The sequence below is a fragment of the Dysgonomonas sp. 37-18 genome, from assembly GCF_001899125.1.
Lineage (GTDB): Bacteria > Bacteroidota > Bacteroidia > Bacteroidales > Dysgonomonadaceae > Dysgonomonas.
The window spans coordinates 1-57,106 of the sequence record NZ_MKVC01000047.1 but is presented as its reverse complement, the minus strand read 5'-3'; the positions used below and the strand labels follow the sequence as shown (position 1 = coordinate 57,106).

The 57,106-nt window shown below is 41.2% G+C and carries 63 protein-coding genes and 1 pseudogene (1 of these 64 cut by a window edge); 29 read left to right on the top strand and 35 right to left on the bottom strand.

Annotation, left to right across the window (positions count from 1 at the left end):
- On the top strand, positions 1–500 hold the 3' end of the coding sequence (locus tag BGO84_RS17420; protein WP_085535604.1) for a DUF3945 domain-containing protein. It extends 898 nt beyond the left edge of the window; the window shows 500 of its 1,398 coding nt (coding positions 899–1,398); its start codon lies off the left edge, out of view; its stop codon occupies positions 498–500.
- 26 nt (positions 501–526) lie between these two features.
- Positions 527–2,608, top strand: coding sequence for a type IA DNA topoisomerase (locus BGO84_RS17415; protein ID WP_085535605.1), 2,082 nt, complete (start codon positions 527–529; stop codon positions 2,606–2,608).
- 123 nt (positions 2,609–2,731) lie between these two features.
- On the opposite strand, the gene BGO84_RS17410 is transcribed toward BGO84_RS17415, so the two are convergent.
- The 8 genes from BGO84_RS17410 to mobC all read right to left on the bottom strand — a co-directional run bounded on the left by BGO84_RS17410 (position 2,732) and on the right by mobC (position 11,728).
- Positions 2,732–3,079, bottom strand: coding sequence for a DUF6527 family protein (locus tag BGO84_RS17410; protein ID WP_085535606.1), 348 nt, complete (start codon positions 3,077–3,079; stop codon positions 2,732–2,734).
- A 20-nt stretch (positions 3,080–3,099) separates the two neighbouring features.
- Positions 3,100–4,497, bottom strand: a complete 1,398-nt coding sequence (locus BGO84_RS17405; RefSeq protein WP_085535607.1) for a ThiF family adenylyltransferase — start codon at positions 4,495–4,497, stop codon at positions 3,100–3,102.
- Positions 4,494–4,877, bottom strand: coding sequence for an E2/UBC family protein (locus BGO84_RS17400; protein ID WP_085535608.1), 384 nt, complete (start codon positions 4,875–4,877; stop codon positions 4,494–4,496). Before BGO84_RS17400 ends, BGO84_RS17405 begins: the two co-directional genes overlap by 4 nt.
- Before the next feature lies 1 nt (position 4,878).
- On the bottom strand, positions 4,879–5,118 hold the full coding sequence (locus BGO84_RS17395) for a multiubiquitin domain-containing protein (RefSeq protein ID WP_085535609.1): 240 nt from the start codon (positions 5,116–5,118) through the stop codon (positions 4,879–4,881).
- Between the two features lie 199 nt (positions 5,119–5,317).
- Complete coding sequence (locus BGO84_RS17390; RefSeq protein WP_095996241.1) at positions 5,318–5,488, bottom strand: hypothetical protein; 171 nt, start codon at positions 5,486–5,488, stop codon at positions 5,318–5,320.
- Between the two features lie 563 nt (positions 5,489–6,051).
- Complete coding sequence (locus BGO84_RS17385; RefSeq protein ID WP_085535611.1) at positions 6,052–8,412, bottom strand: S8 family peptidase; 2,361 nt, start codon at positions 8,410–8,412, stop codon at positions 6,052–6,054.
- A gap of 2 nt (positions 8,413–8,414) precedes the next feature.
- The gene (locus tag BGO84_RS17380) at positions 8,415–9,518 is read right to left on the bottom strand and encodes an ATP-binding protein (protein ID WP_245832389.1); all 1,104 of its coding nucleotides are present in this window, start codon (positions 9,516–9,518) and stop codon (positions 8,415–8,417) included.
- A 200-nt stretch (positions 9,519–9,718) separates the two neighbouring features.
- Complete coding sequence (mobC, locus tag BGO84_RS17375) at positions 9,719–11,728, bottom strand: conjugal transfer protein MobC (RefSeq protein WP_085535612.1); 2,010 nt, start codon at positions 11,726–11,728, stop codon at positions 9,719–9,721.
- A gap of 63 nt (positions 11,729–11,791) precedes the next feature.
- Between mobC and BGO84_RS17370 the strand changes: the two genes are divergently transcribed.
- Positions 11,792–12,268, top strand: coding sequence for a GNAT family N-acetyltransferase (locus BGO84_RS17370; RefSeq protein WP_217809490.1), 477 nt, complete (start codon positions 11,792–11,794; stop codon positions 12,266–12,268).
- On the opposite strand, the gene mobB is transcribed toward BGO84_RS17370, so the two are convergent.
- Both mobB and mobA read right to left on the bottom strand, forming a co-directional pair.
- Positions 12,263–13,489, bottom strand: a complete 1,227-nt coding sequence (gene mobB, locus BGO84_RS17365; protein WP_085535613.1) for a conjugal transfer protein MobB — start codon at positions 13,487–13,489, stop codon at positions 12,263–12,265. The genes BGO84_RS17370 and mobB overlap by 6 nt on opposite strands.
- A complete protein-coding gene (gene mobA / locus BGO84_RS17360; protein WP_085535614.1) occupies positions 13,474–13,899 on the bottom strand; it encodes a conjugal transfer protein MobA in 426 nt (141 codons plus the stop codon). Before mobA ends, mobB begins: the two co-directional genes overlap by 16 nt.
- A 649-nt stretch (positions 13,900–14,548) precedes the next feature.
- On the opposite strand from mobA, the gene BGO84_RS17355 reads away from it, so the two are divergent.
- The 15 genes from BGO84_RS17355 (at position 14,549) to BGO84_RS17285 (ending at position 27,433) form a co-directional block, all read left to right on the top strand.
- Positions 14,549–15,328 (top strand): ParA family protein, encoded by a 780-nt coding sequence (locus BGO84_RS17355; RefSeq protein ID WP_085535616.1) that lies wholly within the window; start codon positions 14,549–14,551, stop codon positions 15,326–15,328.
- Positions 15,315–15,731 carry a DUF3408 domain-containing protein gene (locus BGO84_RS17350; RefSeq protein WP_095996242.1) on the top strand — a complete coding sequence of 139 codons (417 nt, stop codon included), beginning with the start codon at positions 15,315–15,317 and terminating at the stop codon, positions 15,729–15,731. The genes BGO84_RS17355 and BGO84_RS17350 overlap by 14 nt, the downstream gene beginning before the upstream one ends.
- Positions 15,728–16,369 (top strand): hypothetical protein, encoded by a 642-nt coding sequence (locus tag BGO84_RS17345; protein ID WP_085535618.1) that lies wholly within the window; start codon positions 15,728–15,730, stop codon positions 16,367–16,369. Before BGO84_RS17350 ends, BGO84_RS17345 begins: the two co-directional genes overlap by 4 nt.
- A gap of 133 nt (positions 16,370–16,502) precedes the next feature.
- A complete protein-coding gene (locus BGO84_RS17340) occupies positions 16,503–16,802 on the top strand; it encodes a DUF4134 domain-containing protein (protein WP_085535619.1) in 300 nt (99 codons plus the stop codon).
- 6 nt (positions 16,803–16,808) lie between these two features.
- Positions 16,809–17,132, top strand: coding sequence for a DUF4133 domain-containing protein (locus BGO84_RS17335; protein ID WP_085535620.1), 324 nt, complete (start codon positions 16,809–16,811; stop codon positions 17,130–17,132).
- Entirely contained in the window at positions 17,129–19,621 is a 2,493-nt protein-coding gene (locus BGO84_RS17330) for a TraG family conjugative transposon ATPase (protein WP_085535621.1), read from the top strand. The genes BGO84_RS17335 and BGO84_RS17330 overlap by 4 nt, the downstream gene beginning before the upstream one ends.
- Positions 19,622–19,636: 15 nt before the next feature.
- Positions 19,637–20,266, top strand: coding sequence for a DUF4141 domain-containing protein (locus BGO84_RS17325; RefSeq protein WP_085535622.1), 630 nt, complete (start codon positions 19,637–19,639; stop codon positions 20,264–20,266).
- An 18-nt stretch (positions 20,267–20,284) separates the two neighbouring features.
- Positions 20,285–21,298, top strand: coding sequence for a conjugative transposon protein TraJ (traJ, locus tag BGO84_RS17320; protein WP_085535623.1), 1,014 nt, complete (start codon positions 20,285–20,287; stop codon positions 21,296–21,298).
- Positions 21,299–21,338: 40 nt separating this feature from the next.
- The gene (gene traK, locus BGO84_RS17315; RefSeq protein ID WP_085535624.1) at positions 21,339–21,962 is read left to right on the top strand and encodes a conjugative transposon protein TraK; all 624 of its coding nucleotides are present in this window, start codon (positions 21,339–21,341) and stop codon (positions 21,960–21,962) included.
- Between the two features lie 12 nt (positions 21,963–21,974).
- Entirely contained in the window at positions 21,975–22,271 is a 297-nt protein-coding gene (locus tag BGO84_RS17310; protein ID WP_085535625.1) for a TraL conjugative transposon family protein, read from the top strand.
- Positions 22,243–23,565 carry a conjugative transposon protein TraM gene (gene traM, locus BGO84_RS17305; protein ID WP_085535626.1) on the top strand — a complete coding sequence of 441 codons (1,323 nt, stop codon included), beginning with the start codon at positions 22,243–22,245 and terminating at the stop codon, positions 23,563–23,565. The genes BGO84_RS17310 and traM overlap by 29 nt, the downstream gene beginning before the upstream one ends.
- 24 nt (positions 23,566–23,589) lie before the next feature.
- The gene (traN, locus tag BGO84_RS17300) at positions 23,590–24,510 is read left to right on the top strand and encodes a conjugative transposon protein TraN (RefSeq protein ID WP_085535627.1); all 921 of its coding nucleotides are present in this window, start codon (positions 23,590–23,592) and stop codon (positions 24,508–24,510) included.
- Position 24,511: 1 nt separating this feature from the next.
- On the top strand, positions 24,512–25,096 hold the full coding sequence (locus tag BGO84_RS17295) for a conjugal transfer protein TraO (RefSeq protein WP_085535628.1): 585 nt from the start codon (positions 24,512–24,514) through the stop codon (positions 25,094–25,096).
- Complete coding sequence (locus BGO84_RS17290; protein WP_291031053.1) at positions 24,993–25,538, top strand: TraQ conjugal transfer family protein; 546 nt, start codon at positions 24,993–24,995, stop codon at positions 25,536–25,538. Before BGO84_RS17295 ends, BGO84_RS17290 begins: the two co-directional genes overlap by 104 nt.
- 137 nt (positions 25,539–25,675) lie before the next feature.
- A complete protein-coding gene (locus BGO84_RS17285; RefSeq protein ID WP_085535630.1) occupies positions 25,676–27,433 on the top strand; it encodes a hypothetical protein in 1,758 nt (585 codons plus the stop codon).
- Between the two features lie 103 nt (positions 27,434–27,536).
- Here BGO84_RS17285 and BGO84_RS17280 read toward each other — a convergent pair whose 3' ends face one another.
- The 5 genes from BGO84_RS17280 to BGO84_RS17260 all read right to left on the bottom strand — a co-directional run bounded on the left by BGO84_RS17280 (position 27,537) and on the right by BGO84_RS17260 (position 29,211).
- Positions 27,537–28,151: a hypothetical protein gene (locus tag BGO84_RS17280; RefSeq protein ID WP_085535631.1), complete on the bottom strand. Its 615-nt coding sequence runs from the start codon at positions 28,149–28,151 to the stop codon at positions 27,537–27,539.
- 12 nt (positions 28,152–28,163) lie between these two features.
- A complete protein-coding gene (locus BGO84_RS17275) occupies positions 28,164–28,394 on the bottom strand; it encodes a hypothetical protein (RefSeq protein WP_085535632.1) in 231 nt (76 codons plus the stop codon).
- A gap of 4 nt (positions 28,395–28,398) precedes the next feature.
- Complete coding sequence (locus BGO84_RS17270; protein ID WP_245832403.1) at positions 28,399–28,596, bottom strand: DUF3873 family protein; 198 nt, start codon at positions 28,594–28,596, stop codon at positions 28,399–28,401.
- Positions 28,597–28,726: 130 nt separating this feature from the next.
- Entirely contained in the window at positions 28,727–28,942 is a 216-nt protein-coding gene (locus BGO84_RS17265) for a hypothetical protein (protein WP_085535633.1), read from the bottom strand.
- An 11-nt stretch (positions 28,943–28,953) separates the two neighbouring features.
- A complete protein-coding gene (locus BGO84_RS17260; protein ID WP_085535634.1) occupies positions 28,954–29,211 on the bottom strand; it encodes a hypothetical protein in 258 nt (85 codons plus the stop codon).
- Positions 29,212–29,549: 338 nt separating this feature from the next.
- On the opposite strand from BGO84_RS17260, the gene BGO84_RS17255 reads away from it, so the two are divergent.
- Together BGO84_RS17255 and BGO84_RS17250 are read left to right on the top strand one after the other, a co-directional pair.
- Positions 29,550–29,825, top strand: coding sequence for a hypothetical protein (locus tag BGO84_RS17255; protein ID WP_085535986.1), 276 nt, complete (start codon positions 29,550–29,552; stop codon positions 29,823–29,825).
- Positions 29,822–29,950 carry a hypothetical protein gene (locus BGO84_RS17250; RefSeq protein WP_291031050.1) on the top strand — a complete coding sequence of 43 codons (129 nt, stop codon included), beginning with the start codon at positions 29,822–29,824 and terminating at the stop codon, positions 29,948–29,950. The genes BGO84_RS17255 and BGO84_RS17250 overlap by 4 nt, the downstream gene beginning before the upstream one ends.
- 12 nt (positions 29,951–29,962) lie before the next feature.
- Here BGO84_RS17250 and BGO84_RS17245 read toward each other — a convergent pair whose 3' ends face one another.
- The 11 genes from BGO84_RS17245 to BGO84_RS17195 all read right to left on the bottom strand — a co-directional run bounded on the left by BGO84_RS17245 (position 29,963) and on the right by BGO84_RS17195 (position 43,287).
- Positions 29,963–30,265: a helix-turn-helix domain-containing protein gene (locus tag BGO84_RS17245; protein WP_085535636.1), complete on the bottom strand. Its 303-nt coding sequence runs from the start codon at positions 30,263–30,265 to the stop codon at positions 29,963–29,965.
- An 11-nt stretch (positions 30,266–30,276) separates the two neighbouring features.
- A complete protein-coding gene (locus BGO84_RS17240) occupies positions 30,277–32,325 on the bottom strand; it encodes a bifunctional DNA primase/helicase (RefSeq protein WP_085535637.1) in 2,049 nt (682 codons plus the stop codon).
- On the bottom strand, positions 32,288–32,647 hold the full coding sequence (locus BGO84_RS17235) for a helix-turn-helix domain-containing protein (protein ID WP_085535638.1): 360 nt from the start codon (positions 32,645–32,647) through the stop codon (positions 32,288–32,290). The genes BGO84_RS17240 and BGO84_RS17235 overlap by 38 nt, the downstream gene beginning before the upstream one ends.
- A gap of 352 nt (positions 32,648–32,999) precedes the next feature.
- Positions 33,000–33,845, bottom strand: coding sequence for an RteC domain-containing protein (locus BGO84_RS17230; RefSeq protein ID WP_085535639.1), 846 nt, complete (start codon positions 33,843–33,845; stop codon positions 33,000–33,002).
- A gap of 67 nt (positions 33,846–33,912) precedes the next feature.
- Positions 33,913–34,374, bottom strand: a complete 462-nt coding sequence (locus BGO84_RS17225) for a YqaA family protein (RefSeq protein WP_085535640.1) — start codon at positions 34,372–34,374, stop codon at positions 33,913–33,915.
- 338 nt (positions 34,375–34,712) lie between these two features.
- Positions 34,713–36,584: a cation-translocating P-type ATPase gene (locus BGO84_RS17220; RefSeq protein ID WP_085535641.1), complete on the bottom strand. Its 1,872-nt coding sequence runs from the start codon at positions 36,582–36,584 to the stop codon at positions 34,713–34,715.
- Positions 36,585–36,634: 50 nt separating this feature from the next.
- A complete protein-coding gene (locus BGO84_RS17215) occupies positions 36,635–37,057 on the bottom strand; it encodes a hypothetical protein (protein WP_139822889.1) in 423 nt (140 codons plus the stop codon).
- 28 nt (positions 37,058–37,085) lie between these two features.
- Positions 37,086–38,264 carry a TolC family protein gene (locus BGO84_RS17210; protein WP_085535643.1) on the bottom strand — a complete coding sequence of 393 codons (1,179 nt, stop codon included), beginning with the start codon at positions 38,262–38,264 and terminating at the stop codon, positions 37,086–37,088.
- Complete coding sequence (locus BGO84_RS17205; protein WP_085535644.1) at positions 38,245–41,418, bottom strand: efflux RND transporter permease subunit; 3,174 nt, start codon at positions 41,416–41,418, stop codon at positions 38,245–38,247. The genes BGO84_RS17210 and BGO84_RS17205 overlap by 20 nt, the downstream gene beginning before the upstream one ends.
- A gap of 12 nt (positions 41,419–41,430) precedes the next feature.
- A complete protein-coding gene (locus BGO84_RS17200; RefSeq protein WP_085535645.1) occupies positions 41,431–42,930 on the bottom strand; it encodes an efflux RND transporter periplasmic adaptor subunit in 1,500 nt (499 codons plus the stop codon).
- A 93-nt stretch (positions 42,931–43,023) separates the two neighbouring features.
- The gene (locus tag BGO84_RS17195) at positions 43,024–43,287 is read right to left on the bottom strand and encodes a hypothetical protein (protein ID WP_061115009.1); all 264 of its coding nucleotides are present in this window, start codon (positions 43,285–43,287) and stop codon (positions 43,024–43,026) included.
- A 278-nt stretch (positions 43,288–43,565) separates the two neighbouring features.
- Here BGO84_RS17195 and BGO84_RS17190 point away from each other — a divergent pair, with 278 nt between their 5' ends.
- From BGO84_RS17190 to BGO84_RS17175, 4 genes and pseudogenes are all read left to right on the top strand, one after another.
- Positions 43,566–43,694: a hypothetical protein gene (locus BGO84_RS17190; protein ID WP_291031048.1), complete on the top strand. Its 129-nt coding sequence runs from the start codon at positions 43,566–43,568 to the stop codon at positions 43,692–43,694.
- 849 nt (positions 43,695–44,543) lie between these two features.
- Positions 44,544–45,782: a site-specific integrase gene (locus BGO84_RS17185; protein ID WP_291031046.1), complete on the top strand. Its 1,239-nt coding sequence runs from the start codon at positions 44,544–44,546 to the stop codon at positions 45,780–45,782.
- Positions 45,783–45,795: 13 nt separating this feature from the next.
- Positions 45,796–46,215: a hypothetical protein gene (locus BGO84_RS17180; RefSeq protein ID WP_291031044.1), complete on the top strand. Its 420-nt coding sequence runs from the start codon at positions 45,796–45,798 to the stop codon at positions 46,213–46,215.
- 1 nt (position 46,216) lies between these two features.
- Positions 46,217–46,730, top strand: a pseudogene (locus BGO84_RS17175) (ORF6N domain-containing protein).
- Positions 46,731–46,787: 57 nt separating this feature from the next.
- On the opposite strand, the gene BGO84_RS17170 reads toward BGO84_RS17175, so the two are convergent.
- From BGO84_RS17170 to umuD, 6 genes are all read right to left on the bottom strand, one after another.
- Positions 46,788–47,192, bottom strand: coding sequence for an NUDIX domain-containing protein (locus tag BGO84_RS17170; RefSeq protein ID WP_291031042.1), 405 nt, complete (start codon positions 47,190–47,192; stop codon positions 46,788–46,790).
- Positions 47,193–47,256: 64 nt separating this feature from the next.
- On the bottom strand, positions 47,257–47,883 hold the full coding sequence (locus BGO84_RS17165; protein ID WP_291031040.1) for an HD domain-containing protein: 627 nt from the start codon (positions 47,881–47,883) through the stop codon (positions 47,257–47,259).
- An 8-nt stretch (positions 47,884–47,891) separates the two neighbouring features.
- Entirely contained in the window at positions 47,892–48,179 is a 288-nt protein-coding gene (locus BGO84_RS17160; RefSeq protein WP_291031038.1) for a putative quinol monooxygenase, read from the bottom strand.
- 11 nt (positions 48,180–48,190) lie between these two features.
- Complete coding sequence (locus BGO84_RS17155) at positions 48,191–49,441, bottom strand: Y-family DNA polymerase (protein ID WP_291031036.1); 1,251 nt, start codon at positions 49,439–49,441, stop codon at positions 48,191–48,193.
- The gene (locus BGO84_RS17150; RefSeq protein WP_135104125.1) at positions 49,441–50,178 is read right to left on the bottom strand and encodes a DUF559 domain-containing protein; all 738 of its coding nucleotides are present in this window, start codon (positions 50,176–50,178) and stop codon (positions 49,441–49,443) included. The genes BGO84_RS17155 and BGO84_RS17150 overlap by 1 nt, the downstream gene beginning before the upstream one ends.
- A gap of 10 nt (positions 50,179–50,188) precedes the next feature.
- Complete coding sequence (gene umuD, locus BGO84_RS17145) at positions 50,189–50,623, bottom strand: translesion error-prone DNA polymerase V autoproteolytic subunit (protein ID WP_135104126.1); 435 nt, start codon at positions 50,621–50,623, stop codon at positions 50,189–50,191.
- Between the two features lie 163 nt (positions 50,624–50,786).
- Between umuD and BGO84_RS17140 the strand changes: the two genes are divergently transcribed.
- From BGO84_RS17140 to BGO84_RS17120, 5 genes are read left to right on the top strand one after another with little or no spacing between them, the layout of a single operon-like run.
- Entirely contained in the window at positions 50,787–50,945 is a 159-nt protein-coding gene (locus BGO84_RS17140) for a hypothetical protein (protein WP_291031034.1), read from the top strand.
- 24 nt (positions 50,946–50,969) lie between these two features.
- On the top strand, positions 50,970–51,233 hold the full coding sequence (locus BGO84_RS17135) for a hypothetical protein (RefSeq protein ID WP_135104127.1): 264 nt from the start codon (positions 50,970–50,972) through the stop codon (positions 51,231–51,233).
- An 11-nt stretch (positions 51,234–51,244) separates the two neighbouring features.
- Positions 51,245–52,264 (top strand): fusion protein, encoded by a 1,020-nt coding sequence (locus BGO84_RS17130; protein ID WP_291031032.1) that lies wholly within the window; start codon positions 51,245–51,247, stop codon positions 52,262–52,264.
- Between the two features lie 5 nt (positions 52,265–52,269).
- Positions 52,270–52,680, top strand: a complete 411-nt coding sequence (locus BGO84_RS17125) for a PcfK-like family protein (RefSeq protein WP_291031030.1) — start codon at positions 52,270–52,272, stop codon at positions 52,678–52,680.
- Positions 52,681–52,683: 3 nt separating this feature from the next.
- Complete coding sequence (locus BGO84_RS17120; RefSeq protein ID WP_291031027.1) at positions 52,684–53,733, top strand: PcfJ domain-containing protein; 1,050 nt, start codon at positions 52,684–52,686, stop codon at positions 53,731–53,733.
- A 4-nt stretch (positions 53,734–53,737) separates the two neighbouring features.
- Here the strand turns inward: BGO84_RS17120 and BGO84_RS17115 are convergent, their stop codons facing one another.
- Genes BGO84_RS17115 through BGO84_RS17105 form a run of 3 tightly spaced genes read right to left on the bottom strand, consistent with a single transcriptional unit; the run spans position 53,738 to position 56,965 of the window.
- On the bottom strand, positions 53,738–54,748 hold the full coding sequence (locus tag BGO84_RS17115; protein WP_080904114.1) for a tyrosine-type recombinase/integrase: 1,011 nt from the start codon (positions 54,746–54,748) through the stop codon (positions 53,738–53,740).
- On the bottom strand, positions 54,732–55,745 hold the full coding sequence (locus BGO84_RS17110) for a tyrosine-type recombinase/integrase (protein ID WP_080904113.1): 1,014 nt from the start codon (positions 55,743–55,745) through the stop codon (positions 54,732–54,734). Before BGO84_RS17110 ends, BGO84_RS17115 begins: the two co-directional genes overlap by 17 nt.
- On the bottom strand, positions 55,742–56,965 hold the full coding sequence (locus BGO84_RS17105) for a site-specific integrase (protein ID WP_080904112.1): 1,224 nt from the start codon (positions 56,963–56,965) through the stop codon (positions 55,742–55,744). Before BGO84_RS17105 ends, BGO84_RS17110 begins: the two co-directional genes overlap by 4 nt.
- Between the last annotated feature and the right edge of the window lie 141 nt (positions 56,966–57,106).

Below are 57,106 nucleotides of genomic sequence, written 5' to 3'. Positions count from 1 at the left end.
CACACATTCAGGTCAATGCCGATAAAAAGGGAATCGAATTTCAATTCGACAACAACGGGAAAAAGCAGGAACAGACTCAGAACCAACAGCAATCCGCATCAGGGGAATTGCGTATTCCGTCAAAGTTAGGCGGTGTGGAACTCACCCAAAAGCAGCAAAGCGACCTGAAAGCCGATAAAACGATTTACGTGTCGGGCATGGTAGATAAGCAGGGGCAGGAATACAACGCCTATGTGAAAGTCAACCACGAAGCGGGTAAACTGGATTTTTTCAAATGGAATCCTGATAAGGCAAAGGAAATCAAGCCCGACGAAGCAAGCAAAACGCAGGTGGCGGTCAATTCCGAAGGAAAAACCAACGAAGCCACCAAGAAAGTGGATGAACCACTGAAAAAGGGACAAACGCAACCTACCGAGAAACAGGAAGCCAAACAGGAAAAGAAAGAAGAAAAAAAGCAGGCAGCGGACAAACCCAAGAAATCGCAAGGTCGTAAAATGTAATACCCACCACTAAAATCCAAAGTTATATGATAGCAATAATAGCAGAAAAGCCGTCGGTAGCGCGAGAAATCGCCGCTATCGTTGGTGCAAACAGTAAAGACGAAGGCTTTATGTCCGGCAACGGGTATAAGGTTACGTGGGCATTCGGACACCTCATAACCCTTGCCATGCCCGAAGAATACGGCTTTGCGGGATTCAACCGCGAACATTTGCCGATTATTCCCGAAACGTTCAAACTCATTCCCCGTCAGGTGAAAGCCGAAAAGGGTTACAAGCCCGATGCAGGCGCATTGAAGCAATTGAAAATCATTAAACAAGTGTTTGATAGTTGCGACCGTATCATCGTAGCAACGGATGCAGGACGTGAAGGTGAACTCATATTCAGGTATATTTATCATCACCTGAATTGCTCAAAACCGTTTCAGCGTTTGTGGATAAGCAGTTTGACGGACAAAGCCATTAAGGAAGGTTTGCAAAACCTGAAAGCGGGCAGCGATTACGACAACTTGTACCAATCCGCAAAAGCCCGCAGCGAGTCCGATTGGCTCGTAGGAATCAATGCCAGTCAGGCGTTGAGTGTTGCCGCAGGTCGTGGTGTGTTCTCGTTGGGACGGGTGCAAACGCCTACACTCGCCATGATTTGCAAGCGGTATATGGAAAACAAACACTTTGTTCCCGTTCCGTTTTGGCAGGTAAAAGTTCAAACTGAAAAATCGAGTGTTCCGTTTGCCGCCGTCAGCAAGGAAAAGTACGAGCAAAAGAAATTGGCGCAAACCATTTTGCAGCAATTACAAGAAAGTAAATCCGTAAAAGTCCAATCCGTTGAAAAGAAGGAAGTCAATCAGGAACCGCCCCTGCTTTACGACCTGACTACACTTCAAAAAGAAGCCAATAGCAAGCACGGATTTTCGGCGGATAAAACGCTGTCCATTGCTCAAAAACTCTACGAAGCAAAGTTGACAACTTATCCAAGAACGGGCAGCCGTTATATTTCCGCCGACGTTTTCGACGAAATTCCGCAGTTGATTGACATACTCAAAAAGCATCCTCGTTTTGGCGATTATGCCAAAACAATGGATAATGCCGTCCTGAATATCCGCTGTGTGGATGACAAAAAGGTAACCGACCACCACGCGCTGCTTATCACCGAAAACAATCCGAAAGAATTGTCGGGTGATGACAAAACCATTTACGAAATGGTGGCAGGACGGATGTTGGAAGCCTTTTCAAAGAAGTGTATCAAAGATGCAACAACCATCATACTGACCTGTGGCGATGCCATTTTTGAAACCAAAGGCTCTATTGTCAAGCAAGCGGGTTGGCGAAACGTATTCAATGAAACAGAGGAAAGCAATGAAGACGAAACTGGCAATTTGCCGAACGTTCAGGAAGGCGAACAATTACCCGTCGTCCATTCCGAAGTCATGGAAAAGCAAACCAAGCCCATGCCCTTGCATACGGAAGCCTCGCTGCTGTCAGCAATGGAATCGGCGGGCAAGGAAGTGGAAAATGAGGAAGAACGGGCAGCAATGAAGGAATCGGGTATTGGTACGCCCGCCACCCGTGCCGCCATCATCGAAACGCTGTTTTCACGCGATTATATTCGCAGGGAAAAGAAATCGTTGGTTCCAACCGAAAAGGGATTGTCAGTGTACGAAATCGTGAAAGACAAACGCATTGCGGATGTTTCGATGACAGGGAATTGGGAAAATGCACTCGCCAAAATTGAATCGGGTGAGATGGATACGAATACCTTCCGGCAAGCAACGGAAGTATACACCCGACAAATCACCACGGAACTGCTTGGCACAAGCGTTTCGATAGCAGATAGAACCGAATGCCCCTGCCCGAAATGCAAAACGGGGAAAGTGGTTTACTATCCCAAAGTTGCCAAATGCAGCGATGAAAATTGCGGGTTGATGGTCTTCCGCAACAAAAGCGAAAAGCAACTATCCGACAAACAAATTTCAGACTTGCTGACTACAGGCAAAACCGCCGTTATCAAAGGGTTCAAAAGCAAAGGCGGCAAATCGTTCGATGCCGCCCTGATGTTTGATTCGGAATATAAGGTCGTGTTCGATTTTCCCGAAAAGAAAGGGAAAAAATAAACAAACTCTGTATCTTTGCCACTTAGAATCTCGGTCGTAACGGTTTTGCTGTTTCAACTGCGGATTTTAGTGGTGGCCTCGCCGAAGGGATTCGGCGGGGCTTTTACTATGGAATTTACGGTCTCAATTCGTATTCCATAAGTCGCCTTTTACCCAAATGAGCTTACCTTTTTTTATAAAGAAATGACTACGACAGCCCTCTAATTTATCTATTGAAGGAGATATGGTAGCTTTTCCAAATTTGTCTTGTCTAACTGACCACGATGGATAGTTTATTTTATCTAATGACAGCATTATTATATCGCCGCAACCACAAGGGCATTTCAAATACGCCCATTTTGTGTATTTTTTTCTACCTACTACATAAACAATATTGTCTATCAAGATATCAGGATCAGGATTATCTGGAATTATCTCAACCTTATATTGAAATTTTTTACATGACCAGAGAATTTCTCTGACTTTTCTCATAATAAAATTTAGTTGTTCCATTAGTTTGACATATCTAAAAATGGTTGCATATCTCCTCGCCCCCAATAATTTGATTGTCCACAAATTCGACATTCATTATTGGATTTATTTGCAGGAAATATTTCAGAACCGTCACCACATTTATGAAAGAAAAATAACTTATGAGGAAAATCCAAATAATCTTGATTATACCCCTGTATCCTGTTGAGAAGTTCATTAACAGCCATAGATGCGACTTGTGTTGTAAAAGTAACTACTGCAGGAGAAGGATTTTTTTCACCAATAACATAGGCTTCTTCTTTCAATTTTGTGTATGATTCCGGGTTATTACGCCTTAAGTCGTCTGCGCGAGCTCGCTCTGTATTTATGTTTTCTTTGGTTAGAAGACAATCGCTATCTGGAAAAAGATATGAAATCCGACCTTGTAAATCCTGTATTCCACTATTATCTTCTTTTACCGTAATTATCAATCCCATATCAATAACAGGCGTAAGATAAAAATATGCAAATCGATTTAGCAATATTCGACCTGAATTATCATCGGTACAACCAAAAATCAAATCACTTGTTTTTAAATGGTTTATACATTCTTGGTCTGAAACCCAATCTTTGGCAACAGATACTTTTGTGCCAATGCCAATCTCATTGATATATTGCAGCAAAACATCTACTTTGTATTTGCCAACATCCGATATTTTGGCACCATGCAATCTGTTTAAATTGGATTGCTCAACAATATCCTTGTCAATAAGGCATAACTCGCCAACTCCTAAACGAGTTAATAGCAAAGCAGTTGCAGAGCCGGTAGCACCTGCGCCAACGACCGATATTTTTAACTTCGATAAGTCTTGAACCAAAGCTTTTCCAAATGCCAATTGCTGCCTATTAAATACTTCCGGAGTTTCATAATCAGTTTTCTTATCCGGATAGTTCAATACTATCCTTTTTCCGATAATTCTGACAAGAGATATGGGAGTATTCGATAAGTCTGTTTTCCAAACTCGCCCGATCAAATTTCCATCAGCTAACATAACAAGACTCGCATGAATAGCATTATAGCCATTACGATTGAATGTTAACTGGAAAAGTTCTTTCTCTCCCTTATCATCTATTTCAGAAAAACAATCAAATCCTTCAGGATGGTTATGTACAACCACAACTGAAAAGTTTTTGCTTTCTGCTTTCTTTAAAACTTCAATAAAATGCTGATTATCCCAAACTACTTGGGTTGGCTCTGAACTTATCAGTTTATCATCTGCTAAAGTAACAACTTCTCTTGACAACAATCGTTCTTCTACTCCATCTACCAAAGAACGACCACAAATAACAAAGGCCACATGCTCATTGGAATCACCACTTAATAAATGACCTTTCAATTCTACATAATGTTTTTCTTGTAAAGTTATAGTATATTTCATTGTGCAATTTCTAAAGCGGTTATTACTTTTTGCAAATAAGTGTGAAGGCCATCAATGCCACTTCGCCATTCATTTGCTTGAAAATGTCGAGACCATCTTTGCCACGATTTACCTTCAAAAGATATGCTGCACTGTGTCTGTCTAGCATGCGTATTGTTAGGTTTAAGCAGAATTGCAGGATAAAAATACCACATATCAGGTTTGACATCAGGATACCCTTTGGGAATTAATATCAGTAAATCAGATTGCTCAACATTATATTTATCTTTTGGCAATAGCCAGTTCCGTATAATCAAACCATTCTGATTTCCTTCAACTTTTTCCTCAAAGGTATATCCTTTTTCTGTCAAATATTGCCTGTCAAATTCAGGTAAAAACATCTTATCCCTCAGTTGTAGATTTTGCACCAGTGAAAAACTGTTCTCTGCCTGGTTGACTTAAATCAACCTGCTCATTATCCGCAATCTCTTTGTCCGGATTTGGACCATTAACTTTCAACCAAACTCCATAATTTGAAGGCGCATTTACCAGTTTTTTGATTTCCAAACCTGTGATAACCTGGTTCTCTACATCAAATGGTTTCTGGTCAACCATAATTTTAAAATTCATTTCTTTTGCCATGTTTTTAAATTTAATTTAAATTAATTATTGCTACGCAAATTTTAGTCCAGCAATATTTTACTGCCACAATGACAGCTATTTGAACTGTTTTATTAGATTTGTAAATATTTAAAACAACGTTCCCTTCTTACTCCATCAATTTTGATAAGAAAGCAGGATTGGCAACGCAGATTGGCAATCCTGCTCTTAAAGAGTAATTTTATTTTTCTTTTCTTACTCCCTTGAATGGTGTACCGTCATCTTTTACATCCATAAATCTACCATCTGGGCCACGCTTAACCCATTTCTCTATTTTAGGGTTAAAAACTTGTTCTCTTTGCTTGACTGCACCATTGCGGTGTCCATCACCGACTTTACCATTTCTTGCCATAATAAAAGCATTTTAGATAATTCAACATTAACTACGCATAATTATACCTTTTCCACGGGATTCTTGAAGTGGGAACTTTTGCAAGGAATCTGACAATATCAGGTCTTCCTTGATAAGTTGGCACGCCTCTTGAATCTTGTGCCATCAAAATGATTGGTACGCCCGGAAAAGCGGGGGTAAAACTACGCCTTGCATTTTCACACTCTATTGAACTGTTAAGCACATGTGGCTTAACGATTACGATTGCAAAGGTTACCCCTTGCTCTTTAAGTACAACTCCTTCAAATTGCATTTCATTTTAATTATGATTTAAAACTAATGCCCTTATACATCACGGCGTTAGGACTTACATCCGGTAGGATAGAATTTACTGAAATAGAGCGAAATGCTTGTGAAGTAAAAATAAACTTTTACCTTTGCAGCCTTGTTGGGAACAATTTCAATAAACATGGAATGCCAAAGGGTTACCAGCCCCGTTAAACTCCTACAGTTTTAATACATTCCAAATAAATGCCTTAGAAGTTACCGCTTCCGAGGCATTATTTTTTGTTTCTTTGGTAATCTTATCCGTTTAATCTGATTCGTACTTCTTCTTTTATCTTCACATTGCTATGGATAAAACTAAAATTATCAAGCAACTGTGTTACTTCATTATAGATATTCCCTTTTTTCTTAGTATCCTTAATGGTAATAACAAGACAAAATTCTTGACTGGGAATTCTATCTTCCTTTTCGCATTTCTCTTCAGTAACACTGCGATATTCTCCTTCTAACTTTAAATACCAATGTTTTGGAGAGTGCAAAAATTTCTCTTTATTTGCATCTCTAAATTCATCGAGACTCACATTCCACTTTTTTATTGGTTGATATTTACCGCTATATGCAATAAGCATTCTTTCCGTTGCAAATGGAGTATCTAAATCTTTAGATGCTTTTGTGCTATAATTATCCATCGCTAAAATGTTTTTTCGACCTTTAGCACCTATAGGATTCTTTATCCTTGACTTAGTTGTATCTCTTGTTGTTTTCTCATCATAGGTTCCCAACATAACCTCAATATTTGATTGACAGTATTCCGCCCCTTGTGAAACATCCAATATCGGGTCTGTAACAAGAGTCGCTGATATTTCTCCGTAGAAATAACCGTCATCATCAATCATACTTTGAGGGAAAGGGAAATCCAATATTTCAATAAAATTGCCTCTTTCCAATGTGTCTTGAAGTATGAGAGTTATTTCATTCGGTTCATTAAATAGAATATCTTTAGAGTTGGATGGAAGGCCAAATCCTGTGTATCTTATTTTATCTGCAATTGGCATTTTCATTTCTTCCGGATATTTAGCAGAATGTATGATTAATGCCTTTAGTAGTGTTGGATTAAACGATTCATTTAACATTGCATCAAGTCCTGATGTAATGGCTGCAATTCGAGGTGTTGAAAAACTCGTCCCAACTTGCTTAGCGATTTGACCGTTAGGCGAAAATGACTTTACCGGATTTAGAATAACGTTATTTGAGGCATCAAGTCCTGCATTACCACCAATATGAACAACATCAGGTTTAATTAAATGAGAAGGGCCTCGACCTATTCGAGAAAAAGGGGATGGATTATGTTTGTCTGCAATGTCCGTTTCATTCTTATCGTGAGTTAGTGAACCAACAACAAGCCCACGAACAGTGTCGGCAGATTTAGCAATTCGGCTTACAGGTGCATTCAGTTTAAAATTGGTGCAATTTCCGGCAGACTTACAGATAAGGACATTGTTCTGCTCCTGTATTTCATCTAATGCTTTTGCAAAATCAGAAAACTCAGATATATCGGCTTCATGACTTGTTCCTAATGACAAATTCCACACTTTAACATCATTATTACGACTAATCGCATCTCTTATTTGTTGAATGAGTTCTTCTTCCGTTATTTGTTGCTTTTTTGTATTGGGCATTACTATTGCTTCCAATAACTTACATCCTTCAAAGCCAGTGTACTCTTTGCCTTCTAATTCATCTCCATATAGTAACACTCCGGCAACAAATGTCCCGTGGCTTTTGTCCACATCTTCATCGGGATAATATGTAATATTTTCGTTGTGTAGCCATGGTTGCAAATGTGGAATGTTTGCGATTCCAGTGTCCAATACTCCAACTATGGGGTAATCAACCCCTGCTTTGGGTTGTTTGACAGGGATGGTAATTTCTTCGGTAAGTTCATCTAAAGTAATATCGTAGGTTGGCATTTCTGTTACTAATTGAATACCGTCAAAATCTTTCAAATCTTCAAATGCATCTGTGGACATGCCATTTATTCGATAGATATTTAATTCACTCGTGTATGAAGTAGCGCTGAAATCCAGTTGGTATTTTTTACAGTACTTTTCAAATTCTTTGGCAAGAACAATATTTAAAGAAGTGTCTCCGTAATTAAACAATTTTACCTTATAAATTGTATTTCCACTTGGTTCTATATTTATTTGTGGCTTAAACTCCTCAATACCAATTACGGCAGAAAGTCCTATTATTGTTGATTTACTTGGAAATTTGCTATCTGCATTAGCGATTTTTTCGGCAATTATCTGTAAATCATTTACATTGTCAATTTTAATTAAAACAATATCTTCGCCACTAATACCAATTGTATTCAATTTATTGCTAATATTGAAAAGTGCCCCGATTTCTTTTCTATATGTTTTCGCAAGAGCATTAGAATTTAATTTTAATTTTATTATTGATGGAATATAATTATTCCTCTCCACTTTTTTTATGAGTGATTCAGATAAGTCACCTAAGGCTTGACGGATAAATATTGATTTCTCGCGTGCATTCTGAACATTTACCCACTTAGGAAGATTTCCCCCACCGCCTTCTGTATTTCGTTCATCTTTCTGTCTTTTTTGAAAGAACTTTATCGGAAGATTTTTTTCTGCCATAACTATGATTGTTTATTTAAATAATTCCGTATTTGCCTAATGGAAACATTCATCCGTTCGGCAATGGTGTTTTGAGGAACACCATTTTCGTTTAAAAATTCCACTAGTTTTTCAATGGTAAGATTGCCATGACGATTGAACTCAAATAATTCAATAAGAACATCTTCGTACTGCAATTCACCCCTGTCACTAATGACTGTTTGGGCTTTTGCATTATTGATTATGGTTTTTATGTCCGAGGGTGATTTTTCAGCAAACAACTTTGCTAATTTATCGAGCCTTTTCTCGTCACCATTAAATTCTGTATCAAAATCGCTTGTAAATGTTTTTATCAGTTTCACAATCTCATCTTCCTGTGGTAATCCAATCTCAATTACAGTGTTGAACCTTCTCCAAATTGCTTTGTCTAATAATTCGGGATGATTTGTTGCCGCGATAAGGATATTTTGCCTTGCAAATGAGTCTATATTTTGCAAAAGACTATTAATTACTCGTTTTAGTTCACCCAACTCATACTGGTCATCTCTTGCTTTTGCAATAGCATCAAATTCATCTAAAAACAATATGCATGGCTTATTATCAGCAAAATCAAATATTTTTCGTATGTTTTTTGCCGTATTACCTAACAGAGAAGAAACGATTGCATCAAACCTTGCAATAACTAAAGGCAACCCTGTTTGTTCCGATATATACTTGGCAATAGTTGTTTTTCCACAACCCGGATTACCATATAAGAGCAAGGAATTAGAAGTTTCCACACCCCTTTGTATCAGTTGACTTTGATGTTTGACTACGTTAATGAAATCGGCGATTTTACTGTCGATTAACTTAGGTAAAACTATGGGCGTATCATCTTTTGATGGAACAGCCACATCAACAATACTCAACCGACTTTCTTGGTCAACCGGCGTTGTCAGCAATTCATCCATCGTCACAGTGGTTGCGGTTCTACTCTCGATTGCTTTAAGAATCATCTTGGACATTTTGCTGTCACCATCTTTTTCAATCTTTTCTGCAAGCAATTTAGAGTAATTAAAGACCTTTTTCGTGTCCTTAGCCAAACCACCTTCTATAATTCTTAATATTTCAGTATACATAAAAGTCATTCTTGGAATTTTTATTCGATGCAAAGATATGAGTTTTTAAAATACAAAACAAATATATCGTAATAAATTTCACGCTAACTGTTATTTTAATTCCAAATACCGTAATGCAAACTAAAATAATCGTAATTTTAATTCCGGATAATGATGGTAAAGAACTCCCATTGGGTCATTTGTTCTTGATGTACAGATGGTTATTAAGTCTATCCCCCCTTCTTCAACAACTTCCTCAATTCTGGATCATTCTCAATCCTTTCCAACTCCTCCTTCACAATCTGAATCACATCCTTTTTTACCTGCTCGTAGTTCTGTTGGATTTCCGCCTGCATGGTATCGTTACCCTCAGCATCCGTGAAGTCCACAATTTCAGGTATCTTCTTGTACACCTTCGTCTCCGCTGCAACCGCCGCATTGTCCACCACTATTTCGGCATGGAAAATCTTTTGGTCGATGCGCTCGTCAAAGTTGTCGGACACCGCGCCGACAAACATCCCTTGCGTGAGGTTACTGATTTTACTGGCAGGAATAAGGCTGTCCAACTGTGTGCTGATACTGGTTGATTTGTCATTACGGTTAATCGTCATTGACTGTCGTTTTTGCAGCACTTTCCCGAAACGGTCTGACAAGGTTTTAGCCGTTTCGCCCACAACCTGACCGCTGAAAATATTGCCCACCGTATTTTGAATCACCTTGCTTTCCTTGTCCCCGTAATCGCGGATTAACTGGCTGTAATCCTGAAAGCCTAAGCAAACAGCGACTTTGTTACTTCGTGCTGTGGCAATCAGGTTATCCAAGCCACGGAAGTAAATCGTTGGTAACTCGTCAATGATAACCGATGATTTCAGTTGTCCCTTCTTGTTTATCAACTTTACAATACGGCTGTTGTACAAGCCCAAAGCGGCGGAATAAATATTCTGACGGTCGGGATTGTTACCAACGCACAATATCTTGGGTTCGTTTGGGTTGTTGATGTCCAAGGTAAAATCATCGCCCGTCATCACCCAATACAGTTGCGGACTTATCATTCTCGAAAGTGGAATTTTAGCACTGGCAATTTGCCCCTGCAACTGGTCTTGCGCATTGCTTTCCCATGCGTCCATGAATGGTGAAAGGTAGTTTTCCAAAGCGGGATACGAAGTCAGAATCGGGAAAATATCGGCATAGCGGCGGTTCAACAACTCGATAGCGTGCGGAAACGTGCAGTATTTACCGTCTTGGTAAATTTTGAGATACCAAATTATGGCTGCAAGCAGGATAATCGGCGATTCCACAAAAAAATCGCCTTGCTTCTGTATCCATGTGCGGTTCAAATTGAGCATTATCGTGTAGGCACTCTCGTAAGCATCACTGATATCCGTCATAAATGCAGGATTAATCGGGTTGCACCGGTGGCTTTTGCGCGGATTGTCGAAGTTTATTACATAGAACTTGGGCGGAACCTCATACTTATCAAGATTGTTCAGCAAGGTATTGTAGGCAATCACTGACAAATCGTCGAACTTGTAATCGTAGATGTACATCGAAAATCCTTTGCGGATATGCTGTTTGATGTAGTTGTTAACCACGGCGTAGGACTTTCCCGAACCCGGTGTACCCAACACAATGGATGCGCGGAACGGATTGACCACATTTATCCAACCGTTGTTCCACTTCTTTTGATAGAAAAATCGTGTCGGCAGATTGATGGAATACTCGTTTTCCATCAGGCGTGTTTCCTGCATGAACGATTCGTTTTCGAGGTTGAACACGTCGTCCATCATATTATTTTTCAATAGGCGCGACATCCATAGTCCGGCAACCAACAGTAAAATGTAGCCGATAGTCATTGTCAGAATATACAATGCTGTGTTGAATACCAACGGTAACGGCAGATACAGTAACCACCAATTCAGGAAGAAAAATATAAACCCGAAGGTCAGGAAAGTGTAAATCTTCGCCCATGTGATTTTTTCTTCCTTCACACCCTTAGTTCCTAAACAGGACAGGGCAACGAATACTACGGCAAATATTTTCGTCCAAAGGATGGATGAAAACAGCCCCGCCGTGTTTTGAAAATTCATTAGGATTTTATCGACCACGCCGATATTGATACCCCAATCCTTGATGGCTTGGTAGCAGAACCAATAAATGTTGATTACTACGAACAATATGCTGATTGCCCGCATAAATTCCATGACTTTCGCCAATCCTCTTAAATCGTCTTCGTTTTGCATAACTTTAATGTATTATGAGATTAATATTTGTAACTTTGCTTTCGCTTAAAATTTAATTGATTAATGCTTATTATAAGGCCGTTAAAATCATCCGACAGCGAACTATTGAGGGATGCGACTTATTACAACCTGAATTGGAACGGGAATCGTTTTTCTCGAAAAGAGATAGACGAAAATCCGCATTTTGCCCATTATTTCAATACTTGGTTAGAAAATTCTGACTTCGGTTTTGTCGCCGAAAGGCATGGAAAACCTTTTGGGGTTGTATGGTTGAAATACTTCCCCTCGGATAATCCCGGATATGGATTTATTGCCGAAAATATTCCCGAACTAAGTATCTGCATGTTACCAAACCATCGTGGTTTGGGAATAGGGACAGAACTTATAAAAACAGCCATAAACAAAGCGAAATCATTATCCATTCCTGCTATTAGCCTAAGCGTCGAAATGGGAAATTCTGCGCGAAACCTGTATTTGCGCACGGGATTTAAACCTGTTGATGATATACCTGATAATAGCACACTCATTTTGTATTTATAATTTTCTTGTTCTCTTTTTCTTTTTCATCCGTCGGGCAAAGGCTTCTTCTTGGTAGTCTGTACCATTTGTTTCGGGTGTCAACAGGCTGAATAACCCACCTGCCACCGAATCATCTTCTTGCTTCCTATCGAACGGCTCGAACGATTGCCCTTTGTCCTGCTGTTCCTTCGGCTCTTGTTGCTTCCCGCTGAATAAATCATTGAACATGTTTGCCGAAAATTCTTTACCCAAACGCGAACCATTAAACACGGTTTTCTGCTCGTGGTCAATAAACGTTGTACCATAAATTCGTCCCTGCTCGTTCTCGCGGAACAGAACGCCGATACCGTTCTTTGCCAATTCCTTTTCAAAGCCCGCACGGTCGGGATGGGACTTCATGACCGAAGCGATTACCTTCTTGCTTCGCTCTTTCAGCCCCTTGTCCTTGATAATTTCCGTAGATTTTTCAATCCGTTTTTCCAACGCATCCACGCCAACCGTTTTTCCAAATAAGGAAGATTTGAACGGATGTCCGACTTTCTCGCGCTTGTCATTCATGGCGGAATATACCAAGCCGCGATACGGTTTGCCGTTGGCTTCGCCTCGCACCTCTTCCATATTAATATGGTAGAAAGCAAGCAACGCCTTGTATTCCTTTAAACTCTGAAAATGGTAGGATTGTGAAGCGGGACGGACAACATTGCCAATTTGCCGTTTTACATCGCCGTCGCCGTAGTTGACGGCTTTTAATGGTGCGCCTTCCTGCCGCAACTTTTTATCCGCAGGATGTAAACCGTACTGCTGTTCCAACTCACGGCAGGCATCCATCGAACGCCGATGCTCAAACTTATCGTTAATCTTCTTTCCTGTTTCATCCACCCGCAACGAAACCACATGAATGTGTTGCCGCTCGATGTCCTCGTGCTTATACACGATAAACGGTTGGTCGCCGTAACCCATTTTGTCCATGTATTTTTGAGCAATGTCGGATAACTGCTCGTCACTCAATTTGTCTTTCGGGTCGGGATTAATGGACACGTGCAACACGGGTTTTTCCGTCTTATTATTTGCCAATAAGTACGGCTCGAACGAGCGCATACACACAAGAATATCATACACGCCGTCCTTCGGTTCAATCATTCGATTGGTCAAAAGTACCTTCGCATGGTCATCGTCCACCTTGGTTTGGTTGTACGAAAGCGCACCGTAAAGCGTATTGCTCGAACTCATTTTTGCAACCATTTCTTTTCAAATTCTTCCGTGAGTTGCACAATTTGCTTGTTGATGGCGACCAATTCCATCGTTGCTTTTTCCAGTTTAAAGAGAAACGCAAGGGCTTTTTTCTCGGTAAAAGTGGTTTTGATTGCCTTCGTAATCTGATTATAGTTTACACCAATGGCGCGGAACTGCGAATGAAAAGTTGTCAACCGCATGTAGTAATCCATCGCCGCCTTGTCGATTTTAACGACCGAAACGGGCTTGTCAAAGATGCAAGCGGTGATAAAGTGCGCCTTGTTTTTCATCCCCGACGCATCGAACAGGGACAGGAACTGCGCGTTGTCGGCATCGTTCAGGTTGAACGCATACCGATGGCTGCACGGGTCGGTCTTGGGTTTACGACCGCCTTTAGGATTTTTCTTTTCTGCTTTCATAACAAAATGGATTTTAGTGGTACATCATAGCTGCAAGCCAATACACTCGAAAATCTTTCCAAAAAACGCTGACTTCGGAAGCGTTTTCCCCCGCAAGGGGCAAGTCGTTTTCAGGTACGGAAAACGGTTTTGAGGCACTCAAAACACAACTTGCCATTTGCCGATGCAAATAAAATCCGCCCTGCGGGACGGATTCGATGTTAGCGAGATTGACTTTTGAAGTTGGCATATTGACTTTTCTAAACGATGCTGCAAAGTTACGGGGCGGATTTCAGACGTACTCTATATCGCTGAACGCCAACCAGTGCCAAATCGACGCCAACCAGTGCCACCTGTCGAAAAAGTGAAAAATACGCCTGCTTTTCGTCGTTCTTTTGCAGAAAAATCAAAGATGTAATTCTATAAATACATGAAGTTTCAACGACATAAATCAGGATTGAAAGGAATATTCAATGAAGCAACACTTCGCAAAATTGCAGAAGTACAAACGTCAACAAGCATTGTCGTACTGGTTCAAATCAGTATTGTCGTACTGACGTGCTGTCGTATCGTCGTATGTAAGTATTTCAGGAAACCAGTAAATCATCATCAAAATAAGGACTTACAGTCATAAATCAACAAATAATTATTCACGTAAAAATTCAATGAAATGAAGAAAGAAACAGTATTCGTAGCCTTTTCCACGCAAAAAGGCGGGATGGGAAAAACAGCCTTAACGGTGCTAATGGCAAGCCATCTGCACTATGTAAAGGGGTTGCATGTGGGCGTAATCGACTGCGATTACCCGCAGCATAGCATCGGCGAAATGCGCAAGCGCGATACCGAACTGGTGATGCAGGATGACTACTTCAAACGCTTGGCATACCGTCAGTTTTCGACGCTCGGCATTAAAGCCTATTCCGTGAAGGAAACTTCTTCCGACAAGGCGATTGAGGAAGCCCAAAGCATGATGGATAATTCCGACAAGTATTTTGATGTGATTTTCTTTGACCTGCCCGGAACGCTCAACAGCGGCGGGGTTATTAAAACCCTCGTTTCGATGGATTACATTTTCGCCCCCGTGAGCGCCGACCGTGTGGTACTGGAAAGTACGCTGCAATATGCGGTGATGCTGACCGACAACCTGATTACCCCGAAAAAAGGGAACATCAAGGGTTTATACCTCTTTTGGAATATGGTGGATGGGCGCGAAAAGACTTCGCTGTACAAAGCCTACGAAAAAGCCATTGGCGAATTGGGCTTGCCAATGCTCAAAACGCTACTACCCGATAGTAAACGCTTCCGCAAGGAAGTATCGGACGAACGAAAAACTGTATTTCGTTCCACGCTTTTCCCTGTTGATAAGGCTTTGCTAAAAGGCAGCAACATTGAAGAACTCGCCGAAGAAATTTGTCAAACCATAAACCTGAATAACAATGGCAACGAATAAAAGGGACATCGGGGAAATCGACGAATCGCTATTGCTTTCGTCCATCAAGGAAAAAGAACCGCAAAAGGCGGAACGGGTAAAACCTGTAAAAGAGGAAATACAAGTACAGGAAGCCGAAGCCGAGCCTGTTCTCGAAAAACCAAAAGAAACCGCCAAGCGCAAGCGGAACAATGCGGTTGACTACACTTCGACCTTCTTGCAAAAGAACGAAATCAAAACGCGGCAATGCGTATATATCAGCCAGCGCATCCATGCGACCATTACGGAAATCGTTCGGGTGATTGCCGATAAGGATATTACTGTCGGCGGCTACATTGACAACGTGCTGCTGCAACACTTGGAAGCCAATAAGGATGAGATAAACGACCTATACAAACGTGATAGAAAGGACTTAATCGAATGAAACTCTTTGCCATGTTAGCCATTGTCGTTGCGCTGTACTTCCTGTACCGATTGGCGTTTCCGAAGAAAACGGAACTGCCGAAAAGCAACGAAAACATTCCGAAAAAACGGAATGACGAAACAAGTATTGTCGGTCAAAGCCGTGTTGTCCTCGGTTATCGAAGCCAACCACCGCCAACCCCTGCCACTGCTTCAAAATCTGATAATTCGGAAGAAAAAGCCGATACTTTTGCAGAGGAAAACGCATCGGAACCAATGGAAATTGATGTTCCTGCGGAATACGAAAATGAAAGCGAAGAACCCGGAAATGAGGATGTCGATACCAACGAGGAAGCCGAAGAACTTCGGCAAACCTTGGGAAGCGAAGCGGAACTGGCAGCGGGATTTTCGTATGAAGAAATGGACTTGGCGGTTGAAGCGGTCAGCCAACCCGAAAGCGAAAATGAGGCAGAGGCAGCCGAAGTGCTGTACCGACTGGAACATACGGAATGCGTTGAACAACTCGCCGCCGTCAGTCCCGAAAAAGCCTTGCGGATAAAGAGTTTGATAAGCCTGCACGTGCAGAGCATCGAACTGACGGATGAAGAAAATAGGATTGAAGATACGAGCGATTTCAACATCGCTGATTTTTTAAGTTGAATTTTTAAAAACAAGAAAGATGAAACAAAAAGATTACGGTTAGCGCAGCGGGCTACCACTAAAATCCAAAGTAAACAGTATTAACCCGCCGTGAAAGCCCATCCAACTTTCACGGCACATTTCAAGAATCATTATGACAAAAAAGAGATTATTTCTTTCGGCAGCCCTTATGTTGGCTGCTCTCGGCGCATTCGCGCAAGGCAACGGCTCAGCGGGAATCACCGAAGCCACCAGTATGGTAACCTCGTATTTCGACCCTGCCACCAAATTGATATATGCCATTGGTGCGGTGGTCGGTTTGATTGGCGGGGTAAAAGTGTACTCGAAGTTTTCGAGTGGCGACCCTGATACAAGCAAAACCGCCGCCTCGTGGTTCGGCGCGTGTATCTTCCTGATTGTATCGGCAACTATCCTTCGTTCCTTCTTTTTGTAAGCGGTCATGGACTATCCAATCAACAAAGGGATAGGCAAACCTGCGGAATTTAAGGGCTTGAAGTCACAATACCTGTTCATTTTTGCAGGCGGACTTTTGGCTGTTTTCGTGGTGTTTGTGGTGATGTACATGGCGGGTATCGGCCAATGGGTTTGCATCGGCTTTGGCGTGAGCGCAGCATCAGTCTTGGTATGGCTGACCTTCTCACTGAATGCCAAATACGGCGAACACGGCCTGATGAAAGTACAAGCCCGCCGCTCACACCCCAAATACCTTATCAACCGCAGGGCTATCCAACGATTATTCACCCGTAAAAAGAAAAACGCATGAGGAATACATTAAAAGCCGTTACGCTCGAAAGCAAGTTTCCGCTGCTATCGGTGGAACAGGACTGTATCATTTCAAAGGATGCCGACATCACCGTCGCGTTCAAAGTGGAACTGCCCGAACTCTTCACGGTAACAAGTGTCGAATACGAAGCGATACATTCCGCATGGACAAAGGCGGTGAAGGTATTGCCGAACTTTAGTATCGTGTACAAACAGGATTGGTTTATCAAGGAAAACTACGTTCCCGAAATTCAAAAAGACGACCTTAGTTTTCTAAGCCGAAGTTTTGAACGCCACTTCAACGAACGCCCCTACCTGAATCACACCTGTTACCTGTTCCTGACGAAAACCACGAAGGAACGCAGCCGCCGGCAAAGCAATTTTTCGACGCTTTGCCGCGGCTTTATTGTTCCCAAGGAAATTCAGGATAAGGAAACGGCATTGAAATTCTTGGAATCCGTCGGACAGTTTGAACGCATCGTCAACGATAGTGGCTTCATCAAATTGGTAAGACTCACAAACGACGAAATTGTTGGCACACCCGAAAATGCAGGTATCATTGAAAAATACTTAGCACTCTCGCAGGAAGACACCACCTGTTTACAGGATATATCCCTGTCTGCCGCCGACATGAAAATCGGTGATAACATCATGTGCCTGCACACGCTTTCGGATGCCGAAGATTTGCCTTCCAACGTTAGAACCGATGGACGGTATGAAAAACTATCGACCGATAGAAGCGATTGTAGATTGAGTTTTGCTTCGCCTGTTGGTGTTTTATTGTCGTGTAATCACATTTACAACCAGTGGATTTTCATTGACGATTCCGCCGAAAGCCTGCGCAAGTTTGAGAAGATGGCGCGTAACATGCACTCGCTATCCCGCTATTCGCGCGGCAACCAAATCAATAAAGAATGGATTGAAAAGTACCTGAACGAAGCCCATAGTTTTGGGCTGACTTCGGTACGCTGCCATTGCAACGTGATGGCGTGGTCGGACGATGCCGAAGAATTGAAGCGCATTAAAAATGATGTCGGTTCGCAACTCGCCATTATGGAATGCAAGCCGCGCCACAACACCGTGGATACGCCGACTTTGTTTTGGGCTGGCATTCCGGGCAACCAAGGCGATTTTCCTTCGGAAGAATCGTTCCACACCTTTATCGAACAAGCCTTGTGCTTCTTTACGGAAGAAACGAACTATAAAAGTTCGCCTTCGCCGTTCGGAATCAAGATGGTTGACCGCCTGACGGGAAAACCACTGCACGTGGATATATCGGACTTGCCGATGAAGCGCGGGATTATCACGAACCGCAACAAGTTTATCTTGGGTCCTTCGGGTTCGGGAAAATCCTTTTTTACCAACCACATGGTGCGGCAATACTACGAACAGGGAACGCATGTGCTGTTGGTTGATACGGGTAACTCGTACTTAGGTTTGTGCGAGATGATAAACCGCAAAACCAACGGTGCGGATGGGGTTTACTTCACCTACACCGAAGAAAATCCAATTGCTTTTAATCCATTTTATACGGACGATGGGCAGTTTGATATTGAGAAAAGGGAAAGTATCAAGACATTGATATTAACCCTATGGAAGCGGGACAACGAACCGCCCACACGCGCCGAAGAAGTCGCTTTATCAAATGCCGTAAGCCTGTACATCGACCGATTGGATAACATCATTCCGTCCTTTAATACCTTCTACGAATTTGTCGGTGGTGAGTACCGCGAAATCCTTGCTGCCAAACAGGTACGCGAGAAAGATTTTGATGTGGCGAACTTTCTGAACGTCCTCGAACCGTACTACAAAGGCGGCGAATACGACTACCTGCTGAACTCGGATAAACAGTTGGATTTGCTTTCTAAACGCTTCATAGTATTCGAGTTGGACAATATCAAAGACCACAAAATCCTGTTCCCGATAGTTACGATTATCATCATGGAAACCTTCATTTCCAAGATGCGCAAACTAAAGGGTATCAGAAAGATGATACTGATTGAAGAAGCGTGGAAAGCGATTGCAAAAGAAGGTATGGCAGAATACATAAAGTATCTGTTTAAAACCGTCCGAAAATTCTTCGGTGAAGCCATTGTGGTAACGCAGGAAGTCGATGACATCATCGCTTCGCCCATCGTGAAGGAAAGTATCATAAACAATTCCGACTGTAAAATCCTGCTCGACCAACGTAAGTACATGAATAAGTTTGATTCAATTCAAGCCTTGCTGGGATTGACCGAAAAGGAAAAATCGCAGGTACTTTCCATCAACATGGCGAACAACCCATCACGAAGGTATAAGGAAGTCTGGATTGGTTTGGGCGGCGTGCAATCCGCTGTGTATGCGACAGAAGTGAGTTTGGAAGAGTATTACACGTACACAACCGAAGAAACTGAAAAACTGGAACTGTTCCGCCTTGCTGAAAAGTTGGACGGAAACATTGAACTGGCGATTAAGCAACTCGCCGAAAGTAAACGAAGTAATCAATAATTTAAATTCAAAAAAATGAAAACTAAATTTTTTCTTTTGGCTGTACTACTTACCGTATGCAGCCTTTCAAGCAAAGCGCAGTTTGTCGTTACCGACCCTGCAAACATTGCCACCAGTATCGTAAATACTGCTAATCAGATTGTTCAAACGTCATCGACGGCTGCCAACATGATTAAAAATTTTCAGGAAGTGAAAAAGGTCTATGACCAAGGTAAAGAGTATTATGACAAGTTGAAAGCCGTACACAATTTATTACAGGATGCCAAGAAAGTGAGAAATACCATTCTCATGGTCGGCGAAATTTCCGACATCTACGTCAATAATTTTCAAAAGATGATGGCTGACCCGAACTTCCGCATCGAAGAATTGACGGCGATTGCCTTCGGCTATACGAAGTTGCTGCAACAAAGCGCGGATATGATTTTGGAACTCAAAGACGTGGTTAACGTCAACGGACTTTCGATGACCGATGCCGAGCGCATGGACATCATTAACTACGTGCATGACCGACTGGTGCAACATCGCAATCTCGTATCCTACTATACTCGTAAGAATATTTCCATTTCTTACCTGCGAGCGCAAAAGAAGGGTGATACTGACCGAGTGATGTCCTTGTACGGAACGGCTGACGAACGCTATTGGTAACCCTAAAATCAACTCATTATGGTACTATTAGCCGTTGATTTCGACAACCTGCACCAAATTCTGCGAAACCTCTACACCGAAATGATGCCCCTGTGCGGTAACATGGCGGGGGTAGCCAAAGGGATTGCGGGATTGGGTGCGTTGTTCTACGTTGCCACCCGTGTGTGGCAATCGTTATCCCGCGCCGAACCTATTGATGTCTATCCGCTCTTACGACCGTTTGCAATCGGGCTTTGTATTATGTTCTTCCCAACTTTTGTGTTGGGAACGATTAATACCGTGATGTCGCCCGTTGTAAAAGGCTGTAACCAAATGTTGCAAACGCAAACATTTGATATGAACGAGTATCGCCGCCAAAAAGACCAACTGGAATATGAAGCCATGATGCGCAACCCTGAAACTGCTTATCTCGTCAGCAATGAAGAATTTGACCGCCAACTGGACGAACTCGGATGGTCGCCTTCTGACTTAATGGTAGTGACGGGAATGTATGTCGAGCGCGGGATGTATAGCCTGAAAAAGTCCATCCGCGACTGGTTCAGGGAACTTTTAGAAATACTGTTTCAAGCCGCCGCATTAGTCATCGACACGATACGAACGTTCTTCCTGATTGTCTTAGCCATTCTTGGCCCGCTCGCCTTTGCGATAAGCGTCTATGATGGCTTTCAATCGACCATGACACAATGGATAACGCGCTACATCAGCGTGTATCTGTGGCTACCCGTATCGGATTTGTTCAGTTGCATACTGGCAAAAATCCAAGTCCTCATGCTGCAAAACGATATTTCCGAATTGCAGAACAACCCCAACTTTTCCATTGATTCATCCAATACGGTGTATATCATCTTTATGCTGATTGGCATTGTCGGCTACTTCACGATTCCGACGGTATCGAATTGGATTATTTCGGCGGGCGGAATGGGTAACTACGGGCGCAACGTCAACGCTGCTGCCATGAAAGCGGGCGGTGCTGCGGGGGCTGCGGCAGGTTCGGTTACGGGAAACATATCAGGAAAATTAATGGGGCGGTGAGCCACCGCTGGCAATTATTTATTCATAAAACAGAAAATGTATGGAATTTAAATCATTAAAAAACATCGAAACATCCTTCAAACAAATACGGTTCTTCGGAATCGTGTTTGTCTGCCTGTGCGCGGGAATTGTCGGGTATGCCCTTTGGAACTCGTACAGTTTCGCCGAAGCACAGCGGCAGAAAATCTACGTACTGGATGGCGGGAAATCGTTGATGCTCGCACTTTCGCAGGACTTGTCACAAAACAGACCTGTGGAAGCTCGCGAACACATCAAGCGTTTCCACGAACTCTTTTTCACGCTGTCGCCAGATAAGAATGCCATCGAAAGCAATATCAAACGCGCCCTGTTTTTGGTTGATAAAAGTGCTTTCGGCTACTACAAAGACCTGACGGAAAAAGGTTACTACAACCGCATAATCAGTGGGAATATCAATCAAACCATTGCCGTGGATAGTGTGCAGTGCAATTTTGATTCGTACCCGTACAAAGTGGCTACGTATGCAAGGCAAATGATAATCCGTGAAAGCAATATCACCGAGCGAAGTTTAGTAACGCGTTGTAATCTTATTAACTCGGTACGAAGTGATAACAACCCGCACGGCTTTATCATGGAAGCCTTTGAAATCGTTGAAAACAGGGATTTACGAGTCATTGACCGCTAAAATTTACAATGTATGATAAAGAAACAAGTAAACAGATTTAGGGATTGGATAGAAGACGGGCTTCGCCGTGTATGCGGCGGAATGTCGCCTGAACGGCGGCTGATAACCATTTTGGCGTTTTGCGTCATCTTCGGCAGCCTGTCCATTTACATGACCGTCAGTTCCATTTACAACATCGGCAAGCGCGATGCAGAGCAAAAGTATTTGGAAATTGAGCACATGAAACGATTGGAACTGCAATATTCCAACGACAGTATTAACCATTTAAAACAGCAAAAGTATGAGCGAGAACAATCAAACGGACAGTAAGCAAACGCTTACGCCCGAACAAAAGCAGAAGATGAAGAAGTACGCCATCTTCGCTTTGATGGTCGTGATTTTCGGGGCTTGCCTGTGGCTGATTTTCGCCCCGTCGGCGGATGAAAAAGCGAAGACGGAAGCCACGCAAGGCTTTAATGCCAATATCCCAATGCCCAAGGAAGAAGGCATTATCGGCGATAAAGAAAGCGCCTACGAAGACGAAAGGATGAACCAAAAAAAGAACGAGAAAATGCGTTCGTTACAGGATTTTGCCGACATGTTGGGCGGTGAAAAAGAAAAACCGTCAAGCGATTTGGTGTTAATGGATAACGAACCAACTGCACAAAAATCGGGTGGCTACACGTCGCAAAAGCAACGACCATCGTCCATTCAAACTTCCGTTTCCGCCTATAAGGACATTAATCGAACGCTTGGAAATTTCTACGAAAGTCCGAAAGACGACCCTGAAAAGGAACGCTTGGTAAAGGAACTGGAAGAAATTAAGGCAAAAATGGCTGAAAGTGAAAGCAAGAAAAACTCGGTGGACGAACAAATGGCGTTGATGGAAAAATCTTACCAAATTGCAGCGAAGTACATGCCGCAAATGCAGGGACAATCAATGGAAGCCAACGGACAACCTGCTTCGTCCGGACAAACCAATTCGCGCAACGCATCAGGTAAAACGCAGGTGGTTCCCGTGTCGCAAGTAACGGAACGCACGGTGTCGGCATTACAACAGGATATGAGTAGTGCCGACATTGTAAAGGCGTTCAGTCAGCCCCGAAATATGGGATTTTTAACGGCGACTGCTGAAAAGCAAGCGGAAGCCAAGAATACCATTACCGCTTGTGTACACGATGAACAAACGATTTTGAACGGACAGAGCGTCCGCCTTCGTTTGCTCGAACCCATGAAAGCGGGCAATATCCTTATTCCACGAAATACCCTGATTACAGGAATGGGCAAAATCCAAGGCGAACGGCTTGATGTTATTATCAATTCATTGGAATACGAGGGTTCGATTATTTCCGTGCAAATCATGGTGTATGATACCGATGGACAGCAAGGTGTTTTCATTCCGAATACTGCCGAAGTCAACGCTGCCAAGGAAATTGTTGCCAACATGGGCGCGAGTGCCGGAACGAGCATCAGCCTGACAAGCGATGCGGGTCAGCAGTTGGCTGCCGACTTGGGGCGTGGACTGATTCAGGGAACCTCGCAGTTCGTTTCCAAAAAATTAAGAGAAGTAAAAGTCAATCTCAAAGCAGGGTACAGAGTTTTTCTGTTACCTAACGAAAAATAAATAAACCACTAAAATCCAAAAGTAATGAAACAGTATTTTTTAATGATTGCCTTCGTGGTAATTGCATGTACAGCAAACGCACAAAACAAACCGTCTTCGGGCGACTTCTACGACGGGTTTACCCGTAAAATCACGTATGACAGAATGATTCCGCCGTATGGCTTAGAAGTTACGTTCGATAAAACCGTCCACATTATTTTTCCCGCCAACGTGCGCTATGTGGATTTGGGTTCAACCAACATCATCGCAGGAAAAGCGGACGGCTCGGAAAACGTTGTCCGTGTAAAAGCCGCCGTGAAAAACTTTGAAACGGAAACCAACTTTTCAGTCATCACCGACGAAGGCAGTTTTTATGCCTTCAACGTTCGGTATGCCGACGAACCCGAAAAGTTGAATGTCGAAATGAAAGATTTTATGCACGATGGCGAAGCAGTGAACCGCCCGAACAATTCTTTAGAAATTTACCTGAAAGAATTGGGTAACGAATCGCCCAAAGTCGTGCAAATTATCATGAAATCCATCTACCAAAGCGATAAGCGTAAGGTAAAGCACATAGGCTGCAAACGCTTCGGTATCCAGTATTTTTTGAAAGGAATTTATACGCACAACGGATTAATGTATTTCCATACGCAAACTAAGAACGCCTCGAACGTGCCGTTTGACATTGATTTTATCCGTTGGAAAATCGTCGATAAAAAGGTTGCCAAGCGTACTGCCATTCAGGAAACAGTCATTTATCCAGTCCGCGCCTACCACAACGTAACGCAGGTGTTGGGTAAACGTTCGGAACGCAGCGTGTTTGCAATGGATAAGTTTACGATTCCCGACGGCAAGCAACTGGTGGTGGAACTCTTTGAAAAGAACGGCGGGCGGCATCAGACCTTCATTATCGAAAACAGCGATTTGATACGTGCCGAAGTGATTAACGAACTAAAAGTGAAGTAAGATGAAAAAAGTAACATTTTTACTTGCGTTGATGCTGTGCCTGGTTGTTCAAAACCAAGCGCAGGCACAACGCCGTTTGCCCTCGCAAAAGGGCATTCAACTCACTGGCGGAACAGTCAATGGATTCAACTTCGATACCAAAAGCGACGGTTTTGGCTTCCATTTCGGCGCGGCGATGTCGTCCTATACCAAGCAAGGGCATCACTGGCTATTTGGTGGCGAATACCTGCAAAAGCAGTATTTGTACAACGACTTGCGATTGCCGTTGGCGCAAATTACGGGCGAAGGTGGCTACTACCTGAACTTTCTGTCGGATGGTAGTAAAACGTTCTTTCTGTCGCTCGGTGTGTCGGGCATGGCGGGTTACGAAACCATCAACTGGAACGATAAGTTGCTGCCCGACGGGGCGACCATCCAAAACGCTGATGCGTTCATCTACGGCGGTGCGCTGACGCTCGAAACGGAAATCTACCTGACGGATTTTGCCGCACTCATGTTCAACGTCCGGGAACGGATACTGTGGGGTTCAACGGTCGGAAAGTTCAACACGCAAATCGGCGTGGGAATTAAGTTTATCATCAATTAAAACAACGAATATGAAACGATTTGCATCAACCATTTTATACACGCTATTGCTGTCGGCAATAGTCTGTGCCTGTAGCGACGATTTGGATATTAAGCAGGATTACAGATTTTCTGTTGAAACGTTGCCGCTTCCGAAGTCGCTGCAAAAGGGCGAAACAGTTGCCTTAGAGTTTTCGATTGTCCGAGAAGGGCATTACGAAGGAACGGCGTATAAATTCCGGTACTTCCAAAGTGAGGGAACGGGAACGCTGACAGACAGCAAAGGAAAATCCATCCCGATGAACCGCTTTCAGCCCATCGCTTCCGATGATTTTGTGCTGATTTATACCAACATGGCGGAAGAACAAGCCCAATTGGATTTTGTGTTTGAAGATAACTTCGGGAAACGGATGGAATATACGCTTACGTTTACGGGTAAGCGGACGGATGAGGGGCTGAAATAGAATTTTGAGTTTGGTTTTGGAAAGCCCTCGGCATTTGTCGGGGGCTTTCCTGCTAAATAACAGGAAGATAATTGCGCTATATATTAATTAAGTTGTAGCTTTGCACGCAAAATGTGGCATTTATTAAACTATATAATATGCAAATTCAATCTATTGAAATTACAAATGTAAAAGGAATAAGAAATAAGCTATTTAGGTTAGACCTTGTTCCAAATAAACCTAATATATTGGTAGCACCTAATGGATTTGGGAAAAGTTCATTTGCAGTTGCTTTTGATTCTTTAAGGAGTAACAAAATAGAATTGGATGAGAAAAATCATCATAAAAAATCAGCAGCACACAGACCTATTCTTTCACTTACATTAAGTACAGGGTTAACACTTATTGCAGATGATACTCAAAATACTATATTAGATCATTTTGATGTATTTGTCATAAATAATCAAACAGAGCCAAAGTCCAAAGTTCAGTCTTTTGGAGGAAGGACTTTTGCTAAAACTTCACTTGATATTGTCCCAACTGTATTAGTCCCAACGATTCCTTCAAAGATTGGCTTTAATTATTCTTCTGGCTCTATTAAAACATCCTTTGGAGCAAATGGGAATAAAATACTAAATAATATTTCGAATATTTTTGGATGCGGAGCATTATTTCATAGAATCGAAAATGAGATAGATTTCACAAGATTTAGTCTCAGAAATTATCAAACGACACTTAATAATACTATTATACAGATTAACCAGCAAACTGGAACAGGAGATAATATAAAAAACTGGATAAGGATAAATGTTTTACCTGCAATTCAAGCACTAGATGAATATCAAAAACTTTCTGATATTATCGCTTCATTTAGATTCAGGGAAATAACAAATGATGTCGATTTATTTCTAGCGACTTGGCAAATATTAACTATAAGAAATAACTTAGGTGCAAATTTCAAGAAGGCTTGCAAATATCTCTATTACCTCGATGAGAAAGACGACTATACTCAAACTATAGATTCTTTTAATCCTGTAAAAGATAGATTTGATATAAAACCTAAAGAAGAAAGAAATAGCCTTATTGTTTATTGGCCTAAGGCCCACGAAATTTCTAATGGACAAAGAGACATTTTGACATTCATAGCATTGTTATTAAAATCAAGACGTAATTTCAAGAAAAAGGATTGCATTTTAATAATTGATGAAATATTCGATTACATGGATGACGCAAATTTGATAACATTTCAATATTATATTTCCACTTTCATTGATGACATGAAAAGATGCAAGAAAAGAATATTTCCCATCTTATTGACACATTTAGACCCTCTGTTTTTTAATCATTTTTGCTTTAATGATAGTAAAATCAAAGTCAATTACATAAAAGACATCAACGTTAAGTCTAACCAGCAAATACTTAAACTGATATATAAGAGAGCAGACCCAAGCATTCAGGATAATGTTGATGCTTATTTTTTTCACTTTCATCCAGATATTTCTCAAATCGATTTGACAAATGAGTTTAAAACACTTAGTTTAAATATGGATTGGGCTAAGCCCGAAATGTTTTTAAAAAAGATATCTCGCGAGATTAGAAGATATTTATTTGAAGATAATACCTTCGACCCTCTGGCGATATGTTTTGGAGTAAGAATACAAATAGAGAAATTAGTTTACGATAATATCCCGGACAAAGAAAATAAACGAATCTTTATTGAAGAAGTAAATGGAACAAAAAATAAACTTCATTTCGCTCAAACAATTGGAGTTCATATCCCTGAAACTTATTTTCTGCTCGGAATAATTTACAATACCTCTTTGCATTTAATAGAGGGACAAGATGTGTCGAAACCATTAGGCCTAAAATTAGAGAATGGAACAATTAAGCAGATGATATTGAATATCTTTAAGTAATTCAAAAACGATTTAAACTGGTTTCTTTGCTACTTTCTTTTTCCGCTCACGTCAAGAAAGAAAGTAGCGGGCGGTTTCTCGCCCATATAAATAATTCTAAAGGTCAAAAGAATGACAATTGCACTGCTTTTCTGCCCGTCAGTTCATCAAACATATCTTTCACTTGCCGAACGATTTCACACGAAAATTTGGCGTTGAAATTGCCGCAAGTGTCATCCTTCAGTCGCTCGGCTGCGAGTTGGTGATGCAGTAACATTTCTTTTAAACCCTCTTTTAAACAATCCTTTCGGCTGTCCATCACTTTACCCCAAATACTCAAACCGCTTGAACTGCTTGCATTGCCTGTTGAGCAACTGACCGAATACGTCCATTTGCCGTTTTTACCTCGCCCAATTTGCAGGTAGTTTGAGGAATACGGTTTGTCCTTTACGGTAAACGGAATTTCTTCCTGTTCCAAAAATTCGGGACGTTGCAACCATCCGTGTTCATCCAGTTGCTTGCCGTCAAAGCCAAACAGTAAACCTCTGTCATACGCCCGTTTGTTGGTGATAAACTGATACGGGCGGTCGCCAAACCGCTCGTATTCGTCCATTACCGCTTTATCATTGAGCCATACCGCCTTTAGGTAAACGGCAGCAAAATGTCGTTCGCCCCGCCAAAAGTTGGCAGTTTGAAATTCTGCCAACTTTTCAAATTTCGATAGATTTTTGTAGTCCATGATTTTAGCGTTTTACTTTTGAATTTTCCACCAACCGTAAATTTCCGTATCATCGGGGGCAATGCTGCACAACTGCCCCTGTACACAATCTTCCGCAAGCATGTTGCAAATATGCTCTATATCCGAATCCGATAATGGATGCTCGTATTCCTCGTATTCTGCTTGGTAATCCGACCATTCCCACCAGTATTCAATGGTATGGGCATAAAGTCGGGTAGTTTTATTTCTTTCGTTTGTTTTCATATCCTTATGCTTTTTTGTTTAACCATTCGTCCCGCCGTTCTCTGCATTTTTCCAACGTTTCGGCAACCGTTGAAAACAGTTCGCCGTCTGTGTGTCGGTAGTCGTATTGGAAATATTCTTTACCCCGAAATGCACCTAATACACATTTCACATACTGTTCCTGTCCCTTTTCGGTGGTGGTGCTAACACCGTTTTTAGTAATGGATTCCGTTTCTTCGGGTGTGTAGTTCGCACATTGCCCGTGACAATATCCGCCGACTTTGCAGGTCGCACAATTACTGTAATTCGCAGGTAAATAGTACATACATTTTGCTACTGTTTCCATGATGCTATTATTTAGATGTTTGCTTAATTCCTTTGATTTCCTTTTCGGGATGTACATTAAAATCCCAATCTATATCGTCATCAGGCAACGTGGAATGAATATCACCCCCGATAACCAACCCGCAATGTTTTTGTACGTATTCGGCTGCCTGTTGCCTTGTTTCGGCTTTTACCTTAAAAACGCCCTCAAAAATGAAGCGTGTCTTTACTTCAAACTCTTTCATATTCTTTTGATTTATAAAATGATTAAACCCAAAATCAGCAATAACAAAGCGATGGAAACCAACATTACTATAATCCGAAACGCTAACCGTATCAATGCACGGACAATCAGGAAACCTGCTACAACTGCCAAGCAACTGCCTGTTCCGTAGTTCGCAACCAATGCCACAAGCAATCCCACAACTGCTATCCGCTTCGTCCACCGCCAAATTATATGTAGATTTGAGAGGCGAGGGAATTTTTGTTTCACGTTATGTTTACCGTTCTTCATCGTGCTGACTTTTTTTATATGCGTCATCGGTCGGGTCGGTCATTTTTGTTTCATAGGCAAGCACGGTGAAGGGTTTAGGGTTGTCAAGTTTTGCGCAAAAATTACGCTCGCCCGAAGGGAAAGAGGAAGAATTTTTGTGGCAACCGCAGGCTCGAACTTTACTGCCTGTTCAGAACCCGTAAGCACCTTTGCCGAATGATAACAAATACCGAATCCCGACAGCATTACAGACAATGGGAAGCGTGGGAAAGGAACGGTAATTGTAATTGAAAATAAGACCGCACAAACAAAGGTTTGTGTTTGTCTGTTTATAGTATAAACCAATAATGCAAGAAATTATGGATGAAGATTTGAAAAATATGACCCATGACGAACTTGTCGAAGAAGTCAAAAAATTACGGCAAGGTATTCGTAAACACCGCGATAGCAGCGGACATGATTTGTGTTGGTTTCATCCGCAGTTGTGGAATTTACTTCCTGAAAAATATGACCCGAAACTTTCGGTTCCCGACTGGCCGCAGTTTATGGAAGGCTGTGTCCGTTTTCGCAGGTCGTTGGATGAGCAATTGCCAGACGTTCCGCGTACCAACGAAACGTTTAATCCCAATGAATGAAATTCCGTTGCAAGGGTACAGCCGCCGCATGTACGCTTGCTTTCTCGCCGAGATTCTCTTTGAAGTGTACGGCACGGGAACGGAAAAGTGTATCGCAGGCAGGTATGAAAAAGCCGCTTGGGTAGCGGCTCTGTGAATTACTTCTTGCCGGGAAGTCGCCCGTCATTAAAATGCTCACGGATAAACTTATGTACATCCGATTCCAGATAGTACGTTTTCTGCTCGATACGCTTAAACGGCAATTGCCCCGAACTTCGGTAACGCTGCAAGGTACGTTTTGAGATATTCAGCATAAAACATAAGTCCTGATTGTCCAACAACAGTTCGCCGTTAAGTCGGTGGCGTACCTTTTCCTTTTTGGTAATGCGGTTTTCAAGCATATCGAGCCTATCCATAATGCGTTTCATCCACGCCTCGAAATTATTTTTATCTATAAACATGGTATTTGATTTTAAATATGACCGAGTATGAAATAACTTACATTGGACGGGTCTTTCAGAATGATTTCCTTGTCCCGCATGAATTTGATATAGCTTTTGGCTGTGCGTTCTTTCACGTCCAATATCGCTTGGATTTGCTCGCATAAGTCCACATAGGTGCAATGCCGTTGCTTGCCAAAGATGCCACGGGCAACGCTCACCAATTCGCTTTCCTTGCGTTTTTCCTTTTCTTCCTTCGTTTTTTCGCCGATGTATGTGTGCATCGCCAGTTCCTTGTTCCATGCGAACTGAATCAACGGAACGTCCAACGGGCTACCGTCACGAACTTTCAGGGCTTTGATAACCGAGATATTTGGGTCTTCATCCTTTTCGATGGAAAGGATGGCAGCCGCCTTGCGTTGCAGTTCTGAACCCAAATGCCCACGTAGTTTCATGCCGTTGGGAATAAAGTGAAGTACACATACGATACAGGTTTTGTAGATGCCTGCCAATCGGTAGAGTTCGTCGATGATTCCCACACTTTCGGCTTCGTCGTTGGCGCAACGTACCAAATCGGCAATGCCGTCGATAACGACCATTTGAATACCGCCATACTGGTAGTAGAATTTATCCATGCTTTGAACAATGGCTTGTAAGCGTTCTTTGCGCGACATGCTTGTCAGGCAGTAGGCTTTGAAGTAGTCGGGCATTTTATCCTGACGGCTTCTTCTCAAAATATTGGAAATGTTCTTGTACAGTTGCGTTTCTGATTGCTCTGTATCGTAGAGTAATACGGCTTTGTTCTTCCCGTCCACATTAATGGTTGTTCCCAAAGTGTCGATTGAAAAGTCGGCGTTACGGATGGCTCCGGCAATCAGGCTCCCTACATAGTTACTTTTTCCCGTTCCTTCACCACCCGTTATGCCGAACAGGTTGCCTTCCGTCCCCAATGGGACATCATTAATAGATATTATCATTTCTGCTTTGATTGGCGGATTATTGAAGTCAATCTCACACGGCTTTAGAATTGCCATAGTTTCGCTATAAAGTGTGTCCAAAAATTCGATGAACAACCCGATAAAGTTTTCGCGGGTATTTTCTGCTTTGAAATAATCAGATATATCTTTCTCTGTTTTTGTTCCCGCAAGCGGTAAAACGAGCCGTTTTACGCCAAATTCAGCCAATTGCTGTTGGTGCTTCGCCGAAGCATCCAAACCCGTTTTATCCGTATCGTAGAGTAAAACGATATGTTTGAAGCGGTGTGATAGTTTGCGGATGATGCTTGTTGGAATGGTAGCCGTTTCCGAATTGAAACAGATTGCATGAAAGCCACGTGAAGCCAAGGAAAGCACGTCTTTCTCGCCACCTGTAATGAACAGCGTATCGCCTTTGGCGGGCAGTTGTTCCAGTCCAAAACAATAATTTTCACCAAAGTTTCCGCCATACAGGAAGCGTATTTCAGAAACCGGACGGTAGATTTTTACATGCCGTTTACCAAGGTATCCGAATATTGGTTCTTGTTCCGATGAAGTAAAAAAGAAAGGTTTACCTTCGCTATTCTCGCTCTTAAATTCTTTTAGGGAAACGACTTTGTAGGCTTTCAGTATTTCAGAAGTGATGCCGTATTGTTGCCAAAACGCCAACTCTTTGGATGTGAAGTTTTGCTGAATGGTGCTGTATGGCTTACTTTTCTTTGGTTCAATTGGCTGTTCCTCTTTCGCAACTGGCTTCATAACTGGTGAAACTGAAACCACGAACGAAGTGTCGCCATCATCTAAATTCAGCGATAAGTCCCGATTGATAATTTGCAGTATCTCTACAAAGTCTTTTGAGTTCCGGCAATCCAAGCCTTTCAGTTTTCCTACGAAAAAGAAACAATCGCCACTGAAATCGTCGTTACCAAAATCTTTGATACGGTAACAGCCGTTGCGACGGTCAAAAAACACGTTACACGATGCTTTGCTGTCATCGTACAACGGATTCAAGAAGTTCCGTCCGATTCGCCATTGTCCCGGAATATAGTGTTTGAAAACGTCCAAACCGTTATTTGTTCGCCTTAGCAATTCTTCTTTGTTGAACATATTGTTGGTGATTGTTGATTAAGTTTTGAAGTGCTTCTTCGTTGCTGCGGATGCGTTTTTCATTCAGCATTCGTTTGATTTCCGCAATGGTATAGTAGGTTTTGCCCGATATGAGCGAGTAGGAAATCTTACCTTGTGAGCGCAAGCGTTGCAGCGTGCGTTCGCTGATTGCGAGAAAAGTGCAAACCTCGTAACTGTCCACCCATTCTTCGTCGGGGTCGGTGGCATCTGTTGACTGGTGTTCGACTACGAACTTGGCAATCGAATTGATTTTTGCCACTAAATCTTTATACGCTTGTGATTCGATAGTGATAACATCCATAGCAATAACTGTTTGAATTGCTGCAAATGTCGGTGGATTGCAAATTTTGAACGTCCAAGTTGGTACAACTATTTTTTTTAATAGCGATGAAATGCTTATCAGTAAAGGATTTTAAAATCAAAACTTTTGAGAATGTGCTATGTAAAACTTGGTAGTGGTGCTTTTTGCCACAAAATGACATAAAAAAAGCCTCAAAAACGGACGTTTTGAGGCTTAAATTATCAAAATCTATATGTGAAAACTTGGTACTATACTTGGCAAAAATGCTTTAGCAATCCGTTGAATTACAGCCAATTGAAAAATCAATATTGCCAAATAGTCAAATTGGGAACTTGGTAATTGCCCAATTTTACTACTTACTATCGTCTTTATCCATTTTTGCAATCAATTTGTCTTTCAACTCGTCTAAGAATTGAGTGCGGTTTACGCGCCCACGAAGGGTAAGGTAGGTGTGATATACATCGCCCAAATCAATATTAAACACATTTTCAAAGTATTCAGTCAGACGTATTCGTGATATTCGTCCGAAATTGAAACAATCGGCTTCGCAAATGGCATATATCAACTCTACAAGGTCTGTTTTGTTGCGTGTCCACGTTTCCTTTGCTTTAAGCGATGTATAACAATCGGATTGCGGGTGTTGCGGATGCTCTAATGCCATGAGTTCTTCATTGAAATAGATACGCAATAACTCGTTTGCCAAAATCTTTGCGACTTTGAAATCGCACGAAGTGGAAAACTTCGGGTCGCGTTCAAAGTAAAATGTTTCCAACATCATTTGTATATCGGGCTTGCCGCGCAGAAAATAGTATCTGTCTAAATGCGTACTTTCCGAACGATAATATTTGTAGAAATCTATGTTCTTATCAAATACATATTTCAGATGGTCAAGTTCTTTTTCTATGTAATTTTTCTGAACGCTGATGCTACCGTTTGGGCGCATGGCTTCAAAATTGTAAATCTTGCGGTAATAGATTAACTTGTGAAATATCTTTGGCTTTACTTCTTTAAAGAAGTGTATTTCTTCCGCTTCACTTTCAAAAGTATAGCCATATATAAAGTTTTTCAACTGTTCAAAGGCAGTCTCCAGCAGCAAAACTGATTCTTCTGCTTTTTTCAAAATACTCATTTCCGACATGTCAATCGCCTGAAATTGAGTATTCAACTGCTCCGTTATTTTGTCTATTTTCTTTCTCATTTAACTACTATATATTTATCCAACAATTATTTAGACATGATTATCCTAAATATTGCAACATATCAACTTAAACAAACCAATCCAATTCGACTTTAAAATACACAAAAACAATAATTATCAAGACAAACCGAACCAGTTTACCTATAAGCATAAAGAAAGCGGATGAATAAAAATTAGTGCGGTAAAAACCCAATGCCAATGCAAAAACATCCCCGATTATAGGAATCCAAGTCAAAAGCGCAAGCCAACTACCGTATTTATTCACTCTCTTTTTTTGCTTTTCAAGCGTTTCAGGTTTTACCCTGAACCATTTCTCAATCCATTCCCATTTGCCAACATAGCCCATCCAGTAGGTAACTAATCCGCCTAACCAGTTGCCAGAAACGCCCCAAAACAAAGTCAATGGAATGCTGCCGTCAAGAGCCAGTGCGGATACAAATAATGCATCTGAACTAAAGGGAATGATGGTTGCTGCCAAAAAGCAGCCCAAAAACAAACCTAAATAACCCCAGTCACCAAGTAATTCCATTATATACAGTTCATCATCCTTTATTTTACTCTAAATTGAAGTTCCCCTAACTTCGATGTTATTAGTTTGCAACCTTCCTATCCGTCCCCGCTATCATTATCAGTAAAGCAATTCCGAAAATCAGGTTGGGTTTTTCGCCTAAAATAAGGAATAGGCACTTGTTTTCGCTGCACCTATTTCGCATTCTGTAAACCGCCTACTTGGCGTCAAACGAAGAAACCTTGATAATTACAGCTAAACAGCTATAAGTAAATAGCCTTTGTGTCGCTGTTTAGAAAAACATTGACACAAAGGTTGGGAAAATGCTATTTACCAGCAGTGGCGCCCATTTAATGAAATCAATACTTCAATTTCCTGTCGTACAACAATGCTGCATTCAATACAACCAGTACGGAACCTGCATTATGTACCAATGCTCCGGTAATCGGGTTTAACCATCCCATAAGCGACATGCCTATCGCCACGAAATTGATAACCATCGAAAGGGTTATATTGAATTTTATCGTGCTCAAAGTGGAGTTAGATAACTTTTTGAGATACGGTATCTTTGATATTTCATCGCCCATCAGCGCAATATCAGCAGCTTCAATGGCGATATCGCTGCCCATACTTCCCATTGCCACACCGACATCAGCAGTTTTAAGAGCCGGAGCATCATTAACACCGTCGCCTATCATACAAACTTTTCGTCCTTCTTGCTGTAGTATTTCAATCTGCTCTACTTTCTGTCCGGGAAGTAGTTCGGCATAAATGGTATCTATTCCCGCCTGTTCTGCAAAATAGGAGGCAGCTTGCTTGTTATCGCCCGTCAGCAGGATTACTTCCGTACCCATCTTTTGCAGTTTGCCCACCATCTCTTTTGCATCGGGACGAATGACATCGGATAAGGCGACAAGACCTACGCACTTTCCATTTAAAGCAACTAAGATTGAAGCCTTGCCTTCCTGACGTATATTCTGTAAAGAATCTGTTACTTTATCTTCTATTTGGATTCCGTTTTCTTGTAGTAATGCAGTGTTGCTGCATATTACTTCGTGTTCGTCAATAACGGCTTTCAGCCCCTTACCCGGTATCATTTCAAATGTGGAAGGCTCCCTCACATCAATACCTTTATCCCGTGCATATTTTACGACGGCTTTTCCCAATGGATGTTCAGACCGCAACTCGGCAGAAGCAATAAGGGATAGTAAATCCCGCTCATTCATATCGTCTGAAAACATAAGCAGGTCACTAATTTCTAACTTGCCGTAAGTAAGTGTTCCGGTTTTATCGAATGTAACGCTATTCACCTTACCCATTGCTTCCAATGCTTCGCCCGATTTAATGAGTACACCATGCTTGGTTGCCTGCCCGATGGCTGCAATTACAGACGTAGGAGTAGCCAAGACCAATGCACAGGGACAAAAAACAACCAGTACAGTTACCGCACGGACAATATCGCCTGTGAAGAAATAAGCCAATATAGCGATCAGCAGAGCGATAGGAACAAGCCATGTAGCCCATTTATCGACGATGCGTTCCATCGGAGCCTTTTTATTCTCGGCGGATTTTACCATATCGACCATCTTTTGGAGTGAAGAATCTTTGCCCACTTTAGTCGCTTCGATGTCGATAGAGCCGAAGCGATTGATCGTTCCGCAGAATACATCATCGCCGATACTCTTATCCACCGGCAAAGACTCTCCCGTCATAATGGATTGGTCTATGGAAGTGTTCCCAAAAACAATTTTTCCATCGACAGGAATTGTTTCTCCTGGAAATACACGTAATAAATCATCCCTGTGTATTTCTTCCACAGGAACGATTTCTTCCGTGATGTTGCCATCAACCGTAATAATGCGCCGTCCTTTCTGCGGAGCAAGGTTCAACAGTTTGCTGATGCCTTTTCTGGCTCTGCCTGCCGCCCGTTCTTCGAGCAAAGCACCGATAGCCATGATGAAAGCTACTTCGCCTGCGGCAAAAAGTTCGCCTATGGCAATAGCAGCAACCATCGCGATAGATATTAACAAAGCAGATGATACCCACCGTTGAAAAATCAAACGGGTAAGAGCGAGATACAGTAGCGGTAATCCGCATATAAAAACAGTTACCCACGCGGGATCGATGAGCATTTTTGTGTCTGTCAATAACAACACTAAACTTATGGCAAGGAAAACACCTCCTACTATTGTCATCGGAAGACTTTCGAGAAAACTAAATATTTTTTTCATTTTAATTTTTATTTGTTCGTTAAACATTGATTTGATAAAAAGCGATGTGTCTAACAAACAAAGGGTGGTGCTCTAAGCCCCACAAAAAGCACTATACAGTCAGTATAGTTGAATGCAACATTGGGATTAAATAATGAAAGTAACTTCGTTTCGCAAGTTATGTCCGGTGGATTATCAACCATGTAAGATGGTTGATAATCCAGGACATATTCTTTCTTGTCATTCGTTTTTTTAAGATGTAGCCCTGTTGTATCATCTGAATCAGAATAATCAAACCGATAGCTACAATAGCATTCTTTTGTTTTATCTGTTGTTGGATTATGGTGTTCAAATTGTTCCTTAAAATCCTCTCCCAACAGATCGACTACGGATGAAAAGAAACTGAAATGATGCGTATGGGGTATAACAGCATGAGCAAGAACTAATATCCCTGCCAAAACAAGCAACAGCTTGTTTTCTTTGTACAATTTCATTTTACTGTGCATACACATCATTCAAAACTTAAAGTTCCACCGCCGATAACTCCGCCAATGATAAATTATAATCTCTCTCCGCTTCCAATACCTTGTTGATGGCATCGTAGTAGTATTCCACTTCCATGAGGTAGGTAAGCAGTGAGATTTCGCCTGCGTCCAAGGCTCTTTTCAGCAGCGGTTCGTTGCCGTTAGCCGTAATGGACTGGCGGTATTTCAACGCGTTCTGTTGTAAGCCCGACGCTTTCAGGTGCAGGCTTTGCAGGCGGTTATAAAACTGCACTTTGGTGTCAGCCAACACCGATTCGTCGGCTGTAACCTGTGCACGGGCTTGTTTAACGCGGTTTTTGTTTTCCCAAAGCGGAATGGAAACACCGACCATAACGCCTTGGAAGCGTTCGCCTGTTACCGCTTCGCTCATGTAGCCCGCCGAAAACTTGGGCAAGCCCATTGCCTGATTCAACTTTATTTGCCGCTTGCTGATTTCGATTTGTCCGCTGACGTATTGTAACACGGGGCTTTTCGGTTCGGCAGAGGCGTACCAGTCTTCAAAATTGGCAGGCAGCACGTTGGCAGGGTACACATCATCGGTAAAAGCAATGTCCTTGCCGCCGTTCAACCCTTTGAGTTGGGACAGCAAAGTCGCCTGTTCTGTCCTGATACGTGCCATTTCGTTTTGAACGGTTGTCAGGTTCAGTTGCGCCTTGTTGTTTTCCAATACGTTGGCATCGCCTTTCGCCATGCGCGACTGGTAGGTAGCGGCAATGCGTTCGGCATTCTGCAACCTTGCGGCATACTCTTTCGCTAAGGTATTGTAGTACACCAAATCAACGCAAACTTTTTTGGCTGCCAACAGCAGGTTAATCCGCTCGGCTTTGTACTGCATTTCCGCATTGGCGTTTTGCAGGTCGGCAATCTTTCCCCTGTGGCTGTAAGCCGTTGGGAAGTCGAACGATTGCTTTACGGTAAAGTCCGTGCGGTTGCCTATGACGTTGGGATTACCCCATAGATAGTGAAATTCAACTTCGGGATTGGCAAGGTAGATTCCCGTGCGGTTACCCAATTTTTGCGCTTCCATCTGTTCACGCAGCGCAGTGAGCGTGGAACTGTTTGCTTCTATTGTTTGCAAAACAGTTTCATATCCGTTTTGTGCTTTCGCAGAAAACAGAACGGATACGAACAATAGGCTAATTACTATTTTTTTCATTTTTCTTCTGTTTTCTTTTTTCCAACATTTCGTACACTACAGGCACAATATAAATATTTAATAGCGTGGACGTAAGCAATCCACCCAACACTACAACTGCCATCGGGCTTTGTATCTCGTTGCCGGGCTTATCGCCCTGAAAAACGAGCGGGATAAGTGCCAATGCCGCCGTAAGTGCGGTCATCAGTATCGGGTTGAGCCTGTCCATCGAGCCATGTACTACAATCTCACGCAATTTTGAATCTTGAACTTCGATTTCCGAATCAATCCCTTCTGACTTCAACTCATCGCTCGAAATTTGCAATTCTTCATTGTGCTGCTGCATGTGTTGGTATTTGGATATAAGCAGGATTCCGTTTCGCGTAGCGATTCCGAATAGGGTGATAAAACCGATGATGGACGGAATGCTGACAATATCGGACGTGAAGAACACAGCAAACACGCCGCCAATCAACGCCAACGGTAAGTTCAGCAATACAATGGCTGATAGCGTGAGGTTTTTGAACTCGCCATAGAGCAAGAGGAAAATCACACATAACGCCAAAAACGAGGTGATAAGCAGGGTTCGCGAGGCACTTTCGGCACTCTCAAACTGTCCACCGTATTCCACGCGGTAGCCTTCGGGCAGGTTGATATTTGCACCGATGTTGGCTTTGATATCCTCTACGACACCTTTTAGATCACGCCCCGACACGTTTGCCGAAACTACGATTTTACGCTGTACGTTTTCGCGGGTAATAGTGTTGGGGCCGCCAACGGAAACCACTTCGGCAATTTCTTCCAACGGCACTTTACGCCCGTTGCCGATGTCAATCAGAGCGGCTTTCACTTGGTCGATACTTTGGGTGTAGTTTTGATTCAAGCGAAGCACCAAATCGAAGCTGCGTTGCCCTTCGTAGATGTCCGCCAACTTTTCGCCGCCATACGCTATGTCGATAAACTTATTGAAATCTTCAATGGTGATGCCGTACTTGGCTAACATACCGCGATTGGCGCGTACCTGTAATTGTGGTGTTTCGGTTTGCTGTTCCACCGCCACGTCTACCAGTCCGTCAATTCCCTTGATGGAATTTTGGATTTGGTTACCCATCATAAATAAGCGGCTTAAATCGGGGCCGAATATTTTAATGGCAATGTTGGCACGAGTTCCCGAAAGCATATGGTCGATGCGGTGTCCCAAAGGCTGCCCGACGGTAGTCGCCATGCCCGGAACGCCTGCCAACGTGTGGCGTACATCTTCCATAAATTCTTCTCGTGAACGGTCTTTTAGTTGAAACATCACATCAATTTCGGCACTGTTGCTGCTTTGTGCATGTTCGTCCAACTCGCCGCGTCCCGTGCGCCTTGCCGTTCCCGTTACTTCGGGAATATTCATTAGTTCGGTTTCAATTAGATTACCCAAACGACTGCTTTCTTCCAACGAAACACCGGGTTTGGTTACGGCAGAAATGACCAACGAACCTTCATTAAATTCGGGTAAAAAACTCTGTCCCATTGTAAAAAACAAGCCAAGCGACACAATAAACACGCCGATAGTTGGATACAACACTTTCTTTTTGTTGCGTAGCACCCATTGCAGCGATGAACCGTAGAAGGTTGAAAGTTTGCGGGTCAGCAAGCTGTCTTTTTCGTTTTTATCCAAATACTTATCGCCCGAAAGCATCAACTTACACATGAGCGGCGTTACGGTCATGGCGACAATCAGCGACATGAACAGCGAAACAATATATGCCACGCCGAGCGGTTTAAGCATTCGTCCTTCCATTCCCGTAAGGAAAAACAGGGGAACAAACGCTACAATGATAATGAGCGTAGCATTGAGGATAGAAGCACGGATTTCGCGCGAGGCATCGAATACTATCGTGAAAGAGGACTGTCGGTGCTCTTTGGGCTTGCGATGGTTTTGCCGCAGGCGTTTGTACACGTTTTCCACGTCGATAATGGCATCGTCCACCAACGAACCGATGGCGATACACATCCCGCCGAGGGTCATGGTATTGATGTTCATGCCCAACAGGTAGAGTACGATAATTGCACCCAACAGCGAAAGCGGAATAGCCACAACGGATATAACCGTGGTGCGTAAACTTCCCAAAAACAGGAACAGAATAATGACTACGAACAGCGCGCCTTCCATCAGTGCGCCACCCACGTTATTGACGGATGATTCGATAAAATCTGCTTGACGGAAAATTTTGGTATCCAACTTTACATCTGCGGGAAGTGTGGCTTGTATTTCTGCCAACCGCCGTTCGATGTTTTCGGTTACGTTGAGCGTATTGATATTGGGCTGTTTGGAAATGGCAAGTATAACGGCGGGCTTGCCGTTTTGCGAGGCTGAACCCAACTTTAAGGCACTGCCGATAACAATTTCCGCCACATCTGAAACAACAACGGGTTTACCATTTACGGTTTTAATGAATGTTGCTCCCAACTCTTCGAGGCTGTTGGTTCGAGCCATGCCGCGCAGGATAAATTCGTTACCGTAGTCGCGGATTACGCTGCCCGACGAATTGGCGCTGAATGTGCTTCCCACGTTTTCCAACTCGTTCATGCTTACACCGTAAACGTCCATCTTTTGCGGGTCGGCAAGTATTTGGTACTGCTTGTAATCGCCGCCGATAATGGTTACCTGCGACACGCCGCCCGTGGCGAGTATCGAGGGTTTTACCACCCAATCGGCTAAAGTGCGCAGTTCCATCATCGAAGTGCTGTCGGCTTGCAAGCCAAGTAGCAGGATTTCGCCCATGATGCTCGATTGCGGGGCTAATACGGGAACGACATCGGCGGGTAATTCGCTGCCGAGCGATACCATTTTTTCGCTTACAATCTGGCGGGCTTTGAAAATATCCGTTCCCCATCCGAACTCTACCCACACGAAGGAATATCCCTGCATGGATGCCGAGCGGACGCGGCGTACATCGGTTGCACCGTTGACGGCTGTTTCGATATGGAAGGTTACCAACCGTTCCACTTCTTCGGCAGCCATGCCGTGTGCATCGGTCATTACAACTACTGTCGGGGCTGTGAGGTCGGGGAACACGTCAATATCCATCTTTTGGGATATGTACGTTCCGCCTACAATCAGCAGCACCGCTCCCAGCAACACAAATAGTTTGTTATTGAGAGAGAATTTTATGATTTTATTCAGCATGTTGTCAATGGATTAATGCACGTGTCCCGAATGCGCATCCAACGCCCCCGAAGCCTGTGCCAGTTTTACTAATATTGCGCCTTTGGCAACAACACGGTCGCTATCCGCTATGCCTGATACTACTTCTGTGCGGAAACCGTCGGTTACGCCTTTTTTGATTTCCCGTTTCTCGAAAAATTCGGGTGTCAATTGCACGTAAACGAAGTAGTTTCCCATTTCTTCCACAACGGATTCATTGGGTACGGTGATTGCTTGCGCGTTGGTTTGCGTTTTGATGTACATTTCTACGAAACTGCCCGATAGTAATCCTGCACTGTTTTTCACTTGGAAAACAACGGGTATAAGCGGATTAGCGAGGTCGGATGATTTGCCGAATGACACTACACGTCCGTTCAATTCTTCCAATGTAAAGGTGCGACCGTCGTCCAACACTTTGATGTTGGCAGAGGTAATGCCGCCCAAAATCGAAAAATACTTGGGTTGCAATTCGGCTTTGATAAGTAAATCGCGGTTTTGCGAAACCACCAATACGGGTTGTCCCGCTTCGGCGTATTGCCCGTTGCTGACCAATACCTGCGTGATAAATCCGCTGATAGGTGAAGAAACGGTTTGCTTTCCTGCCGAAAAATTCTTCCGTAGGTTGTTGAATACGGCTTCGGCGTTGGTAAATTCCGTTTGTGCCTTCAACAGTTCGCTTTGCGAAACGATGTTGTCTTTTGCCAACTCTTTTTTACGGTCATACTCGGCTTTAGCTCGGTTGTATTCGCTTTCAGCACCGCTGTAACGTACCATCAGGTTGTTGTCAGCCATTCCGCCGCCTTCAATGGAAAACAGCGATTGTCCTGCGCCAACGGCTTTTCCGTCCACCACATCACCGTTCGGAAAAAGTACAATGCCTGCGGTTTTAGCCGTTATAATTTGTTGGTCGCCCTGCGAAGGTTGGATTTGCGCAGTGGTTCGGATAATTTGCCCGAAGGGTTCGCGTGTGGCTGCCGCAGTTGAGAAATCGACTTTCCAACTTTGTTCTTTGGTAAATACTACGCCGTTGCTGCTCGAAGCCACGGCATCTGCCGCGTCGTGCTGTGCATCGTGTACATCGGTATAAACCTTAATGTTGGAAACAACGATTTGCGAAGTTCCCTGCGGTGTTGCAATGTCGAACACCAATTTTCCCGTTCCTGCGGTGGCAGGTTGCAGCGAAAATTTATAGATGCCGGGGCGTGTAGGTGTTTCGAGTGTTTGACGTGCGCCATCGGTTCCGACAATTAAACTTACCGTTATTTTTCCTTCTGTAATCGGTTTGAAATTTTTCAGGAAGGAAAAGTGGGCGAGAATATCGCTCGGTTGTCCCACGACAAAAGGCGTTGCTTCGGCGAAAACCTCAAAATCGCTGCTGTATGCGGTGAGTTGAAGTTTTTCGTCGTGCGGATGGTCGCCTGCGGGTTGTTCTGATTTGCCTTTACAGCCGAACATGACGGCAGTAAGGCATACTAAATATAGGATGCGTTTCATCTTTTACTTGATTTTAGAGAATAGGGTATCAGCAACCGGGGAACAGAATTGCGTAAAGCAACTATTCCCGATTGTCAATTCCCAATTCGATTATTAATGTTTGTGAGGTTTGCCGTCGCCGTGGTCGTGCGCTTGACCGTGGTCATCGTGCTTTTGATTTAGGCTGTCTTTCTTGGCGGCAGTCGTGTCGGCTTCTACCTTGAAAGTTTCTTGTGCAGGCTTGGCTGGGTCGGCGGCATGGTCGGTATGTACGCTACCATCATCGTGCTTATGCGTACCGTTATTACTGTTGGATTTGTTGCCGCATGAGGCAAAAAGGAAACCGCAGATTGCGATGGCTAAAAATATCTTTTTCATTTGAATTTTCGTTTAATTTTTTTGAACTGAATTGAATAATCACAAACCACAAAGCCTGTTACGGGCTGTGGTTGTAAAACGCTCGATAAAAAATTAAACGATAGGTGGGGCGCGTGGCGGAACGCCTAAAGTAAAGGCTATTGGAATTTTAAGCGGGACATAATAAATGTTCTGCTTGTCAATTTCAACCTCTTTAGGTGTAAAGTCAAATGTTTGAACCGCATGGCAGTATAGCGTAAGGGTTGCAAACAGTTGGGCAATGGTATTGCTTGAACTTAATGTATAAACTTCGGGGTGCTGCGATTCCTCATGATGGGGAAACTTATGTGTATCATGGTGATGGGTTGAACCGTCAGCATGATGATGTTCGTCGTCATTATCATGGAATACATCAATCGCCGCACTAACGGTTTCCCAAAGGTGCGTGTGATGGTCGTGCGGGATAATGGTATGTATTAATACCGAACCATATACCGCAAGAATTAGATATGATATGACCTTCCTAAATCTCATGTTTGCAAAGATATGGATTTTTTTAACATGATAGGATAATTCTTATATGGAAAAAAATTTGTGCAAGGTGCAAGTCTATCTATATATAGATGCTTGCACCTTGCACAAAGGATAAAAGATTAATAGTGAGAATGTTTGTTGTTATTGAAAAAATGTGTAATTTTGAACCTGAGTTCTAAGCAGTCAAACGGGTGACAATAGCCGCCAAAAAGGCCAAGTAAAGCAATTTACCCCCATTTGTACCCCATGAACGAAATTGAAATATTGAATCACTGAATATTAGCGTAATACGGGTAGGGTTTTAAACCCGTCCGGACCGCTAAATGGGAAAAGGACAAAAAGACGAATGTAAGTCTTTGATTGTCAAGAGTAAGTAGAAAACGTACATTAACTGTACCCCCTACATTAAAAATAAGGGATAATCTACTAACAGACAGTCAGTTAAAGCGAAAAGTTCATCTTCCGTCCATACCGCCAAAGTTAAAGCCGAAAGGTGACAAAAATTAGTTAAATCCTACAATATCAACATATTGTAGGATTTTTATTTTTATCCATATAGCCAGAAAAAGACATTAAACAGGCATCGAACGCCTTAATTCGTTCCCCAAAGTGTTCACCCTAAGCGGAAAAAGTGTTCACCCTAAATCGTCTTTAATTGGCAGTGTATCAGACATTTTTGGAAGTACAAGATTTACTCATTCAAGAAACAATATTGTTTTATTTGTAATTAAAAATGAGTAGTTATGAAAAGTACATTTAATGTCATTTATTACATCCGTCGGGACAAATTAAAGAAAGACGGAACTGCACCAATTTTCTGCCGAATCACAATCTCTCAAGAGAAAGTTAGCTTTAATATAAAAGCAGCAATAAATGAGAATATTTGGGAATCAACTACAGGCAGAGCAACAGGTAAAAGTAAAGATGCTTTAGGTATCAATAAGATTATAGATTCTTATTCCACTCTAATCAAAGAGAAATACAACGAGATATTCGACAGAGACGGGATTGTCTCTACAGAAGCATTAAAAAATAGTATTTTGGGTATCTCCTCCTCCCCTAATGATATTCCAATCTATCTTTTGGAAGTCTATCGTCAGCACAATGAAGATATGGAAAAACTGGTCGGCACAAAATACTCTCCCGCTATCCTGCAAAAATACAAGTGTGTTTATAAAAAGATTCAGACATTCTTAAAATTCAAATACAATCTGTCTGATATAAAACTGAAAGATATTAAACACAGTTTCTTAACGGATTTTGAAACTTATCTTAGAATTGAAGGGAATTGCCAGACCAATACAATCGGGCGCAACATGAGGCTTCTGAAGAAGATTATCAATATAGCAAAGAATAATGGTTGGATCATTGCAGACCCCTATGCGAATTATAAAATTCATTTTGAGAAGGTTGACAGAGGATATCTGACCGAAGAAGAGATAAAAGCAATTATTGAGAAAGACTTCTCTATTGGCCGGATTGAAAAAGTAAGGGATATATTTATATTTTCCTGCTTTACAGGACTTTCATATGCAGATATATATGAATTAACGTATGACGATATAAAGCCTCATTTTGATGATAATTTATGGATTATGAAGAAGCGTGTTAAAACGAATACAGATATAACCGTTCCGTTGATGGATATACCGCTTTCTATAATCGAGAAATACAGAGGGAAACAAAAGAACAACAAAGTTCTTCCGACAATGTGCAATCAAAAGATGAACTCTTATTTGAAGGAAATTGCCGATTTGTGCGGTATTGAGAAGCACCTCACCTATCACATGAGCCGTCATACATTTGCAACGACGTTTTTATCGTTGGGTATTCCGATCGAGTCTGTATCGAAAATGCTGGGGCATACAAAAATTCAGACGACGCAGATATATGCCCGTATAACCAATAACAAGATAGCCAATGAAATGAACGCTATTGCGGGAAAACTAAAAACTTACGAATCAAAAAGTGCTATTGTTTAATCTAGTTGAATTTATGGAAACAGGATATATAAAGTTTACAGACATAGATACTGACAGACCAATTATTGAAGTGAAAATTGTAGATGGTACAGTTTGGATGACAGTAAATGAAATCGCTGATCTGTTTGGGGTTTATACTCCGACAATCAGCAAAAATCTAAAGGCTATTTTTAGGGATAGTTTATTGAAAGAAGCAGCTGTGACAAAAGAATACAGATATATCCGAAATGAGAAAGAAGAATATATTCGCATTTACTATAATTTAGAAGTTATTATTTTCTTGTGCTTTCGTATTCAATCCCTATATGCCAAAGCTTTTCGGGAATGGGTGTTGAATGCTTTTTGTGAATACGGAAGGGTAAAGGCAAAATCTGAAATGATCATAATATTCAATGCTAACACAGGAAAATCATCATTTAAAAATTTGAATTGATATGGAATTACAAATTATTCAAAATAAGATATTTGAAGTTCGCGGATTACGAGTGATGATTGATTTTCATTTGGCAGAACTCTATCAGGTTGAAACCCGAGTTTTAAAACAGGCTGTTCGAAGAAATATAGAGCGTTTTCCCAGTGTTTATGTTTGAACTGACGGATGAAGAAGCTATGAAATTGATAAACATAGGGGTGTCACAATCTGTGATACCCTCGGGCTATAATGTTGGGATATCTAAGATATTTGCATTCACCGAGCAGGGAGTAGCTATGCTCTCATCTGTATTACGAAGCAAAATATCAATTGAAATCAATATTTCAATCATGCGGGCATTTGTAGTTTTACGCCAATACGCTTTAGATTATGCAGAGCTTAACCAAAAGTTAGAAATATTTATGCTAGAAACGAATATGCAGTTTAATGAAATATATCAGGCTCTGACAGAGTTAGCCAGTACCAGAGAACAGGAAAATAAACCCAGAAAGCGTGTCGGATATATCCAAAATTAACAAGAGGAGCAATAGCTCCTCTTGCTTGTTTCTAAGACTAATTTTCTCTTTTCCATTTTATAAAATTATGTCATCTTCTTTCAATAGTGCAAAAACCTTTAATACACCGGGGACCTGAGCCGGTTCCTGCTTATACATCTCTAAGTCGAAAAATTTCACTGCAGCAATTTCATGACTTGGCTGTATTTTCTCTGTTAAATCATATCGAAAAGTGTCCTGTTCCATTATCAATTCAGGACTTTCTCCGTATGCCGGAGCAGAAATATGTTTGTATTTTTCGATTTTATCTGGTTGCAAGTCAATATTTAATTCTTCATGAATTTCTCTGATAAGTGCTTCTCTGGAAGTTTCTCCTTTATCTACTTTCCCACCCGGTAAATACCATGCATTCTTATTACTACTGTATGCTAAAAGCAATTGATTATTTTTTGTAACGACCAGTCCTGCTGTTAATAATGTCATTCTTATCCTTTATTTATTATAGCCTAATGATTGAAAAATCACTTTGTCTTAAAATTATATTAAGTCAAAGGTAAACGGACTCAATCGCATTCTTATTGAACTTCCCTGTAAAATTCAGCAATATATTCTTCCATAAATGAATGGCGTTTTGAGCTATCAGCTTAGCCGATTCTGTATTCATCAGATCCTTTAGTTTAAACAACTTGTCATAAAAGTGTTGAATACTTGAATTCTCTTTCTTCTTTTCATCAGGACTATATAAGATACGGTTTTTACTTCCACCATATGCAAAACACCGGGCAATACCAATTGCTCCGATAGCATCCAAATGGTCTGCATCTTGTACTATCTCGGCTTCAATTGAAGATGGCTTATTCCCTTTACTGAAAGAAACCTGAGAAACAATCTCAATTATCCGATCTATGATTGACTGTTCAACAGCCAAGGATTTAAGAAATGCACTGATTAACTCTTCTGACTTATCTATTCCGTTATGTAGTTTATGATCGCCCAGATCATGTAACCAAGCCGCCAATTCAACAATAAAACTATCCGCTTGTTCTGTTTTCAAAATCTTTCTGGCATTAATAACCACTCGTTCTATATGATAGTAGTCATGTCCCGTTCCTTCTTTAAGAAAAGTTTCTTTGATATATTCCTGTGCTTCTATCAGAATATCTTTATTCTCCATTCTTTTACTTATTGAAAAATATCCATAATGGTAAATTCACATTCTTTGGATTGGTGTTTATTAATCAGCGGGACAAGCCGTCTGAAATGCTCTGACTGACAATGTCTGTCCAATGCATCATGATTCGGCCATTCTTCAATGAAGATAAAGTGAGTTTTATCGTCCTGATCTATATAAAGATTGTATTCTATACAATCCTTCTCCTGTTTGGTCTTAGCAACCAATTCTTCATAAAGAGGTTTTACTATTTCCAAATACTCTTCTTTTATAAAATCCTCGGCTATAACTTTTATCATTTTGTTTTTTACTAAATTCTAATCTCAATAATATCATTAAGATTGGTCGTGTATCGTTTTGAGAGATGCTCCTGACGAATATTCTTACTATAACCGTTTCCCTGAACTGCAAGTTTTACAGTATCACGTCCATTCTTTTTATTTATCTCATCCAAAGTCCGGTTTAATCGCTGTAGCTTATCACGGTCTTTTTCATCAAAGAAATCTCGCAGTGCATATTCTTCGGGGATAATATCAATCAATACAACTCCAGCCCTTTTATATTCCAGATTCGGCAAATAGATAGAATCTAAAGCCTGACGGCAGTAACCAATAATCTCGGCTGTATCCGATGTGTAGAAAGACAAAGGAACAACCTTTGAAGGTTTGTATACATCCTCGTCAAATCGATCGGTTTGCACAAAAATATAAACGGCTTTGGTAACGGTTTTCTGTTTCCTCAATTTAGCGACACTCAATGAAGCTAAAGAAGCAATGGACTCCAATAAATTATTGTATTCCGTGATTGGCTGTCCAAAACTTCTGGATGTACATATCTGTTGTTTCTTAGCCGACAGTTCATCTTTTTCAATACAGGGGATACCTTGTAATTCCAGCCAGGTACGCTCCCCGATTACAGTCATCTTACCTCTGACCCATGATCGAGTCTTTTGTGTTAGATCATATGCTGTTTTTACTCCGTGATATTCAAGCATCTTTGTATGCCGACGCCCGATTCCCCAAACATCACCGATAGGTGTCTTTTGTAATGCTTTAATCCGTTTTTCTTCACTGTCAATAATACAAACATTGTTATATGCCTTGTATTTCTTGGCAAAGTGATTAGCTATCTTTCCTAATGTCTTAGTCGGTGCTACGCCTATGGATACAGAAATTCCTGTATTTTTAGTTACTGTGCGGACGATATGTCTGCTATAGCTTGTAACATCCTCTATTCCGTGCAGATGAAGAAAAGCCTCATCCACAGAATATACTTCCATATCGGGAACTAGATTGGATAGTGTATTCATTACTCTATCCGACATATCTCCATAGAGTGTGAAATTGGTGGAATAAACCCCAACATTATACTGCTTAACAAGCTCTTTTATTTGAAAGAATGGTACTCCCATTTTTATACCTAACGCTTTGGCCTCATTGCTTCGGGATATAACACAACCGTCATTGTTGCTGAGTACAACAACAGGACGATTGTTTAATGCCGGATTAAAAACCCGTTCACACGAAACAAAGAAGTTATTACAATCGATTAGAGCGTACATTAATCAAAATACAATATTCCGTTATGTTGATATTTTACATTTTCACTTGAAAGGACCTCTCTTTTGAATTTTTCACCACAATGCCTACAGGCATGTTTTATATGATTCAATTCTCCCATTTGGCTTTTTCCACATAGTGGGCAAAGTATATATCCCCACTTATATCCAGTTAATCTACTTCTAAAGTCAGCTTTCGCATATGACCTCCATGTGATTATCTGCGAAGTTTCATTTATTACATTTTCTATATACTGTAAAAAATCTGATGTGTAATTTTCTTGATTTTCATGCTTAGCCAATTCTTCATGAATTTCATTTGAACCGAATCTAATAACAATCCAACCTGCCGCCTGAAAGTTTACGTCCTTTTTTCTGTCTTTATTACTATGTTTTTGTCTATGAGAACGAATTCCATCACATTCAATTGCTATTTTAACAGGATTATTCAATACCCCTCCATAAATAGCAAAATCTACTTCATATTCTATTCCAGGACTTCCCATATCATATACATCTGGTATAAGAACCATTTCATTAGGCTTTACAAAATAATTCTTCATATCACTAGGATATTGATTCAATATCAGATAAAATGCTTTTTCTAAATCAGAATATTTATCGTTATTTATATAGTTGTCAATTATCTCGAATATATTTTCTGAATATGTCTCACTATATTCAGAATAATCATCCTCTATCCTAACACGTAGACGATTTATTAAAGTTTTTATATCCATATTAAGCAAACTATCTCTGTTTTTTTATTGAATAAGTAACAATCCCCCAGATAAGAAAATCATTATCTTCTGTCACTTTAACGGGTTTATATTTATCATTGGCAGGTATAAGCCACACTATCTCTTTTTCTATTTTGATATACTTAATAGTGAATTCTCCATCGACAAAGCAGACCGCCATATCTCCGTTCCGCGGCTCTAAAGATTTATCAATAATCAATATATCTCCATCATAAACACCTGCATCTTGCATGCTGTCACCACGCACACGGCCATAGAATGTGCTGGACGGATGGCGAACCAACTCTTTATTCAAATCAATAGCCAGATCCATAAAATCCTGTGCCGGACTGGGGAATCCGGCTTTGATCCCTCCGTCAGCTATAGGAAGTGATAATTCAGTATCTACTTCAGCACGAAATATTTCAAGAGATTTCTTTTCCATCAAAACAAAAGTACATAAAGCAACAGAGATAACGTGAATTAAGAATCTTAATTAATACATCCATATTATAGAATTTTACTTTCTGTTTCTCTTTTTATAACCACTCCTCTTTTGGTAGAGTCATCTCTTGATCGGTCTTTCTGTTCATCGGGCAAAGGTATGAATGGCTTTTAGTCCTACATATTCATTGCCTGACGGTTTTCGCAGAAATCTTCCTCTTTCCTTTCAGGCGAGCGTATTTACTGACGAAAAAATATGCCTGTCTAAAAGCCTATACCCATTTGTTGCCCTTGAAATAAAAAACGACCGACACGGCGGATGACGCATGAAAAAAAAAGTCGCAGTTATGAGAAACGAAAGAAAAATAATGAAACAAAACTCCCTCTCCTCTGGAATCATCATAAAATTGGGTTTAGGGGTAGCAATAATGGCTTTATGTGCGTGGATAGTAACGCAAGTGAGTATAAACATCTCTCTTATTACAGGACTTATCGGTGGCTATCTGATTATATGTCTTGTATTTAAGCTAGTAAAGCTATTCATCAAGATGATCTTATCAATCCTTGCCTTTATCATTCTTATCTCCATTTTCTTAATTCTAATCTTTTAAACTGTACAGCCATGACAAAATTATATTCATTATTCGCAGGAATAACAACCGACACAGAAGTGAAAGCAGTAGCAGAAAACCAAATTATTCAAATCGAAGGATATTCTTATGACCGTTATGTAGTCCACCAAATTACACACGACAAATACGGCTATCACTATCATCTGATTAACCTCCGTACACTTGATATGCAACAATCTGAAATCATTAAACCGTTGAGCCAAAAGTTTGGAATCGGTATGTATTACGATGAAAACAATATTGAATTCATGCCTGAAGAAGAAGTCATTGAACTCTATGCCAAAGCAAAGGCTAAAGAGGATGCAGAACAGGAAAAAGAGCGACAAGAAAATGAACGCAGAAAGGCTGTAAGGGAGATCGGTCGAAAATGGCTGAATGAAAACTTACCCCAAGATGCCAAAGCAATTATTGTGGCTCGCCTGAAAGCAGATGAATCCGACTCACAAACCGATTATTATGCCTCAAGGGTAACACGCACTGTAATCTTAGGTTTTTCCAAACACAAACGTGATATATTTTCCGAAATGAGGAAGTATGCTTCAAATTTTGAAGAAACAGCACATCTGGCAATCTATAATGAGGACTATGAACACAGAGAAAAGTATTCAATGGGTGCAGGCTATTATTTAGGAGAAAGCAAATACAGCGGATGGATCATTGAAAAATCTCCTATATACGACAGAAAGAATAAAATTGATGAATTTGCCTATGTGGCAGGATGTTCCGATGGTATTTATATCACTAACAGCAATGGTAATAATACTTCTATCGAAAACGAGAAAGAGCCAACCCTCCAATTTGAATCTGATAACCTTTCCTTTGAGATCGTTGCTTATTCAGAAAAAGCAATTGCCCTGTTCGGAGATACTAAAGAAATCAAAGATTTACTTAAAGCAATGGGTGGAAAATTCAATCCAAGACTGACACACAACAATGAAAAGCAAGCAGGATGGATATTTTCCAAAAGTAAGAGAGATGAATTAAACACAGTACTAAACTTAAACAAATAACAACTATGAAATCAACAGCATATTTCACACGAACTATATTAACACATTTAGAACAAAGGGCAACAGTAGACCCTTTGTTCGCCCAATCATTTGCCAATATAAGCAAGAACATTGATGATTGTTGTACTTACATTTTAAACGAAGTACAGAAAAGCGGTTGTAATGGCTTCACTGATGACGAAGTCTACTCAATGGCAGTACATTATTACGACGAAGAAAATATAGAAGTCGGTAAACCGATTGATGCCCGAATTGCAGTTAACCATGTTGTAGAACTGACAGAAGATGAAAAACAACAGGAACGCCAAGATGCCATTCAGAAAGTACAGAATGATGCCTATGACAAGATGATGCAACCCAAGAAAAAGACAACAGCTAAACAAACAGCCAATACCAACCAACTAAGCCTATTCTGACCTATGAAACCAAATAATAAATTCCAGCAACAAGTTGTAGAAGTAAGCAAGACATTACCTGCTATTACCAACGAACAAATACAATGGGGATATGATAATGCAATTGAATATCTCGGTTATCGATCAAAAAAAGGTATTGTAACCTGTGCCAAATGCGGACACTCATGGCAGGGAGAAGGGGAACTGATTACGACTATTTTAGGTTGTGATTGTCCGAACTGTAAATCAAAGCTGACTGTAAAAGCTACAGCCAAACGGACATTCAATGACAGCTATTATATGACTGTTATTGATACCCATAAAGGATATCAGGTACTACGCACTATTATGTTAGGATATACAAGCAAAATCGGAGAATTACCCAAATACAGAGCATCCGAAGTGACGCAACGTTGGATTGCTTCCGATGGGAAGTACTGCACATTTGCACGTCTTCGCCAAACAATGGGTACAATGTATTATGATTCTTGGATATTTCATACTCCATTGGAATTAAGACAAGAGATTGATGTCTATAATCGTATCTATACAGGTGCAGTATATCCAAAACAAAAACTAATACCTGAACTAAAACGTGCAGGCTATAAGAAAGCCTTATACAATCAAAAACCATTAGATTTATTTCGTATCCTACTAACGGATAGTAAAGCTGAAACGCTAATAAAAGCTAAACAAGCCAAGCTATTAAAGCGTATTATGGATAGCGGATGGAAGAACATTGATAACTATTGGCAATCGATTAGAATTTGTATTCGTAATAACTACAAAATCAAAGATGCTACCCTTTGGTGCGATTATATTGACTTACTTCGCTTCTTTGGCAAAGACTTGCGCAATGCAAAATATGTTTGTCCCGATAATCTGAAAGCAGAGCATGACCGCTATGTAGCCAAGAAAGCAAAAGCAGATGCTCAATTAGAGATTGAAAAGCAACTCGCAAAAGAAGATTCATTCAGAGAGGCAAAAGCCCATTATGCTCAGTATATGGTTATGCGTAGCCATTTAGATAACACGCAGAATATAAATCCGATATACTCCAAACGCTACGCATAATATTTTAAAACTTTTTCAAAAAGTCAATAAGGTTACCGTCTTTATTCCAATCTGGCAGATCGTAATCAGGAATGTTATCCGGAAAAGTTCTTTCGAGAAGTTTACGCTTAGCCTCAATATCCAATGTGGCATAAATTTCAGTTGTCTGAATGGAAACGTGACCTAACCAGTCTCTTATCACAACCATAGTATAGCCAGCTTGAAGAAGGTGCATTGCTTTGCTATGTCTGAGAACATGAGGAGTAACCTTCACCGGCATATTATTGTCTTCAACTAGGTCTGCATATTTCTTCAAAATATGAGTGATTCCTCCTCTACTTAATGCTTGCCGACGTTGATTATAAAACAAAGGATGGTCTAATCGATGTGTGGCAGTTAATTTATTTTCTTCTAAATAGTTAGCCAATAATTTAACAGTATTTCCAACAATGGGAACAATCCTTGTTTTGTGTCCTTTCCCAGTTAGAGAGATTGAAGCAGGGGACTCTAATCTAATATTTTGAACCTTCAAGTCGCAGAGTTCCTGAACGCGGGCTCCTGTGTCATAAAGAACGCTAAGTATAACGGCATCTCTTCTTTCTCCTTTCTTGCTCATATCTGGTTGTCTTAACAAAGAACTCACCTGAGATACAGTAAGATGATTTAAAAGAGGCTGAACATTTTTCTTAAAGGGTATCTGCATCACTTGTTGACAACTCAATAGCTGTTTAGGATCTTGCATCTGAAGATAGCGGAAAAATGAATGAATAGCTGCAAGGCGCTGATTTCTGGTGGCATTGGAACTTTTTCTTTCTTTTTGTAGCCAATCAAGATAATCACGGACAGATTTGTTATTGATATTTTTCAATCTTAACTTTTCAGGAGAAATGGATAGCTGATCATTGAAGAAAATCACCAGTAACCGAAAAGTGTCGCTATAAGAGGAGATTGTATTCTTACTTAGATTTCGACATCCAATTAAAAAATCCGTAAAAAAATGCTCAAGATGATTGGCAAAATCAGTCGTATTTTTCATGACTTATTGTATTTTGTGATGAGTTGAATGGAATAATAGCTCCTAATGTTTGTTCTATATTGGATCTGATATCCTGAACCAAATCGTAGCTTAGGTGTAGATAATAAGCGGTATCTCGATAGTAGGTATGCCCCATATATGCCTGAAGAATTGGAAGGTATGCATTCGGATCTTTCCCTTCTTGCATCCATTTACGTAGACAGTTTACAGCAAATGTATGACGCAACGAATGAACACAAGGAGCTCCTCGTTCGCCAACTTTTGTTCTTCCATGATGTGATATTCCCGCTTTCCATAAGAATCTGCGAAGATTCCTATTTATATTTTGGCTTGTCATGGGATTGTTTTTGAGTCCAGGGAAAAACCACGTCTGTGGCGTAGAGAAAACATGAACCTTTTGAGAGTACTCCCTAAAATGATTAAGTAACTCTAAAGACAATGGTATTTGCCTACATTTTCCTAATTTGGTTTGTGTTAAAGTCAAAATGCCGCGCTCCAGATCAACATCCTGCACTTTTAATAATCTGGCTTCTGTCACTCTGAGACCACAACAATATAAAAGCCGGAAGAAAATCGGCATTACAATGTGCCGTAAAGGAACTTCATAACAAAACAAGCAACCGTTATCGATGGTAGCAAACAAACGTTTGATCTCTTCATCACTGAAAATATAAGGAGTATATTTCACTTTTTTAGCCAGCACCCCTTTTGGCAGTATGTATGCAGATTCTCCTTTACGTACAATGTATCTCGCCAACTCGTTGAGTGGAGAGAGCCGAGTTTCTTGAGTAGAAGGATGTTCACCGCGATTAACGGCTACCCAGTGAAGAACAATTTCCTTATCGAGGATAGTCGCATTTGGATAATTTTTTAAGCAGAACTGGTCAAAACGTTTTAACATCATTGCTTGAGACTTGTACTTATATCCCAATGTCTGCTTTTGTTCAATGAGACCTATTATATCTTCAGAAAAACCAGAGTAGTAGATATTATTCATAGATTATCAATATTTAATGTACATTCCTTTAGCAGATTCAAGCTACTCTTGAGATAAATCGCAGTAGTGGTAGGGTCTACATGTCCCATCAATTGAGCAATTTCCTCAATTGGAACATGCCTTTCCATTAAAGAAGTAGCATAAGTATGGCGCAAAGAGTGCATACCGAATTTCTTATTTTGGGGCATTGATATATGTGCCATTTTCATATACTTTTTTATCATATCCAGCAGACGGCTTGAATCTCCAAAAGGGCAGATTGGTGCTGTGTGCCGGACAAACACATTCTTATCCTCACAGTTAGGGCGACCTTTTTGGATGTAATCAATCAAAGCCCAGCCTATTTCTCGTGGCAGAGGGTAGGTTACGGGTCTTCCTGTCTTCTTTTGGATTATTTCAATCCGATTTTCATCCCATTTAATGTCATTAAACTTTAGAGACTTTATGTCTACACATCTCATCCCAATCCTACTGGCTAACAAAATGATCGCGTAATCTCGCTTGCCGGAAGGATTACCTCGGTCAATAGTATCCAGCAATTTTTTTAGATCTGCGGGATCCCAAATTGATGGAATACGGGCTTTCTGCGGTATTTTTACAGTTGGCAAAGAACTGGATAAATCCGTATTCGTATACCCTGAAGCTTTGAGAAAGCGCAAGAAAGCTCGTATTCCACAAAACATAAATTCAACCATCTTTGGGCTATAACCAAGAAGTGTTTTTACGTAATCTACAAGTATGCCGGGATTAATGTCTTTAGCTATGAGCTCTCTTGATTCAATGAATGAAAGTAATTTACTTACTGTGCGTATATACCCTTTTGTTGTAGATGTTGCATAGTCCATAGAAACACAATTTGTGTGAAATTCGGTCAATAGTTCGAGATGAAATGCGTTGTTTACAGTGAAACGTGTTCGTATATGGCGATGCAATAGTGTACCATGTTGGTGGAAATCACATAGCATCTTGATAGAACGGTAAAGCCAGGTGTTACTTGGAGTGAGTTTGTCTGCCCTTTCCTTTGTGAAGAAATCGCATTTCCCTTCAAGATACTCCATCGCCGTTTTCATCGAAAAATATTCTTCTTGTTTAGTTTCAAAGAACATAACCAATTTAGCCCAATTCCTTCGGTGTTGAACCAATGATGTTTTTTTGTACTGCATTCTGGCAAGCTCTTTATTCAAAAGGCTTACTAATTCTTTTGGTTTAATTTTTTCCATCTTAATTGAGTTTAAAATACAACTAAGTATACGGAAAACATAGCTAATTCAAAATATTATGCACAGTGTATTTGCTTTATTTTATTAGTAAGCAGCGTGTTATCACAAATGCTACGCATAACCATATACTGAGCATAATGA

Bases quoted from the DNA above. Each gene is read 5' to 3' on its own strand.
- BGO84_RS17415 (WP_085535605.1), top strand. From the start codon at position 527: ATGATAGCAATAATAGCAGAAAAGCCGTCGGTAGCGCGAGAAATCGCC.
- BGO84_RS17410 (WP_085535606.1), bottom strand. From the start codon at position 3,079: ATGAGAAAAGTCAGAGAAATTCTCTGGTCATGTAAAAAATTTCAATAT.
- BGO84_RS17405 (WP_085535607.1), bottom strand. From the start codon at position 4,497: ATGAAATATACTATAACTTTACAAGAAAAACATTATGTAGAATTGAAA.
- BGO84_RS17400 (WP_085535608.1), bottom strand. From the start codon at position 4,877: ATGTTTTTACCTGAATTTGACAGGCAATATTTGACAGAAAAAGGATAT.
- BGO84_RS17395 (WP_085535609.1), bottom strand. From the start codon at position 5,118: ATGGCAAAAGAAATGAATTTTAAAATTATGGTTGACCAGAAACCATTT.
- BGO84_RS17390 (WP_095996241.1), bottom strand. From the start codon at position 5,488: ATGGCAAGAAATGGTAAAGTCGGTGATGGACACCGCAATGGTGCAGTC.
- BGO84_RS17385 (WP_085535611.1), bottom strand. From the start codon at position 8,412: ATGGCAGAAAAAAATCTTCCGATAAAGTTCTTTCAAAAAAGACAGAAA.
- BGO84_RS17380 (WP_245832389.1), bottom strand. From the start codon at position 9,518: ATGACTTTTATGTATACTGAAATATTAAGAATTATAGAAGGTGGTTTG.
- mobC (WP_085535612.1), bottom strand. From the start codon at position 11,728: ATGCAAAACGAAGACGATTTAAGAGGATTGGCGAAAGTCATGGAATTT.
- BGO84_RS17370 (WP_217809490.1), top strand. From the start codon at position 11,792: ATGCTTATTATAAGGCCGTTAAAATCATCCGACAGCGAACTATTGAGG.
- mobB (WP_085535613.1), bottom strand. From the start codon at position 13,489: ATGGTTGCAAAAATGAGTTCGAGCAATACGCTTTACGGTGCGCTTTCG.
- mobA (WP_085535614.1), bottom strand. From the start codon at position 13,899: ATGAAAGCAGAAAAGAAAAATCCTAAAGGCGGTCGTAAACCCAAGACC.
- BGO84_RS17355 (WP_085535616.1), top strand. From the start codon at position 14,549: ATGAAGAAAGAAACAGTATTCGTAGCCTTTTCCACGCAAAAAGGCGGG.
- BGO84_RS17350 (WP_095996242.1), top strand. From the start codon at position 15,315: ATGGCAACGAATAAAAGGGACATCGGGGAAATCGACGAATCGCTATTG.
- BGO84_RS17345 (WP_085535618.1), top strand. From the start codon at position 15,728: ATGAAACTCTTTGCCATGTTAGCCATTGTCGTTGCGCTGTACTTCCTG.
- BGO84_RS17340 (WP_085535619.1), top strand. From the start codon at position 16,503: ATGACAAAAAAGAGATTATTTCTTTCGGCAGCCCTTATGTTGGCTGCT.
- BGO84_RS17335 (WP_085535620.1), top strand. From the start codon at position 16,809: ATGGACTATCCAATCAACAAAGGGATAGGCAAACCTGCGGAATTTAAG.
- BGO84_RS17330 (WP_085535621.1), top strand. From the start codon at position 17,129: ATGAGGAATACATTAAAAGCCGTTACGCTCGAAAGCAAGTTTCCGCTG.
- BGO84_RS17325 (WP_085535622.1), top strand. From the start codon at position 19,637: ATGAAAACTAAATTTTTTCTTTTGGCTGTACTACTTACCGTATGCAGC.
- traJ (WP_085535623.1), top strand. From the start codon at position 20,285: ATGGTACTATTAGCCGTTGATTTCGACAACCTGCACCAAATTCTGCGA.
- traK (WP_085535624.1), top strand. From the start codon at position 21,339: ATGGAATTTAAATCATTAAAAAACATCGAAACATCCTTCAAACAAATA.
- BGO84_RS17310 (WP_085535625.1), top strand. From the start codon at position 21,975: ATGATAAAGAAACAAGTAAACAGATTTAGGGATTGGATAGAAGACGGG.
- traM (WP_085535626.1), top strand. From the start codon at position 22,243: ATGAGCGAGAACAATCAAACGGACAGTAAGCAAACGCTTACGCCCGAA.
- traN (WP_085535627.1), top strand. From the start codon at position 23,590: ATGAAACAGTATTTTTTAATGATTGCCTTCGTGGTAATTGCATGTACA.
- BGO84_RS17295 (WP_085535628.1), top strand. From the start codon at position 24,512: ATGAAAAAAGTAACATTTTTACTTGCGTTGATGCTGTGCCTGGTTGTT.
- BGO84_RS17285 (WP_085535630.1), top strand. From the start codon at position 25,676: ATGCAAATTCAATCTATTGAAATTACAAATGTAAAAGGAATAAGAAAT.
- BGO84_RS17280 (WP_085535631.1), bottom strand. From the start codon at position 28,151: ATGGACTACAAAAATCTATCGAAATTTGAAAAGTTGGCAGAATTTCAA.
- BGO84_RS17275 (WP_085535632.1), bottom strand. From the start codon at position 28,394: ATGAAAACAAACGAAAGAAATAAAACTACCCGACTTTATGCCCATACC.
- BGO84_RS17265 (WP_085535633.1), bottom strand. From the start codon at position 28,942: ATGAAAGAGTTTGAAGTAAAGACACGCTTCATTTTTGAGGGCGTTTTT.
- BGO84_RS17260 (WP_085535634.1), bottom strand. From the start codon at position 29,211: ATGAAGAACGGTAAACATAACGTGAAACAAAAATTCCCTCGCCTCTCA.
- BGO84_RS17255 (WP_085535986.1), top strand. From the start codon at position 29,550: ATGGATGAAGATTTGAAAAATATGACCCATGACGAACTTGTCGAAGAA.
- BGO84_RS17250 (WP_291031050.1), top strand. From the start codon at position 29,822: ATGAAATTCCGTTGCAAGGGTACAGCCGCCGCATGTACGCTTGCTTTC.
- BGO84_RS17245 (WP_085535636.1), bottom strand. From the start codon at position 30,265: ATGTTTATAGATAAAAATAATTTCGAGGCGTGGATGAAACGCATTATG.
- BGO84_RS17240 (WP_085535637.1), bottom strand. From the start codon at position 32,325: ATGTTCAACAAAGAAGAATTGCTAAGGCGAACAAATAACGGTTTGGAC.
- BGO84_RS17235 (WP_085535638.1), bottom strand. From the start codon at position 32,647: ATGGATGTTATCACTATCGAATCACAAGCGTATAAAGATTTAGTGGCA.
- BGO84_RS17230 (WP_085535639.1), bottom strand. From the start codon at position 33,845: ATGAGAAAGAAAATAGACAAAATAACGGAGCAGTTGAATACTCAATTT.
- BGO84_RS17225 (WP_085535640.1), bottom strand. From the start codon at position 34,374: ATGGAATTACTTGGTGACTGGGGTTATTTAGGTTTGTTTTTGGGCTGC.
- BGO84_RS17220 (WP_085535641.1), bottom strand. From the start codon at position 36,584: ATGAAAAAAATATTTAGTTTTCTCGAAAGTCTTCCGATGACAATAGTA.
- BGO84_RS17215 (WP_139822889.1), bottom strand. From the start codon at position 37,057: ATGAAATTGTACAAAGAAAACAAGCTGTTGCTTGTTTTGGCAGGGATA.
- BGO84_RS17210 (WP_085535643.1), bottom strand. From the start codon at position 38,264: ATGAAAAAAATAGTAATTAGCCTATTGTTCGTATCCGTTCTGTTTTCT.
- BGO84_RS17205 (WP_085535644.1), bottom strand. From the start codon at position 41,418: ATGCTGAATAAAATCATAAAATTCTCTCTCAATAACAAACTATTTGTG.
- BGO84_RS17200 (WP_085535645.1), bottom strand. From the start codon at position 42,930: ATGAAACGCATCCTATATTTAGTATGCCTTACTGCCGTCATGTTCGGC.
- BGO84_RS17195 (WP_061115009.1), bottom strand. From the start codon at position 43,287: ATGAAAAAGATATTTTTAGCCATCGCAATCTGCGGTTTCCTTTTTGCC.
- BGO84_RS17190 (WP_291031048.1), top strand. From the start codon at position 43,566: ATGTATAAACTTCGGGGTGCTGCGATTCCTCATGATGGGGAAACTTAT.
- BGO84_RS17185 (WP_291031046.1), top strand. From the start codon at position 44,544: ATGAAAAGTACATTTAATGTCATTTATTACATCCGTCGGGACAAATTA.
- BGO84_RS17180 (WP_291031044.1), top strand. From the start codon at position 45,796: ATGGAAACAGGATATATAAAGTTTACAGACATAGATACTGACAGACCA.
- BGO84_RS17170 (WP_291031042.1), bottom strand. From the start codon at position 47,192: ATGACATTATTAACAGCAGGACTGGTCGTTACAAAAAATAATCAATTG.
- BGO84_RS17165 (WP_291031040.1), bottom strand. From the start codon at position 47,883: ATGGAGAATAAAGATATTCTGATAGAAGCACAGGAATATATCAAAGAA.
- BGO84_RS17160 (WP_291031038.1), bottom strand. From the start codon at position 48,179: ATGATAAAAGTTATAGCCGAGGATTTTATAAAAGAAGAGTATTTGGAA.
- BGO84_RS17155 (WP_291031036.1), bottom strand. From the start codon at position 49,441: ATGTACGCTCTAATCGATTGTAATAACTTCTTTGTTTCGTGTGAACGG.
- BGO84_RS17150 (WP_135104125.1), bottom strand. From the start codon at position 50,178: ATGGATATAAAAACTTTAATAAATCGTCTACGTGTTAGGATAGAGGAT.
- umuD (WP_135104126.1), bottom strand. From the start codon at position 50,623: ATGGAAAAGAAATCTCTTGAAATATTTCGTGCTGAAGTAGATACTGAA.
- BGO84_RS17140 (WP_291031034.1), top strand. From the start codon at position 50,787: ATGGCTTTTAGTCCTACATATTCATTGCCTGACGGTTTTCGCAGAAAT.
- BGO84_RS17135 (WP_135104127.1), top strand. From the start codon at position 50,970: ATGAGAAACGAAAGAAAAATAATGAAACAAAACTCCCTCTCCTCTGGA.
- BGO84_RS17130 (WP_291031032.1), top strand. From the start codon at position 51,245: ATGACAAAATTATATTCATTATTCGCAGGAATAACAACCGACACAGAA.
- BGO84_RS17125 (WP_291031030.1), top strand. From the start codon at position 52,270: ATGAAATCAACAGCATATTTCACACGAACTATATTAACACATTTAGAA.
- BGO84_RS17120 (WP_291031027.1), top strand. From the start codon at position 52,684: ATGAAACCAAATAATAAATTCCAGCAACAAGTTGTAGAAGTAAGCAAG.
- BGO84_RS17115 (WP_080904114.1), bottom strand. From the start codon at position 54,748: ATGAAAAATACGACTGATTTTGCCAATCATCTTGAGCATTTTTTTACG.
- BGO84_RS17110 (WP_080904113.1), bottom strand. From the start codon at position 55,745: ATGAATAATATCTACTACTCTGGTTTTTCTGAAGATATAATAGGTCTC.
- BGO84_RS17105 (WP_080904112.1), bottom strand. From the start codon at position 56,965: ATGGAAAAAATTAAACCAAAAGAATTAGTAAGCCTTTTGAATAAAGAG.